Origin of the sequence: Geobacillus zalihae NBRC 101842 (genome assembly GCF_001544135.1) — a bacterium.
GTDB classification, from domain to species: Bacteria; Bacillota; Bacilli; order Bacillales; family Anoxybacillaceae; genus Geobacillus; species Geobacillus zalihae.
The window spans coordinates 1-57,671 of the sequence record NZ_BCPV01000017.1; the positions used below are offsets into that span (position 1 = coordinate 1).

At 49.7% G+C, this 57,671-nt stretch carries 52 protein-coding genes, 1 tRNA gene and 3 pseudogenes (1 of these 56 running past the window's edge); 41 read left to right on the forward strand and 15 right to left on the reverse strand.

Annotated elements, in window-relative coordinates; genetic code table 11:
* Positions 1-37 precede the first annotated feature (37 nt).
* From GZ1_RS06960 to GZ1_RS06970, 4 genes are all read left to right on the forward strand, one after another.
* A complete protein-coding gene (locus GZ1_RS06960) occupies positions 38-1,636 on the forward strand; it encodes an SIR2 family protein (RefSeq protein WP_008881008.1) in 1,599 nt (532 codons plus the stop codon).
* A gap of 212 nt (positions 1,637-1,848) precedes the next feature.
* Positions 1,849-2,175 (forward strand): transposase, encoded by a 327-nt coding sequence (locus GZ1_RS06965; RefSeq protein WP_011229672.1) that lies wholly within the window; start codon positions 1,849-1,851, stop codon positions 2,173-2,175.
* Positions 2,172-2,435 carry a helix-turn-helix domain-containing protein gene (locus GZ1_RS18845; protein ID WP_157074360.1) on the forward strand — a complete coding sequence of 88 codons (264 nt, stop codon included), beginning with the start codon at positions 2,172-2,174 and terminating at the stop codon, positions 2,433-2,435. The genes GZ1_RS06965 and GZ1_RS18845 overlap by 4 nt, the downstream gene beginning before the upstream one ends.
* Positions 2,389-3,045, forward strand: coding sequence for an IS3 family transposase (locus tag GZ1_RS06970; protein WP_167346361.1), 657 nt, complete (start codon positions 2,389-2,391; stop codon positions 3,043-3,045). Before GZ1_RS18845 ends, GZ1_RS06970 begins: the two co-directional genes overlap by 47 nt.
* A 257-nt stretch (positions 3,046-3,302) precedes the next feature.
* Here GZ1_RS06970 and GZ1_RS06975 read toward each other — a convergent pair whose 3' ends face one another.
* Positions 3,303-3,965, reverse strand: a complete 663-nt coding sequence (locus tag GZ1_RS06975; RefSeq protein WP_060788195.1) for a hypothetical protein — start codon at positions 3,963-3,965, stop codon at positions 3,303-3,305.
* Positions 3,966-4,975: 1,010 nt separating this feature from the next.
* Here GZ1_RS06975 and GZ1_RS06980 point away from each other — a divergent pair.
* Positions 4,976-7,789 carry a tetratricopeptide repeat protein gene (locus GZ1_RS06980; protein ID WP_060788196.1) on the forward strand — a complete coding sequence of 938 codons (2,814 nt, stop codon included), beginning with the start codon at positions 4,976-4,978 and terminating at the stop codon, positions 7,787-7,789.
* Positions 7,790-7,892: 103 nt separating this feature from the next.
* On the opposite strand, the gene GZ1_RS06985 is transcribed toward GZ1_RS06980, so the two are convergent.
* Positions 7,893-9,134: an aminopeptidase gene (locus tag GZ1_RS06985; RefSeq protein ID WP_013144957.1), complete on the reverse strand. Its 1,242-nt coding sequence runs from the start codon at positions 9,132-9,134 to the stop codon at positions 7,893-7,895.
* 349 nt (positions 9,135-9,483) lie between these two features.
* On the opposite strand from GZ1_RS06985, the gene GZ1_RS06990 reads away from it, so the two are divergent.
* Positions 9,484-10,920: a sodium/proline symporter gene (locus GZ1_RS06990; RefSeq protein WP_033005089.1), complete on the forward strand. Its 1,437-nt coding sequence runs from the start codon at positions 9,484-9,486 to the stop codon at positions 10,918-10,920.
* Between the two features lie 56 nt (positions 10,921-10,976).
* On the opposite strand, the gene hpaB is transcribed toward GZ1_RS06990, so the two are convergent.
* Together hpaB and GZ1_RS07000 are read right to left on the reverse strand one after the other, a co-directional pair.
* Positions 10,977-12,422: a 4-hydroxyphenylacetate 3-monooxygenase, oxygenase component gene (gene hpaB, locus GZ1_RS06995; protein ID WP_033005087.1), complete on the reverse strand. Its 1,446-nt coding sequence runs from the start codon at positions 12,420-12,422 to the stop codon at positions 10,977-10,979.
* Between the two features lie 72 nt (positions 12,423-12,494).
* Entirely contained in the window at positions 12,495-12,995 is a 501-nt protein-coding gene (locus GZ1_RS07000) for a diguanylate cyclase (protein WP_015375232.1), read from the reverse strand.
* A 181-nt stretch (positions 12,996-13,176) separates the two neighbouring features.
* On the opposite strand from GZ1_RS07000, the gene GZ1_RS07005 reads away from it, so the two are divergent.
* From GZ1_RS07005 to GZ1_RS07040, 8 genes are all read left to right on the forward strand, one after another.
* A complete protein-coding gene (locus tag GZ1_RS07005) occupies positions 13,177-13,692 on the forward strand; it encodes a DoxX family protein (RefSeq protein WP_060788197.1) in 516 nt (171 codons plus the stop codon).
* Positions 13,693-13,945: 253 nt separating this feature from the next.
* Positions 13,946-15,601, forward strand: coding sequence for a class I adenylate-forming enzyme family protein (locus tag GZ1_RS07010; RefSeq protein ID WP_015375230.1), 1,656 nt, complete (start codon positions 13,946-13,948; stop codon positions 15,599-15,601).
* A gap of 61 nt (positions 15,602-15,662) precedes the next feature.
* Positions 15,663-17,210, forward strand: a complete 1,548-nt coding sequence (locus tag GZ1_RS07015) for an acyl-CoA carboxylase subunit beta (protein WP_060788198.1) — start codon at positions 15,663-15,665, stop codon at positions 17,208-17,210.
* Between the two features lie 333 nt (positions 17,211-17,543).
* On the forward strand, positions 17,544-17,828 hold the full coding sequence (locus GZ1_RS07020) for an autorepressor SdpR family transcription factor (protein ID WP_015375228.1): 285 nt from the start codon (positions 17,544-17,546) through the stop codon (positions 17,826-17,828).
* Positions 17,815-18,462: an SdpI family protein gene (locus tag GZ1_RS07025; protein WP_015375227.1), complete on the forward strand. Its 648-nt coding sequence runs from the start codon at positions 17,815-17,817 to the stop codon at positions 18,460-18,462. The genes GZ1_RS07020 and GZ1_RS07025 overlap by 14 nt, the downstream gene beginning before the upstream one ends.
* A gap of 24 nt (positions 18,463-18,486) precedes the next feature.
* Positions 18,487-19,269: a YhfC family intramembrane metalloprotease gene (locus tag GZ1_RS07030; RefSeq protein WP_060788199.1), complete on the forward strand. Its 783-nt coding sequence runs from the start codon at positions 18,487-18,489 to the stop codon at positions 19,267-19,269.
* Entirely contained in the window at positions 19,266-19,634 is a 369-nt protein-coding gene (locus GZ1_RS07035) for a VOC family protein (RefSeq protein ID WP_015375225.1), read from the forward strand. Before GZ1_RS07030 ends, GZ1_RS07035 begins: the two co-directional genes overlap by 4 nt.
* 92 nt (positions 19,635-19,726) lie before the next feature.
* Positions 19,727-19,930, forward strand: coding sequence for a hypothetical protein (locus tag GZ1_RS07040; RefSeq protein ID WP_060788200.1), 204 nt, complete (start codon positions 19,727-19,729; stop codon positions 19,928-19,930).
* Here GZ1_RS07040 and GZ1_RS07045 read toward each other — a convergent pair.
* Positions 19,913-20,095, reverse strand: coding sequence for a small acid-soluble spore protein H (locus GZ1_RS07045; protein WP_044743730.1), 183 nt, complete (start codon positions 20,093-20,095; stop codon positions 19,913-19,915). The two genes, GZ1_RS07040 and GZ1_RS07045, sit on opposite strands and share 18 nt — an antisense overlap.
* A 207-nt stretch (positions 20,096-20,302) precedes the next feature.
* On the opposite strand from GZ1_RS07045, the gene bioF reads away from it, so the two are divergent.
* Positions 20,303-21,475 (forward strand): 8-amino-7-oxononanoate synthase, encoded by a 1,173-nt coding sequence (gene bioF / locus GZ1_RS07050; RefSeq protein ID WP_060788201.1) that lies wholly within the window; start codon positions 20,303-20,305, stop codon positions 21,473-21,475.
* An 80-nt stretch (positions 21,476-21,555) separates the two neighbouring features.
* Here bioF and GZ1_RS07055 read toward each other — a convergent pair.
* Positions 21,556-21,629 (reverse strand) — tRNA-Pro (locus GZ1_RS07055).
* A 367-nt stretch (positions 21,630-21,996) separates the two neighbouring features.
* Entirely contained in the window at positions 21,997-22,458 is a 462-nt protein-coding gene (locus tag GZ1_RS07060; RefSeq protein WP_060788202.1) for a Uma2 family endonuclease, read from the reverse strand.
* A gap of 135 nt (positions 22,459-22,593) precedes the next feature.
* Here GZ1_RS07060 and GZ1_RS07065 point away from each other — a divergent pair, with 135 nt between their 5' ends.
* From GZ1_RS07065 to GZ1_RS07105, 8 genes are all read left to right on the forward strand, one after another.
* Positions 22,594-23,169, forward strand: coding sequence for a Uma2 family endonuclease (locus tag GZ1_RS07065; protein ID WP_060788203.1), 576 nt, complete (start codon positions 22,594-22,596; stop codon positions 23,167-23,169).
* 174 nt (positions 23,170-23,343) lie between these two features.
* Positions 23,344-24,270, forward strand: coding sequence for a glutaminase A (gene glsA, locus GZ1_RS07070; RefSeq protein ID WP_041470525.1), 927 nt, complete (start codon positions 23,344-23,346; stop codon positions 24,268-24,270).
* Positions 24,271-24,283: 13 nt separating this feature from the next.
* Entirely contained in the window at positions 24,284-24,688 is a 405-nt protein-coding gene (locus GZ1_RS07075) for a hypothetical protein (protein WP_015375219.1), read from the forward strand.
* Positions 24,689-25,112: 424 nt separating this feature from the next.
* On the forward strand, positions 25,113-26,429 hold the full coding sequence (locus GZ1_RS07080; protein ID WP_060788204.1) for an ABC transporter substrate-binding protein: 1,317 nt from the start codon (positions 25,113-25,115) through the stop codon (positions 26,427-26,429).
* A gap of 181 nt (positions 26,430-26,610) precedes the next feature.
* Positions 26,611-27,918, forward strand: coding sequence for a carbohydrate ABC transporter permease (locus tag GZ1_RS07090; RefSeq protein WP_060788205.1), 1,308 nt, complete (start codon positions 26,611-26,613; stop codon positions 27,916-27,918).
* 13 nt (positions 27,919-27,931) lie between these two features.
* Positions 27,932-28,759: a carbohydrate ABC transporter permease gene (locus GZ1_RS07095; protein WP_020754412.1), complete on the forward strand. Its 828-nt coding sequence runs from the start codon at positions 27,932-27,934 to the stop codon at positions 28,757-28,759.
* A 263-nt stretch (positions 28,760-29,022) separates the two neighbouring features.
* On the forward strand, positions 29,023-29,469 hold the full coding sequence (locus tag GZ1_RS07100; protein WP_015375215.1) for a MaoC/PaaZ C-terminal domain-containing protein: 447 nt from the start codon (positions 29,023-29,025) through the stop codon (positions 29,467-29,469).
* 159 nt (positions 29,470-29,628) lie between these two features.
* Positions 29,629-30,924 (forward strand): MFS transporter, encoded by a 1,296-nt coding sequence (locus GZ1_RS07105; protein WP_015375214.1) that lies wholly within the window; start codon positions 29,629-29,631, stop codon positions 30,922-30,924.
* Between the two features lie 94 nt (positions 30,925-31,018).
* Here the strand turns inward: GZ1_RS07105 and iscB are convergent, their stop codons facing one another.
* From iscB to GZ1_RS07120, 3 genes are all read right to left on the reverse strand, one after another.
* Complete coding sequence (gene iscB / locus GZ1_RS07110) at positions 31,019-32,272, reverse strand: RNA-guided endonuclease IscB (RefSeq protein ID WP_255211279.1); 1,254 nt, start codon at positions 32,270-32,272, stop codon at positions 31,019-31,021.
* 222 nt (positions 32,273-32,494) lie between these two features.
* Positions 32,495-32,947, reverse strand: coding sequence for a GNAT family N-acetyltransferase (locus GZ1_RS07115; protein WP_047818559.1), 453 nt, complete (start codon positions 32,945-32,947; stop codon positions 32,495-32,497).
* A 30-nt stretch (positions 32,948-32,977) separates the two neighbouring features.
* Positions 32,978-33,874, reverse strand: a complete 897-nt coding sequence (locus GZ1_RS07120) for an Rpn family recombination-promoting nuclease/putative transposase (RefSeq protein ID WP_060788207.1) — start codon at positions 33,872-33,874, stop codon at positions 32,978-32,980.
* Between the two features lie 423 nt (positions 33,875-34,297).
* Here GZ1_RS07120 and GZ1_RS07125 point away from each other — a divergent pair, with 423 nt between their 5' ends.
* From GZ1_RS07125 to GZ1_RS07145, 5 genes are all read left to right on the forward strand, one after another.
* A complete protein-coding gene (locus tag GZ1_RS07125; RefSeq protein WP_060788208.1) occupies positions 34,298-35,302 on the forward strand; it encodes a LacI family DNA-binding transcriptional regulator in 1,005 nt (334 codons plus the stop codon).
* Between the two features lie 141 nt (positions 35,303-35,443).
* Positions 35,444-36,523, forward strand: coding sequence for a Gfo/Idh/MocA family protein (locus tag GZ1_RS07130; protein ID WP_060788209.1), 1,080 nt, complete (start codon positions 35,444-35,446; stop codon positions 36,521-36,523).
* Between the two features lie 93 nt (positions 36,524-36,616).
* Complete coding sequence (locus tag GZ1_RS07135; protein ID WP_060788210.1) at positions 36,617-37,366, forward strand: ThuA domain-containing protein; 750 nt, start codon at positions 36,617-36,619, stop codon at positions 37,364-37,366.
* Entirely contained in the window at positions 37,363-38,517 is a 1,155-nt protein-coding gene (locus GZ1_RS07140) for a Gfo/Idh/MocA family protein (RefSeq protein ID WP_060788211.1), read from the forward strand. The genes GZ1_RS07135 and GZ1_RS07140 overlap by 4 nt, the downstream gene beginning before the upstream one ends.
* Before the next feature lie 103 nt (positions 38,518-38,620).
* Positions 38,621-39,592, forward strand: a complete 972-nt coding sequence (locus tag GZ1_RS07145) for a sugar phosphate isomerase/epimerase family protein (protein ID WP_060788212.1) — start codon at positions 38,621-38,623, stop codon at positions 39,590-39,592.
* Between the two features lie 96 nt (positions 39,593-39,688).
* On the opposite strand, the gene GZ1_RS07150 is transcribed toward GZ1_RS07145, so the two are convergent.
* The 4 genes from GZ1_RS07150 to GZ1_RS07165 all read right to left on the reverse strand — a co-directional run bounded on the left by GZ1_RS07150 (position 39,689) and on the right by GZ1_RS07165 (position 41,908).
* Positions 39,689-40,021: a hypothetical protein gene (locus tag GZ1_RS07150; protein ID WP_060788213.1), complete on the reverse strand. Its 333-nt coding sequence runs from the start codon at positions 40,019-40,021 to the stop codon at positions 39,689-39,691.
* A 69-nt stretch (positions 40,022-40,090) separates the two neighbouring features.
* A complete protein-coding gene (locus tag GZ1_RS07155; RefSeq protein WP_174520675.1) occupies positions 40,091-40,549 on the reverse strand; it encodes a CBO0543 family protein in 459 nt (152 codons plus the stop codon).
* Between the two features lie 301 nt (positions 40,550-40,850).
* Complete coding sequence (locus GZ1_RS07160) at positions 40,851-41,381, reverse strand: IS630 family transposase (RefSeq protein ID WP_015375204.1); 531 nt, start codon at positions 41,379-41,381, stop codon at positions 40,851-40,853.
* A complete protein-coding gene (locus GZ1_RS07165) occupies positions 41,378-41,908 on the reverse strand; it encodes a helix-turn-helix domain-containing protein (protein ID WP_015375203.1) in 531 nt (176 codons plus the stop codon). Before GZ1_RS07165 ends, GZ1_RS07160 begins: the two co-directional genes overlap by 4 nt.
* A 599-nt stretch (positions 41,909-42,507) precedes the next feature.
* Here GZ1_RS07165 and GZ1_RS19850 point away from each other — a divergent pair.
* The 8 genes and pseudogenes from GZ1_RS19850 (at position 42,508) to GZ1_RS07200 (ending at position 51,915) form a co-directional block, all read left to right on the forward strand.
* Positions 42,508-42,606 (forward strand): hypothetical protein, encoded by a 99-nt coding sequence (locus GZ1_RS19850; protein WP_128082664.1) that lies wholly within the window; start codon positions 42,508-42,510, stop codon positions 42,604-42,606.
* The gene (locus GZ1_RS07170; protein ID WP_060788220.1) at positions 42,581-44,104 is read left to right on the forward strand and encodes an amidase; all 1,524 of its coding nucleotides are present in this window, start codon (positions 42,581-42,583) and stop codon (positions 44,102-44,104) included. Before GZ1_RS19850 ends, GZ1_RS07170 begins: the two co-directional genes overlap by 26 nt.
* Positions 44,105-44,451: 347 nt before the next feature.
* Positions 44,452-45,909 (forward strand): ethanolamine ammonia-lyase reactivating factor EutA, encoded by a 1,458-nt coding sequence (locus GZ1_RS07175; RefSeq protein WP_060788215.1) that lies wholly within the window; start codon positions 44,452-44,454, stop codon positions 45,907-45,909.
* A 13-nt stretch (positions 45,910-45,922) separates the two neighbouring features.
* Positions 45,923-47,284: an ethanolamine ammonia-lyase subunit EutB gene (locus tag GZ1_RS07180; RefSeq protein WP_044742387.1), complete on the forward strand. Its 1,362-nt coding sequence runs from the start codon at positions 45,923-45,925 to the stop codon at positions 47,282-47,284.
* 26 nt (positions 47,285-47,310) lie between these two features.
* Positions 47,311-48,153: an ethanolamine ammonia-lyase subunit EutC gene (eutC, locus tag GZ1_RS07185; RefSeq protein WP_020279289.1), complete on the forward strand. Its 843-nt coding sequence runs from the start codon at positions 47,311-47,313 to the stop codon at positions 48,151-48,153.
* 26 nt (positions 48,154-48,179) lie between these two features.
* Positions 48,180-49,574 carry an ethanolamine permease gene (gene eat, locus GZ1_RS07190; protein ID WP_060788216.1) on the forward strand — a complete coding sequence of 465 codons (1,395 nt, stop codon included), beginning with the start codon at positions 48,180-48,182 and terminating at the stop codon, positions 49,572-49,574.
* A 113-nt stretch (positions 49,575-49,687) separates the two neighbouring features.
* Positions 49,688-50,386 (forward strand): annotated as a pseudogene (locus tag GZ1_RS07195) (IS982 family transposase); the annotation flags it as partial.
* Positions 50,387-50,539: 153 nt separating this feature from the next.
* Positions 50,540-51,915: pseudogene (locus GZ1_RS07200) on the forward strand (IS1634 family transposase).
* A gap of 108 nt (positions 51,916-52,023) precedes the next feature.
* Here the strand turns inward: GZ1_RS07200 and GZ1_RS07205 are convergent.
* Complete coding sequence (locus GZ1_RS07205; protein ID WP_082063868.1) at positions 52,024-52,230, reverse strand: hypothetical protein; 207 nt, start codon at positions 52,228-52,230, stop codon at positions 52,024-52,026.
* A 199-nt stretch (positions 52,231-52,429) separates the two neighbouring features.
* On the opposite strand from GZ1_RS07205, the gene GZ1_RS07210 reads away from it, so the two are divergent.
* The 5 genes and pseudogenes from GZ1_RS07210 to tnpB all read left to right on the forward strand — a co-directional run.
* Positions 52,430-52,756: a nucleoside triphosphate pyrophosphohydrolase gene (locus GZ1_RS07210; RefSeq protein WP_033015496.1), complete on the forward strand. Its 327-nt coding sequence runs from the start codon at positions 52,430-52,432 to the stop codon at positions 52,754-52,756.
* The gene (locus GZ1_RS07215) at positions 52,749-55,196 is read left to right on the forward strand and encodes a DEAD/DEAH box helicase family protein (protein ID WP_060788217.1); all 2,448 of its coding nucleotides are present in this window, start codon (positions 52,749-52,751) and stop codon (positions 55,194-55,196) included. The genes GZ1_RS07210 and GZ1_RS07215 overlap by 8 nt, the downstream gene beginning before the upstream one ends.
* Before the next feature lie 61 nt (positions 55,197-55,257).
* Positions 55,258-55,581: pseudogene (locus GZ1_RS07220) on the forward strand (D-glutamate cyclase family protein); the annotation flags it as partial.
* Between the two features lie 242 nt (positions 55,582-55,823).
* Positions 55,824-56,987 carry a tryptophan synthase subunit beta gene (gene trpB / locus GZ1_RS07225; RefSeq protein ID WP_060788219.1) on the forward strand — a complete coding sequence of 388 codons (1,164 nt, stop codon included), beginning with the start codon at positions 55,824-55,826 and terminating at the stop codon, positions 56,985-56,987.
* A gap of 209 nt (positions 56,988-57,196) precedes the next feature.
* On the forward strand, positions 57,197-57,671 hold the start of the coding sequence (tnpB, locus tag GZ1_RS07230) for an IS200/IS605 family element RNA-guided endonuclease TnpB (protein WP_011231586.1). 638 nt of this gene lie beyond the right edge of the window; 475 of the gene's 1,113 nt are visible here — the first part of the coding sequence; its start codon is at positions 57,197-57,199; its stop codon lies beyond the right edge, outside the window.

Genomic DNA, 57,671 nt, shown 5'->3' on the forward strand with positions numbered 1-57,671 from the left:
GATGTATAGATCAGACAAGAAGTAGGGGGGGAAAGGAATGTCTGCGTTAGATGAATTGATTAAGAATAATGAATTTCCTATTGTATTCATCGGTTCGGGTTTGTCAATGAGATATTTGAAAAATTCCCCGAATTGGAGAGGATTACTTGAAGATCTATGGAGTTTAACAAAAGAAAAATCAGATTTTTATGCTTTTCTTAACAGAACAAGAAGTGATATTGAAAAAGAAAATAAAAATTTAAAGCAGCCCGAACTAGATTATTTAACCAATATTAGAGTTGGAACAATCTTGGAAGAAAAAATTAACGAATTGTTTTACCACGAAAAAATAAACATCGATGACTTTAGTCAAAGAGAAGCATTTGAGAAAAAAATTTCTCCCTTTAAAAAAGTTTTATCTAACAAATTCTTGAAATATGAATTCAAAGAGGAAATGTTGGATGAGTTTGAATATTTCAAGAAAATGTTGATCAAAACTCAGATTATCCTAACAACAAATTATGATACTCTAATTGAAGATGCATACAATTCAATTAGTAGTTATGGTATTAAAACCTATATCGGACAGAAGGGATTTTTTGAGCAGACAATTGGCTATGCAGAATTATACAAGTTGCATGGTTGTGCCACTGAGCCTAGATCATTAATTATTACTGAAGATGATTACAAACAATTCGATAAAAATTCCGTGCTGATAAGTGCAAAAATTATTTCGCAATTACTACATTCTCCTATCGTATTTTTAGGATACTCACTTACAGATCAGAATATCCGAAAAATTATTAAGGATTTTTCTTCGTCATTAAGTGATGAAGAATTGATAAGGTTAGAATCTAAAATCATTGTTGTTGAAAGGGAAGAAGGATTGGATAAAATTATAGAGGAGACAATGAATGATAGTGACTTGAATTGTCGCTTTACTCATATAAGAACTGATAATTTTAGAGAGATATATAACAAGTTAGCTCAAATAAATCAAGGTGTAGCACCATCCGAGGTTAGAAAATATCAACATATAATAAAAAAATTAATCATTGAAAGAGGAAAGGAAGGTACTCTAAAATCTCTTCTTGTTTCACCAAGACAACTTGATGAATTAGAACAAAAAATTAACAATGAAAAACTAATTGTCGCACTTGGAGATAACACTTATATATTTGCAATGCCAGATGTAATAACATATGTTTACGATTATATATTTGAAAAAAATGAGTTAAACACAGATATTGTGCTAAGGTTTTTAGCCAGCCAAACAACGAAATCAAGATTACCATTTTTAAGGTATGTTACCAATGAAACGATTTCAAATAGCAACCTCCATCCTCATGAAAAAGAAAAATTAAGACAAAGATTAGAGAATCACGGAGACATCTCGAAACAAAAAGAGATGATAAATAAGTGGTATCAAATTAAGTTTGATAATTTGGAAGATATACTAAAAGAAAAATACCCTCAAGAAAGGGAATATGGTGTAATTGCATATAATATTGATAATTTAGACTTTAGCGCTGTAGAAAATTATATAAAAAGAGCTGTGGAAAGGTTAAAGGAAAATGGTGAAGCTAAAATTAGTTCAGAACTAAGAAGGCTTATATTGTTATATGATTTAAAGAAAAATAAAAGAGACAACGCCTAACCACTAAAAGTGATTGCCATTGTCCCTTTTGGTGCAGTAACATTATATGCTCATTATATAAATAGTATGCACTATAGTCAATTAAATTTTTTTACTGCACTCGCTAATGATGCGTTTTAGCAAAAAGCCCTTCTCATTTGATATTATCCCTCTAGTGTAGACAGTTGGGAAAATGCCCATACTGTCATTAAAAACACTGGAGGGATTTGTTTATGTTCGAGACCAAGCAAACACCGAAAGGGAAGACCACTTATTCCGTGGAGTTTAAATGGAGGGCTGTCCAGATGTACATCGAAGAAGGATGGGGATATAAGCGGATATGCCAAGAGTTAGGGATTCCCTGCACGAAAACGATCAGACTTTGGGTAAAACGTTACCATGAACATGGTCTAAAAGGGCTCGAAGAACGGCGCGGGACATCCAAGTCTCCATTCAAGGGAAGGCCTCGAAAAAAAGAGTGCAGTTTAGAGGAAGAGAATCGAAGACTGAAAGCAGAGAATGATTATTTAAAAAAGTTACGAGAGCTGGCAAGGAGGTGAAACCGAAAGAGCGGTTCTCGATCATTCAGGAGTTATCCAACACCCATCCGATTGCCTGGCTATGCCAACTGGCCGGTGTGTCAAGAAGTGGATACTATCGATGGGTGAACCGGCAGGGAATCGTCACAGAGAAGCAAAAGGAAAATGAACAAATCAAACAAATGATCCTCGAATGCCATCAAAAGGTCAATTGGGATCTATGGATACTACCGCGTGAAGGCATGGATCAAACGAAATTATGGGAAGACCGTGAATCATAAGCGAGTGTACCGACTGATGAAAGAGTTGGGGGTTCAGGCCAAAATCCGTCGAAAAAAGCCGAAGTATAAAGCGGGAAAGGAGAATATCGTAGCGTCGAACGTGTTAAACCGTGATTTTGCGGCCACTGCAGCCAACCAAAAATGGGTGACGGATATTACCTATGTGCCATTTCAAGGAACCTATTTGTATCTGTCTGCTATTAAAGATTTGTACAACAATGAAATCATTGCGTATCGCATCAGTCGTTCGAATGACTTAAAATTGGTGATCGAAACGGTCAAGGATGCCATCAAAAAACGGGATGCGCGAGGAGTCCTTCTCCATAGCGATCAAGGCTCCCAGTACACATCCCGCCAGTACCATCAACTGCTGGAGGCTCATCATATCATTCCTAGTATGTCCAGAAGAGGAAACTGTTTAGACAATGCCTGCATGGAAAATTTTTTCGGGCATTTGAAATCGGAAATGGTGGACCTTCCCACCTTTGAAACGGAAGAGGAAATGATCGAGGCGATCGATCAGTACATGTATTTTTATAATTATGAACGGTGCCAGAAAAAACTAGACTACCTCAGCCCAGTGGAATACCGAATTGCCCAAGCAGCCTAGCAGACGAACGGCTGAGAATGTCTCCTTCTTCAGCTTGCCAACGATGAAGTGGAATGAAGGAGACGTTGTCAAGTGCTTTCCTTGACAACGTTTCCTCATTCCACTATCCTAACAAGCAGCTGAAGAAGGTGGGTATTTTTCACACTGTCTACTTGACAGGGATATGTTCAAATTCGAGAGGGGCTTTTTTAATTTAAATGTGACTCATTTTCCTTAACTGCACTGATATAACGAACCTCGACTCTTATTGTATTCTGTCATTTTCCCATTTCCTTCAATGCTTTATCCATCTGTCTTTCATTCGATTTTACGGCAGAACTATTCACAGTATCCACACCGCGATATGTATATTTTAAGTTTTGATGATAGTCAAAAGCAAAATCTTTTACAGCACCTTCACTGTTTCGTTCAACAATATAAGATTTAAAAATATTAGTTAACATGCGTTCATGATTATCCAATTCACTTAAATAATTTCCGGATTTGTAATCATTGATTATGTCATTCTTGAATTTTTCAATCTCATCCTTATTGAATTTTGTTTTATATTCCATCATTAATTTTTCAACTGCATAATATTTATCTGCCGGTTTATCATCATTTTCGGCAATTTCTTTAATTTTCGATTTCCAATCTACATCTTCTTTATTGGTTTGCTCTTCAGCTTCCTCTTGTGCTTTAGTATTTTCTTCGGCTGGTTTCGATGATTCTTTTTGGATTTCCTCTTTAGGTGTTTCTGCGGATTCTGTGTTTTTCTGTTCCTCAGTCGGCGGCATAGCTATTAATGCGATAATAAAAAGAACCAATGAAACAATTGTAATTACCCCACCGTAATATTTTTTCTTTTTAATTTTACCTACGATAAACAGTACAACACCAACAATTATCCCGACAAATCCCAGTGCGACAAGAAATTCCACTGTTTTATCATCCCCTTTGATAATTTTTTTAATAATATTATCATAGTTGGTGTTTATCTGCCATTACAGAGAAAATACAGTTAAAAGAGTGATATGTCATTTGGTACTTAAAATGAGGAAATGCGGATAAAATTCAATGGATTAAACTAAAATGGTCTGCACATGTTGGCGGTGCAGATGAGTTTGACGGAGAAACGAAAGAATACGAAGTTGAATTGAAATTGAAGTAATGAAGCCTACTCACTTTGAGTAGGCTCCTTTTTTATCCATATCTCCTCAAGCGGTCTCTTCAGTTCTGTACAGATCGCATAGGCCAGATGGAACGAAATGTTGGAAAGAGAAAAGGCGGATCGCTCCGCCTTTTTTGCACGGGATAGCAGCCGAAAATAATTTTGCACAAATTTTGCACGGGATGAACGAGCATGTCCATTCATCCTTGAAATATCAATGGTTTTATGATGCGGTTATTATCCCTCCTGGGACGCCACTTACATAAGAAAAGAACGCGCAAAAGGGCGCTGGAACGAAGTTCCTCGATCGCTAAGTCTATGTGCGAGAGGGGAATTTTTTATTTGGCTAGGGAGCAGACAGCAAGGGATATGGGAGTGTTCGGATATGGGAGTGTTCTTATTGATGATGTTCCAGTAGCTCAGGAGGATCGAGCAACGAGCAAAGGCTTCTATGAAAAGGCTGCGAGTTGCCCCGACGCATCAAGCTTCCTTGAGTAGGCTTGTAGAGGAAGGGACAGCGAGGATATTGGAGTTTCCTAATGGATTGTGTCCCAGTAGTTAAAACGGTTACGTGCTTTTTATTTTCCCTCGTCTTTTTAGCATTTGTAGACGTTAAAAGCAGTTCGCGGCCGCAACCACTATTGTAAGTTCCTTTAGTTGGCCTCATCGCCTATTGGGTCGAATTTTGTCTCGCAAATGAAAACAAATTGAAACGTTCCTTTCGGCGAAAGTTTGTTAAAATGTATAGGATAGAAATAAAATTCGAAAACGTGCCATACAATGAACATGCATGGCAAATATACGAGTCAGGTGATCGACATGGGGTTTGAACAGCAACTTGTTCATAAAACATTTTACGAGACGCTCGTCGAGGCGGGGGAACGCGACGTTGTCAGCGCGCTTGGCGATATGTTTTTCACGGCGCATCGGGATGGCGCGGATTTGTCGTCGATTCGCTTTGCCCAAGGGGAAGTGTATTTCCACCGCCGCGACTATGAAGCGGCCATTTTTAAATGGGAACAAGTCCATCACGACGATTTGCGCCCGTGGGCGCAAAAAAATATCGCCGACAGCTACTATGAGCTTGGACGGCTCGAGCTGGCCGAGGAGCTGTACCGTTCGATTGAGACGGAAAGCGAAACGTTGCATGCGGAAATCATTTTGCGCCTGTTTTCGCTCTACCGTGAGTTGGGAGAAAGCGCGAAAGCGGATGATATGATTAAGCGCGGTGTGACGTTGTATCCGGATTATCCGAACATGACCGAATGGGCGCGCGCCTTTTTCGAGGAGCAAGGTGATTGGGAAAGCGCCGTCGAGCTTGCTTTAGGAGAGGCAGTGCGGACCTCATCGCGCCGCTGGGCGGACATCTTGACCGGTTATGTGGAACAAGGACATGCGCGAACGATGGCGCCTGCGCGGTTTTCACGCTGCCTGGCGCTGTTGTACGAAACGGATCGGGTGAAGTTTGAACGGCTTGTGCAGGCGCTATGGAACGGTTATCGGGATGGTGACCTCTATTTTTCGTGGCTCGCAGAGTGGAACCGCCTCTATGATGAGTTGTCGATCGGCCGCGACTACGACTGGAAGCGAATTCCCGGCCTTTTAGGGGAAGCCTATGCAGGATTGATGAAAGGTCCGTACCGATTAAAAGAGTTGGTGGAAGTGGCGCCGCCGCTTGTGAAAAGCTGGATGAGTTTAGCCGACGGTCCGGAGGCAGCGGCAGCGGCGGCTGCCTTGTTGGCGTGGAGCGAGAAATTTCCTGAGGCGTTTGAAGAAGAGATGGTCAACGACGCCGCTAAGCGGCTCGTCCATGCGAAACGGCAAGCTGGGGAAGCGGGTGTGTCGCTGTTTGACGAAATAGCCGATTGGGCGGAAGAACAGCGGGCGGGTTCGCACTTCCGCTTCCGCTGGGTCGTACGGCAGTTGTCCGATTCGCGGACGCATTTCGTTTTGGTCGCTGGGGCGTCGCGCCATGAGCGGTTGGCGTTTTTGCGGACGTTGGTCGGCGAGGCAGCGTTGGCGGCGCCATCTGCGCCGGTGCTGGCATGGAGAAACGGCGGGGAGCTGGAAGTGGCGAAAATCAGCGATGATCAGTTTACCGTTTTCTCGAGCATTGACGAATTTCAACAAGCAACGGGCGGCCGCGGAAGCCGATTCTCCGATGACGCTGTCATTGAATGCACGGCGCCGTTTTCACTCGTGCCGCAAGGGATTGTCTTGTTGGATATCGGCCCGCTCGGCGGGCGCGCTTCATCCGACCATGAAGCGCTTGTGTCGTTTTCGCTTGCTGACAGCATTCTTTTTCTTCTCAACGGCGAGGATCCGTTTTCTAGCGCCGATGAACAGTTGATGCTGCAACTTCGCGAGCGGGCGCCGTCTGCGCCGATGTGCGTTTTGCTTCCTCCGGGCGACGGGATGGTGGATGAAGAGGAGACGGCGAGAATCGTTGAGGAAGTGGAAGCGCACGTTCGTACGATCGTTCCGGAAGCCAATGTCATGGTCTATTCGCCGCATGCGCCAAGCCGCAAGCAACAGCAAGCCCTCGTCGGCTGGCTTGAGGAGATGCGCCGATGCGTGTCCCCTGTCCGCCGCGAGGAAGCGATTTTAACGACGATCCGCCAGTTCATCGCTCATTTGTTCCGGCAGCGAGCCGAGGCGGAAAGTCGACTGGAGGAGCTGGTCGTATGGAAAAAAGAAATGGCGGCCAAACTGAGCGGCGCCATTCATCAGCTTGGCGACCTGCAAGAGGAGAAAACGGCCAAAACGGCAAAGTCGTTCCACACCGTCTTGGCGGAAATGCGGGGCGAGCTGTTGACGGCGATTCCCGATCTGTTGCGCAGCATGGCGGATCTTGTGAGCGAAGAAAGCGATTTTTCCCGCTTGCATCTTGAATTGAACGACAAAGCGAACGAACGGCTTCGCGCTTACCTTGATGAAGAGGCGCTGCCAAAGCTGCGCCGCGCCATGGAACAGTGGATTGCAGCGACGGAAGACGAATTCAACGAATGCCAGGTGTTTTTGCATGAAATGGGCGAAGGGTTTAACGCCATGTTCGGCCAGGAACGGCTCAAGCTCGAATGCGATTTTCGCATTCTCGCCGATTGGCGGCGCGATACGGATCGGTTGATCAACGGGGTGCAAGTGGGCAAGGTGAACGTTTTCTTGCGGAGAACGCCAAGCCAGCTGCTGTTGAAAGGGGCGGGCAAACTGCTCGGCGCCTTTGCGCAAAACAAGGCGATGCTGGCGCAAAAGTATAAGCAGTTGATCCAGACGCAAGATTACGCTGAGGCGGTGGAGGCGATCATCCAGCAGTTGCTGCTGCCGTTTGAATGGTTTGCCAAATCGCTTGAGCGTGATGTCACTCAATTTTTCCATGCGCCATTGACGGCGCTCGATGAAACGTTGAAACGGCTGGAGCTGGAGATCGCTGCCCAGGAAGGCGAGCTCAAACATATGCGCAAAAACCCTGAGGCGTACCGCGACCCGCTCGTGCTCTTTGGCATTCGTTTGCGGCAATGCGAGCAGCTGGCGCAGGCGGCATCTGCCGCTGTGCAATTGCTGCAGGACGAAAACAAACCAATCAGTTCGGTCTAATGGTTCCGTGCAAAACCGTGCTTGAACGGAATAAGGCTGCGCCAACGGTCGGGTCTGGCCGCTCGTTTGGCGCAGCCTTATTGTTTAGAGCTGGTGAAACCGATTACGCCAGTTCGAATGCCCAGTTGCCGCTGCGGAAAATCGGCTCGCGCTTCCCGTCTTTCGTCACGCCGTCAATGTTCAGATCAGCTGAGCCGATCATAAAGTCGACGTGGACGAGGCTGTCGTTGACGCCGCGGCGGTCGAGTTCGTCTTTGGACAATGAAGCGCCGCTCTTGATATTGGTCGGATACGCCTTGCCGAGCGCCAAATGGCAAGCGGCGTTTTCATCAAACAGCGTGTTGTAAAAAATGAGATTGGACAGCGACACCGGCGATTGGTGCGGCACGAGGGCGACTTCCCCGAGGCGGCGCGCGCCGTCATCGGTGTCAAGCAAGTGCTTAAGCGTCTCATATCCTTGTTCGGCGCTGAAGTCGACGACTTGACCGTCTTTGAACGTGAGCGTAAACCCATCGATCACGTTGCCGTTGTAATTGAGCGGCTTCGTGTTGCGCACCGTGCCGTTGACGCCGTCTTTATGCGGCATGGTAAACACTTCTTCGGTCGGGATGTTGGGATTGAAGCGCACGCCGCTTTGACTCGTCGCCGCGCCGCCGTGCCAGACGTGCCCGTCGACGAGCTCGACTGTGAGATTGGTGCCGGGCGCTTCGTAAACGAGTTGTTTGTATTGCTTGTTGTTTAAGTAATCGACGATGCGGGCGAGCCGGTCGTTATGTTCGCGCCAGGCAGCGATCGGATCGTCATGATCGATGCGGGTGATGCGGAAAATCGCTTCCCATAATTTGTCGATGGCTTCTTCATCGCGCAGATCGCCAAATACTTTTTGCGCCCACGCCGGTGTGGGGACGGAAATGAGCGACCAGCAGTTCCGGTCGGCCATAATGGCGCTCCGATAGTTGGCGAGCGCTTGCGCCGCTGTTTTATTGGCGGTCGCGATCCGCTTTGGATCGACGTCTTTTAACAAGTCCGGATTCGGGGCGTAAATGGATAAAAAGGCAGCGCCTTGTTCGGCGAGTTCTTCCATCGCTCTTGCCCGCCACATCGGATATTCGGAAAACGCTTCCTCTGGGGCGTGGTGAAATTTAATGTATGTAAGCGCCTCGTCGTTCCACTCGACATACACATGCTTTGCCCCGGTTTCGTACGCCGTTTTGGCGATTTTGCGGACGAGCGGCGCCGCCTCGAGCGGGGCGTTGACGAACAGCGTCTGCCCGGGCTGAATGTTCACCCCGACTTTCACCGCCAGTTCGGCGTATTTGTCCAATTCCTTCTCCCAACGGTTCATCTTCCTCACTCCTTTTTTGGACTGACTCATCTCCACTTTATTATAATTCCCACCGCCTCGCAACTTAGGGAGCTTTACATGTGGATGCTGTCCGGACGAGAGCGAAACGTTCCGATGTAGGACGCGCCTCATATTGGAATAATAGGATGGGTTGACACATATGTAAAGAGTAAAGAAGGTTCCATGGTGAAGACCACCAACTGTCGTTGTCACCGGCACTATCGTCGCAGCCTGATGATAGTGCCATTTTTATGAAAAGGGGGTGGGATGGCGGAGCAAAAAGAGAGGGACGGACTGACAGATCAGGTGTGCGCCTGTGCAAAACCATACCAAACAGGGAGGAACAGCGATGAATGGCATCATCTTGGCGGAACTCGTGCTGTATTGTCTTGTGATGGCGGCGCTTGGCTATTGGTATGGGAAAAAGGAGATGAGCCATTCCGACTTTTTGCTTGGTGGAAAAAAACTTCCCGGTTGGGCGCTCGCGTTTTCCGAGCGGGCGACAGGCGAATCGGCATGGCTGCTGCTTGGCTACACCGGATTCGTGTTTGCGAGCGGCCTTTCTGCCATTTGGGTGGCTGTCGGTATTGTCATCGGCATTGTGTGCGCCTGGCTCTTTTTAGCCGATCGTTTCCGCCAAGAGGCGGAGCGGTACGGAGCGCTGACCTTGCCGGGCTATTTGGCCAAGCGGTTCGGCGCTCACGGGCGGACGATTTTGTGGCTTTCGACGGTCCTTATTTTCAGTTTTATGATGTTTTACTTCAGCGCGCAAATTGCGGGAGCGGGCAAGACGCTGTTTGCGGTGTTTCATATCGACCCGAAGCTTGGGATGGTCATCAGTGTGGCGATTGTCATCATTTTGTCGTACACCGGTGGATTTGTCAGCGTCGTCTGGACGGATATGATTCAAAGTGTGCTCATGTTGGCCACGCTCGTCATTTTGCCCATTGTGGCGCTCGTGGAAATTTATAGCGGCGGGTTGTCGATCAGTGAAGCGCTCCATCACGCGAAACCGGGCCTCGACTCATGGACGGGGGGAGTGACCGGTGTTGCGCTTGGGCTATTGTTGTTTAACAATTTCGCCTGGTTTTTCGGCTACCTTGGCGGCCAGCCGCAACTAAGCGTCCGCTTCATGGCGTTAAAAGACGCCCGCGAAGCGAAAACGGCGAAGACGGTCGCCATCATCTGGACGCTGTTGGCGTATGGCGGCGCCTTTTTGATTGGTCTGGCGGCGGTCGCGCTTTATCAAAATCAATCTTTCGCCGATGTTGAAACGGTGTTGCCGCACATGGCGCTCGATTTATTGCCGCCGTGGCTCGCGGGAGTGCTTTTGTCGGGTATTTTGGCCGCCATCGTGACAACGGCCGATTCGCAGCTGCTCGTGATCACGAGCTCCATCAGCGAAGATATTGTCCGCCGCTCGCTGCGCCTTCGCCTGTCGGAAAAACAGCTTGTCGCGCTTTCCCGCGCGGTGGTGGTCATCGCCGGGCTGCTTGGCTTGGTGCTGGCGATGACATCTGAGTCGCTTGTGTATTTCATTGTCAGTTGGGCATGGGCAGGGATCGGCTGCACGTTGTCGCCGGCGATTTTGCTCTCTTTCTTCTGGAAGCGGTATTCCGGCGTCGGCGTCATCGCAACGATTGTGGCCGGTTTTGTCAGCACGGTCATTTGGATTTCTTCTCCGCTTGAGGCCATCGTTAGCTCGCGGTTTACGACATTTGCCATTGCGCTGGCGGCCGGGGTGCTGTTTAGCCTGTTGTTCCCTGACCGGCAACGGACGAAGTAGCCTGCCACGCGGCTGATACGGATGCCTCCCCCGCGCGTCAGGGGGAGGCATCGCCGTCATGGCTGTTCGCTGTCCAAAAACTGACGCACGATCTCGGCGCATGCCTCTCGGTCGTACCGGTGGTAGAACGTCGTTGCAAACCGAGCCGGATCGCCGAAGAAAAACCGCTCATACAGCGTTTGCCGCGTCCCGAAGGCGCTCATCGCCATATCCCAGGCGAAGCGGAACAGCCGCACCCGTTGTTCGGCGGGAAGCGTCGCCGCTTGCAAGTACCGATCCAAATCTGGACGGAGCGGGGAAGAAAAGTCCGCTTCCGTCGGCAGGCAGACAAGCCCGCTGGCGCCAAGCAGCTGAATGATGTCGGCAAAGCGTGGATACAGGCGCTGGTATAAAAAGGCAGCAGCGTAAAGCGGGGCGGCGTCCGGCACCATTGTGCCGCGCCGGTCTGGTTTGGCATGGAGTTCCGAGGCAAGGAGCATTCCCCTGAGCGCCTCCAAAGCAGCGGCGATTTCTCCGATTTTTTCCTGCACATGCTGGTACCCGCCGATTTGGATCGCCTCGCTAAGCAGTTCCACCGCCCCAAGGAAAAACTCGGTTTTGACAATGCGCCGCGCCAACACTTGATGCAGCAGCATAATGGACAGGTGGGTTTCCTCATCCAGTTCTTTGGCAAGCCAGGCGTTTTTGTAGAAAAATACCCGGTCCCAGGGCACAAGCACTTCATCGAATACGACCATGGCATCGATTTCATCAAAGCGCGAGCCAAGAGGGGCGTCAAACGACGAAGTTCCTGCAGCCAACGGCGGCCGGCAAACGAACTTCAGCCCCGGCGTATTGCTCGGGATGGAAAAGGCGTACATGTATTCATCGCCAAGAAGCGTCCCGCCGGCCGGCAAAACGAGCAGTTCATCGGTCATGCCGCCTTGGGTGGCGAGCAGGCGGGCGCCTTTGATGAGGAGTCCGTCCGCTGTTTCACGGACGACTTTGGCGGCGATCGGCCCGCCGTCTTCTTCCATATAGCCGAGGGAGCGGTTCACTTGCGGATTGACGAACGTATGGGTAAAGGACAAGTCATTGGCGACCGCCCGCTCATATAGACGCTCGATATGCTCGGCATAGGACGGGTGCTGCTGTCCAAAAAAGTCAGCCGCAGAGGCAAGTGCCATCACCGCGGTATTCATGTAATCAGGAGAGCGCCCCATCATCCCGGCGGTCAGGCGTGCCCATTCCTGAAACGCCAAGCGCCGGTGTTCGAGATCTTCTTTTGTCATCGGCCGCAAAAACGATGCGCCGGCCAGTTCCCCCGTTGATGTGTGGAATGTCAGCACCGGCTGCTTCGTTGGGTCGTGCTGGGCATCGTATAGACGCGCCTGGCTTCGGATCGCGCCGGCGAAGGCCGGGTGCTCCGACAACTTTCCCACGACCCGCTCGCCGTTGATCCATACATTGGACCGAAGATGGTCAATGCGCTCGATATATTGGGTTCCGTTAATAATGGCCATAGTTTCCATCCCCTTTTTCCGTAAAAGCCGTTTATGACCATTGTATGCGCGCCTAGGAAAAAGGGGAGGGATTCATTCACGGACGAAACAGGCTACTTCCGTCCGGTTGCGCCCGTTTTGCTTGGCCCGATAAAGCGCCTGATCGGCAAGGGAAAGAAGGGACTCCGCGCCTTCATTTGGCTGTGGGACGGCGACGGCGGCTCCGACGCTGACCGTAACAACACAAGCAGCAGGGGAGGAATCGTGCGGAATGGCGAGCCGTTCGACGTTTGCCCGCACCGCCTCAGCGGCAGCCGCTGCTTCGGACGGCGAAGTGTGCGGCAAAATGACGGCAAATTCCTCACCCCCATAGCGCGCTGCCGTCCCGCCGTATTGCTTGGCTGTTTGTTCAAGCGACAAGGCGACTTTGCGCAAACAGTCGTCCCCGCATTGATGGCCGTACGTGTCGTTGAACCGTTTGAACGCATCGATGTCGACCATCATGACGGCAAACGGCGCTTTCTGCCGCTTTGTGCGTTCCCACTCGCTGGCGAGGCGCTCATCGAATGAACGGCGGTTGGCGATGCCGGTCAATCCGTTTTCCTATGGATAAAGACCTAATGCTTAATATTGTGAATGGATCTCGTAGTCATAATTCCACCATAACTTTTTGAATATATTGTGAAATAGTGAGCAAATATGCTCCGCCAGACGAAAAAAACGATTAAGATAAAAGTGTAAAGAACATTTTCTAAAACGAAAGGGGAGAAATACGATGGTTGTCAAATGGTTGCGCGAGCACGTCACAGCGTCGTGGTTGATGATGGTGTTCCGGTTGTATTTAGGGTATGAGTGGGTAATGGCGGGATGGGGGAAAATCACGCAAGGGTTTGACGCCACCGGATTTTTAAAAGGAGCGTTGGCGAAAGCCGCTGGGGAACATCCGGCCGTGCAAAGCTGGTGGGCGGCGTTTATCGAACACGTGGCGTTGCCGAATGTCGGATTGTTCAACGTTCTTGTGCCATGGGGTGAATTTCTCGTCGGGATCGCGCTCATTCTCGGATTGTTTACGACGTTTGCCGCCCTCATGGGAGCTGTGATGAACTTCGCCTTCATGTTCTCAGGCACGACGAGCACGAACCCGCAAATGGTGCTTCTTACCGTCTTTCTCCTCGTCGCCGGGGCCAATGCGGGACGATACGGCTTGGATCATTGGGTGCTGCCATATCTCCGCCACTGGTGGAGGGATAAAACGCATCGTCCACACCGACCGGCCGCAGCGCATCAATGACCGTCACCAAGCCGCATGCGCTGCTTCAGGCTTCCTCCTTTTCCGAACGGCCGCTCCTTCTCCAATGTGGAAGGGGGCGGCCGTTTGCTGCGTCGAAGAAAATGGTTGGCTGTTCGAGAAAGGAAATTGACGAATGACGGCGAAATGATATGCATATGGATGAAGCAGGAGACATGAACAAGTATTTGAAAGCGTTTTCTGCAAGGTAACATACTAACCATTCAGTATTTTTTTATAAGGGATGGTGAAACGAATGAATGAAACACGCCCATACTGGCCGAGCGGGCTGCCGAAGGAACTCCGCTATGAGCTCGGCGAACAGCCGCTCTATGGCTATTTGCGCCATCGCGGCGAACGCGAGGAAAACGAGCCGGCGTACATTTTCTATAACAAGGTGATCACGTGGGGAACCTTGCTCGATCACGTTCACCGTTTTGCCCGCTATTTGCGGGAAAAAGGGGTGGGGAAAGGAAGCTATGTCGCTTTGTACATGCAAAACTGCCCGCAATACATCATCGCTCACTTTGCCGTTCAGCAGCTCGGCGGCATTGTCGTCCCGCTCAACCCGATGTACCGCGAATCCGAGCTCGCCTATTTTTTCGCTGAAGTGCCGCTTGCCGGCATCATCGCCGGAGAGGAAGGAGTGCCGCGCGTTCGACAAGCGGAACAACAAACAGCGCCGTTGTCGTTTACCGTATCGTGCCATTACGGCGAGTACCCTGATCCATCTGGAGAGATCCCACTTTGCGAGGAGGTGCTGCAACCGAAGCAGGCGTGTGAAGGCGTGGATGAGTTCGCCGCCATCATCGCCGCTTATTTGCCGTTTGATGAAGCCGCCCCTATTGACTTATGGAACGATGTCGGGCTGATCATTTTTACCTCAGGGACGACCGGACGGCCGAAAGGAGCGATGCTGACATACGGCAACGCGCTGTTTAAGACGGCTGCATCCGCGCAGGCGAACCGGCTGACGGAAAAAGCGGAAGTGCTGATGGCCCATTCGCCGCTTTGCCATATTGCCGGGATGGTGATGGGGTTGAATACCCCGGTGTATACCGGCCACCCGTGCGTGCTGTTCACCCGCTTTGACCCGTTGGCGACGATCAAGGCCATCGAAACGTACAAGGTGACCGCTTGGTACAGCATCGCGCCGATGAACGCTGCTATATTGCAAGTGCTGCCTACGACTTCGGCTGATGTGTCAAGTTTAAAGCGCAATTTGGCCACCAGCTTCGGTCTGCCGGTGACGAAAGACCTTGCCGAGCGGTGGGCGGAAGCGACCGGCGGCTGCCTGTTGTACGAAGCCGCCTACGGGTTGAGCGAGACGCATACGTGCGACACGTTTATGCCGGATGACCGTGTGAAATTTGGATCGTGCGGCATCCCGACATATGAGACGGACATTCGCATCATCGACCCGGAAACGAAACGGGAGCTTGGGCCTGGGCAGTCGGGGGAAATTGTCGTCAAAAATCCAGGTGTCTTTAAAGGCTACTTCCGGCGCGATGACGCGACGAACGAGACGCTGAAAGACGGGTGGGTGTACACGGGCGATATCGGGTATGTTGATGAAGACGGCTATTTGTATTTCCAAGGGCGGTTGAAAGAAATGATCAAAGTGTCCGGCTACAGCGTCTTTCCGGAAGACGTCGAGGCGCTGTTGAACGAACATCCGGCCGTCAAGCAATGTGCGGTCATCGGCGTGCCTGACCCGATGAAAGGGGAAGTGCCGAAAGCGTTTGTCGTGCTTCATGATTCGCGCAAAGGAAAGGTGGCGCCGTCTGAGTTGATCGAATGGGCGAAAGCGCATATGGCGGCGTTCAAGTATCCGCGTTATATCGAATTCATCGATGAATTGCCGGCGACGCCGTCAGGCAAAGTATTGCGAAAGCTGCTTCCGAGGGAATAACATCGCGGCGGGGTTTTGGCGCGGGCCGCCCCGCCTTTTCCGAAAAAAAGGGGGGATCACGGTGGACAATTTGCGGCAATTAACAGACGAACTGATGGCGAAAAAAGCGCGCGCCGTGTTGGGCGGCGGCGAAGAGAAAATCGCCAGGCAACATGAAAAAGGGCTGCTGACGGCCAGGGAGCGGATCAGCTTGCTTGTGGATGCAGGAACTTTTATCGAGTTCGGACAGCTGAACACATCCGATCAGCCCGGCTTGGAAGAAACGACGTACGGGGATGGACTTGTCGCCGGCATCGGCAAAGTGGACGGCCGCCCGGCGGTCATCATCGCCGGGGATAAGACGGTGCTCGCGGGAACGGAGGGGAGCGTTCATTTGCGCAAGTCGCGGCAAATGCATGCGCTGGCCGTAAGAAACGGCTTGCCGATGTTTTTTCTCCATGAAGGCGGCGGGTTGCGCATGCCGGATGGGATGGGCTCGGACGGGATCAGCGACAAATTGTTTCCTCGCGAGCTGCTCACCCACCACCGGCAAGTGCCGACGATGGCGGCAATTTTGGGGGACAGCTACGGCGGGCCGACATGGACGGCGGTCAGCTGCGACTTTGTCACGCAGCTGAAGGGGACGTGCATGGCGATCGCTGGACCGCGCATGCTTGAGTTGGCCAACGGGCAGCGCGTCGCGCCGGAAGAGCTCGGCGGCGTCGACATCCACCATCAATACACCGGACAGATTGACGCCGATGGCAAGACAGAGGCAGAATGCATTGGGCAACTAAAAAGGTTTTTTTCGTACATGCCGCAAAACGCGAACGAGCGGCCGCCGCTGCGGAAGACGGACGATGACCCATACCGGATGGTTGAGGAAGTGTTTTCAATTTTGCCGGACAAACGTAGCCGCGTCTATGATATGCGAAACATCATCGCCTGCCTTGTTGATGAAGGGGACTATTTTGAGTACCAGAAACAATTCGGCAAGGCGCTGATCGCCGCTTTGGCGCATCTAAACGGCCATGTCGTCGGCATCATCGCCAATCAGCCCAACCAATACGCAGGAGCGCCCGGGCCGCAGGAATGTCAAAAGGCGACGGAATTCATTTGCTTGTGCGACTCATACCATATTCCGCTCATCTTTTTGCATGACACACCGGGGTTTCGCATCAGTGTCGAGGCGGAAAAAGCGAAAATGGCGACGAAAATCATGGTGTGGAATCAGGCGCTGGCGCTATCCACTGTCCCGAAAATCTCCGTTGTCATCCGCAAAAGCATCGGCGCGGCGTACGGCAATATGTGCGGGCCGGGGATGGGAGCGGATGTTGTTGTCGCTTGGCCGAGCGCGGAAATCAATTTCACCGGTCCGGAAGTCGGCGTCAACGTCGTATACGGCCGCGAACTTGAACGCGCCGACCACCCGCACGAGCGGCGTCAGGAGCTGCTCAAGCAGTGGTCGTTTGACAGCTCGCCGTATGGAGCGGCGCGCAAACATTTGATCGATGACGTCATCCATCCAGCAAAGACGCGGAAATTCCTTTGCCAGACACTTGAATATTTGCTGACATCGAAGCGCGAAAAAAGCGAGCGGCTGCTCGCCGCTTGGCCGACGGGGTTTTAATGGAAGCTAATGGGAAATCCCCCCTCTGCCAGTGGTGGAGGGGGCTGTGCTTGGCTATTTCTCTTCCATGGAGGGGGAGCAGCCGCCCGTCGCATGTGAGATATGAAAAGTCGAAAAATACATTGACAATCCAATGGAAATGGAATATTCTTTAATTAGAAAGATGTCTAAATATCGAATGTTTTTGTCCGTATTTAGATAATTTCCTAAATGTCTAACTATAGACCGGCATGAAAAATCGTTTGCATGCGCCGCACGCGAAGCTGTGATAAACGAAAGATGCCCCTTTAGCGGTTTATCCAACGAAAACTCGTTTGCAAGGTGGAATCGCCATTGTCATTCAACGAAGCGTTTAAAGCGATCGCCGATCCGACGCGGCGGAAAATTTTATCCTTGTTGCGGAACGGGGAGTTGACAGCAGGGGAGATCGCTTCGCATTTTGATATGCAAAAACCGAGCGTCTCGCATCATTTGAAAATTCTCAAACAGGCTGATTTGGTGCAAGACCGGCGTGAGGGACAGCATATCTACTACTCTCTGAACACGACGGTGTTTCAAGATTTGCTGCGCTGGTTTTACGATTTTGTCGAAAGGGGAGAGAAACATGTGGAAGAGTAATCGGCTTGCGATCATGCTTACAGTTTTCGCCTATGTCATCAGTCTGGCTGCCATTCCTTATTTGCCGGATCAAGTGGCCATTCACTGGAACGCAGCGGGTGAAGCCGACGGCTTCAGCAACAAATGGTTGGGTGCCTTCCTTCCCCCCTTATTGATGACACTTCTCATCATGTTGATGGGAGTGTTGCCGAAGTTTGACCCGAAAAAAGAAAGTTACGGCCGTTTTCAAAAAAGCTATCGCATTGTCAACGCGGCGCTCGCCTTCTTTTTCTTGCTCCTGCATATCGCAACATTGGCGTACAATCTCGGAGTTCCGGTCGATGTTGGACGGCTTGTGCCGATTGGTGTCGGAGTGCTGTTCATCGTGTTGGGAAACTACATGCCGAAAATCAAACCGAATTATTTTATCGGCATCCGCACGCCGTGGACGTTGGAAAGCGAGGCCGTTTGGAACAAAACGCACCGCCTTGGCGGCAAGGTGTTTATCGCGATGGGGATTTTGTCGATGCTCACCGCGTTTTGGCGCGGAGAGATGAGGGCTGTTTTGTTTCTCGTCATCATCGTTGTCGGCAATTTGTATCTCATCGTTCAATCGTTTCTTTATGAGCAGCAAGAACAGCGCAACCGTTCATAAATAAGCGGCAGGGGGGAGAGGGACGTGGGAATGATCGGTGCGGCGGTGCAGCTTGCCATTTCACTGCTTGTTCCTGTTGGTCTCGCATGGTACGGGAGAAAAAAAGGATGGCTTTCATGGAAAGCGCTCGGCGTCGGGGCTGTTGTGTTTCTCGTTTTCTCACAAGTATTGGAAAAAGCGCTGCACATCGCTGTGCTCGAACCGGGCCGGCCAGCGTTAAAAGGAACAGACAGCGTTTGGCTCTTTGTCCTGTACGCCGCGCTCGCCGCTGGCGTGTTTGAAGAACTTGGCCGCTATGTCGGGTTCCGTTGGCTGCTAAAGCAACATCGCGGATATGGCGATGGTTTATCATTCGGGCTTGGGCACGGCGGGACGGAAGCGGTATTGCTCGGGGCGGTTGGCGCGGTCAATGTCATCGTGCTTGCGAGCTTGATTCAATCCGGATCATTCGACAAAACGATCGCCCCATCGCTTCCGGCAGGACAGGCGGAGCTGATCAAGGAGCAAGTGTTGCACACGCCGTTTGCGATGTACGTGTTAGGCGGCTTGGAACGGCTGTTTGCGTTTACAGTGCACGTGGCGCTGTCGCTCCTCGTTTTGTTTGGGGTGCGGGAGAAGCAATTCCGCTATGTCCTGTACGCCATTTTGATCCATGCGGCGATGGACGTGATGCCGGCGCTTTACCAAGCGAAAGTGGTCACGAACGTTTGGGCGGTCGAAGCGGTGCTGCTTGTTTGGGTGCTCGCCGCTGTTTCGTTCATCCGCCGCATACAACCGGCATTCGAACAGGGAGGGGAAAACCGATGATTCGTGTCAAACGGCTTGACCATGTGCAAATTTGCATTCCGTTTGGCGCCGAAGACGAAGCGCGCGCCTTTTACACCGGTGTGCTTGGTTTTCAAGAAATCGAAAAGCCGGCATCGCTGAAAGGAAACGGTGGGCTTTGGTACAAAGTCGGCGATATCGAGCTCCATATCGGGGCGGAACAACGCGACGGCTACAACAGCAAAAGCCACCCCGCTTTCGAAGTGGAAGATGTGGAAGCGGCGCGCCGTTATTTGGAAGAGCACGGCGTCGCGACGCAAGACGAAAAACCGATCCCAGGAGTGAAGCGCTTTTCATTTCGCGATCCGTTCCGCAATCGGATCGAGCTGTTGGAAAAAATCAGGTGAAACCGTGCTTGAGGCGAGAAGGGCCGCTTTCCCCTTCGCTATCGTAAACCCGTCTCATTTGGGGCATGCTAGGGATGAAGGAGGGGAGGGCGATGAAACGGAAACCGGACAACCAACGCGCCGGGCATCCGGCCCGCGCCGCCGACACACGGACGGCAGGCCGGACAGCGATGAAGGAACAAACGGTGCAAGAGGCCTACAAAGAGCGGGAAGAGCTGACAGCCGATTCAATCAAAAAGCGGGAGAAAGGGCGATTCCTTTCTCTCGCTTTTTTGCGGTTAAGCATGCTCCTCTAAGCTTGCGACCGGCACGCTTTGCTTTTGATTTGGGTTGTCAAGCGGGTGGATCGTTGCTACGCCTTTTTGTTGGTCAACATGCTCAATGTAAATGCGCTGGCCGTTGTACGTGACGTTTGCCATCACCGGCGACGACGCGATTTCTTGCGCCCGACGGACGTCCATTTCCACCACCTCCTTTTTGCCGATAACACGCATAGTATGACATGTCTGCGATTGAACTATGCATGCGGTCGAGGGTGGAAAAGAATAATTTCCAAAACAATGTGCTAAATAATCAATTAACAAAACCGATCATCTTTTCCTAGCCGAGTTGCGGGTTTTAATGTAAACTATTTTTTATAAACAGTTTACATATAAGGAGGGATAGGGATGAAAACCGAACTGACCGTCAAACTGCACGAATGGGAACAAAAAGTGCAAAAACGCCAGCTGCGCCGGGCAGAGGCTTCAGGCGCTACGGTCATCCTGAACGGAAAGCCGATGTTGAATTTAGCGTCCAATAATTATTTAGGGTTGGCGGATGATAGGCGGCTCATCGAAGCGGGCTGCGAAGCGATGCGGGCCTACGGAGCCGGAGCGGGCGCGTCGCGGCTCGTCGTCGGCAATCATCCGCTCTATGAGCGGGCGGAAGCCGCATTGAAACAATGGAAAAGAGCAGAAGCGGCGCTTATTTTCAACAGCGGCTATACAGCCAACATCGGCGTGTTGACAGCGTTAATTGGCCGAGATGATCTTGTCTTTAGCGATGAGTGGAACCATGCGAGCTTGATTGATGGCATCCGCTTGAGCAAAGCCGCCTGTTTCTGCTATCGGCATAACGACATCGATCAGCTGGAATCATTGTTGAAGCAATCTCCGCCCGATAAGCGGAAATGGATCGTCACCGATGCCGTCTTCAGCATGGACGGCGATCTAGCGCCACTACCGAAGCTTGTCGAGTTGAAACGGCGCTACCGCGCGATATTGATTGTCGATGAAGCGCACAGCGGCGGCGTGTTTGGACCGAACGGCGAAGGGCTGCTTCACCATTTCGGGCTTGAGAAGGAAGAGGATGTAATCGCCATCGGCACCTTCAGCAAAGCGCTTGGCAGCTTTGGCGCGTATGTAACAGGAGAGCCGTGGCTGGTCGACTATTTGATCAACAGCGCCCGCAGCTTCATTTTTACCACCGCCTTGCCGCCGGCGGTTCTCGCCGCCAATGAAGCGGCTATTCATATCGTTCAATCCGAGCCAAAGCGGCGCGAGCGGCTGCACGCCTTAAGCGAACAGTTCCGCACGAAACTGAAACAGCTTGGGTTTGACACCGGCGGCAGCGAGACGCCGATCGTTCCGGTGATCGTCGGCCCGAACGACCAGGCTGTGGCGATGAGCGAGTTGCTGCAGGAAGCGGGCCTTGCCGCAATCGCCATCCGGCCGCCGACCGTCCCTGAGGGAACGGCGCGCATTCGCTTTTCCATCACCGCCGCGATGACGGAAGAAGACATTGATATGGCGGTTGACCGTATCGCTTGGGCAGGAAGGCAGATTGGATTGATTTCATAGGGAAAAACGGCGTCACGAGGAGGAAACGCGTGAGAGAACAAAAAAACCAGCCGAACGTTTTTTCGGCTGGTTTCCTTCGATCGGGATGACAGGATTTGAACCTGCGACCCCACGCACCCCATGCGTGTGCTCTACCAAGCTGAGCTACATCCCGAAATGGATGGTGAGACATCTTCAATTATACAAGAAAAGCAGGACAAAATCAATGGCGAATTTTGCGTTGAGTTGGAAAAGGATGCCGTTGAAAGACTAGTGGCATCCTTGTTGCTGACAAGTCTGTTTTTTTCTGTTTTCATGCTCCTTTGAACGTATCTTCCTCTGTCTGTCCGCCCCTGCTTTTGCGACAGAGAATTCGCCATTGATTATACGACAAAGCATGCAAGATGTCCCGCTAAAGAACTCGTGATGGGAAACGAGTTGTTCAGCAGAGACTCTTTTTAAGTTGAGAAACTTTGCAAAATCGACTCGCCTTCCGCCACAAAAACCGCCGATAGGCCAAAAAGAATGGTTTTCCCCGTCTTCTACACGCCTTGGAAAACGAGCGTGGTGTCAATCGTTCCGATCACAGAATCGAACGTTTCGCCGCAGGCGATGATCGTCTCGGCGTATCGATCATGTTCGAGTGTGCACTGACGGATCGTTTTGTTGTATGGGTCAACGATCCAGTATTCTTCCACTCCGTAGGCGCAGTACAAATCTTTTTTCAGTGTCACATCGATTTTGTAGGTTGACGGGCTGACCACCTCGATGACGATGAGCGGCCGCCCCTTATAGCCGCCGATGATTTTTTCCGGCCGTTCGCAATAGACAGCGACATCCGGCTGGATAAACTCGTTCATCACGTTTCCGTTCTTCTCGAGTTTCACGGACAAGTTGGAAATCGGTTGACATGGGCTTTTTCCTTTGATCACGGAAACAAGATTGTCGCAAACGATTTGATGTTCCCATGACGGGGATGTGGACATGTTGATGGCTTCTTGCACGCTCCTCACCTCTTTTTCATTATACTTGAAACGGTTCTCCTTTGTCTGCAACGGGTTGTGGAGAAAAAGAAAACGCTAGGTTGCCAGGTGGTATTCAAGTATACTAAAAAGAAAAGAGGAAAGGAGGCCGTTTTCATGCGAGCGCCGGGAAAAGGGCAGCCGTTCACTTATGCGCAATATATGTTGCTCGACGAAGATGTACGCTATGAGGTCATTGACGGCCAAGTCTTCAACATGTCCCGCGCTCCGACGCCGAAACATCAGGCCGTGCAACGTGAATTGTTGGTGGAATTTGCGACATATTTGCGGGGGAAAACATGCACCGTATTTGGTGCTCCGATCGACGTTTGTTTGGCGGATCGGGATGATCCGGAACAAATTCGCGAATGGGTTGAGCCAGATCTTGTCGTTGTCTGCGACAAAAGCAAAATTCGCGAAAAACGAATTGTCGGCGTGCCGGATCTCGTTGTGGAGATTATTTCAAAATCGACGGTGCGCAAGGACAAAATTGTCAAATTTCACCGTTATGAGCGGGCAGGGGTGAAAGAATATTGGATTGCCGATCCGATGAATGAGACGATTGATGTCTATGTGCTCGAAGAAGGAAGATTCCGCCATCAAGGGATGTATGTCCGCGATGATACGATTCCTGTCCGTCTGTTTCCCGGATTTGCGATCGAATTAAAAAACGTATTTGCCGAAGAAGAATAAGAAAAACGGCTGCTGTTCAAACAGCAGGTTCAGGCCGCCGACTGGAGGAGAGCGGGGCGGTTTTTGCCGGCGGTCCGCTTGGCGAGGGCAAAGCGCCCCCCCTGTCTGAAATCGCCGCTGTTTGCATCGTTTGGGCATAGAAACGGAAAAAACAGGCGATACTAACGATCGGTGATGCCTGTGTACAGTCAAGAACAATTGGTCCGCTTTGTCGAAGAAGCGAAACAGTACGCCCGCTATGGAAAAGTAGCCGATTACATTCCCGCCTTGGGCAAGGCCGATCCAAATGAACTGTCAGTTGCCGTTTACACCCCGGACGGCAAGGTGGCAAGCGCCGGGGATGTGACGGTGAAAGTGACGCTGCAAAGCATTTCCAAAATTCTTGCCCTGGCCCTTGTGTTGATGGATCACGGAGAAGATGAAGTGTTCCATAAAGTCGGCATGGAGCCGACGGATTATCCGTTTCATTCCATTGCCAAATTAGAGGAAAAGCCTGCCAAGCCGCTGAATCCGATGATTAATGCCGGCGCGCTTGTCGTCACGTCGATGATTCAAGGCGGCTCGGTGTCCGAACGGCTGGAACGGCTGTTGGCGTTTGTTCGCCGATTGGCGGGCAACGAACAGATCGCGTATTCGGAGGAAGTGGCCCGCTCCGAATTTGAAACCGCGTTTTTGAACCGTTCGCTTTGCTATTTTCTCAAGCAGCATCGTATCATTGACGAAGATGTCGAAGAGCTGATGGATTTGTACACGAAGCAGTGCGCCATTGAAATGACGTGCATCGACCTGGCGCGCATCGGCTTGGTGTTCGCGCTTGACGGGCGCGACCCGCATTCGGGCGAGCCGATCATGCCGCTTGATGTCGCCCGCATTTGCAAAACATTTATGGTCACGTGCGGCATGTACAACGCATCCGGCGAATTTGCCATCAAAGTCGGCATCCCGGCGAAAAGCGGCGTTTCAGGCGGCATTCTCGCTGCCGTCCCGGGCCGGTGCGGCATCGGTATTTTCGGCCCGGCTCTCGATGATAAAGGGAACAGCGTGACCGGGGTGAAACTGCTCGAGCGGCTGTCAAAAACGTATTCATTAAGCATTTTCTAAGGAGGAAATCACGATGAAAACATTTACGGTCCAGTTTCACCGCGAAGACGACGTCGAAGCGATGAACGTCGGCAAGTTGAGCCAAGAGGATTTTGACAAGGCGACCGAAGGCGGGACGCGGCATTTGTTTGACCTTGACACCAATATCGGCTATTTCGTCTTTTTCGACGCTGAGGACAACGAAGGCAACGTATCGTATTTAATGCTTCAATATGAAGAAGACAACGAAGACCCGAGCGCGTGCTACAGCTTTGAGCTGAAAGACTTTTACGAATTTATGGCGCTGTATTTGAACGACCTTGAATTCGCCGACGAAGAAGAAATGACGGAAGACGGCGAAGAGGAATACGGACCGATCCACCACCTGGCGCATTTGCTTTATCATATCGTCGAGGAAGGGAAGACGGTGGAGGTGTGAAGGAACATCCCAAGCGAGTTTGCTTGGGGTTCTTTGTTTATAAAGCAAAAAAAGCATTTAGGGACTTGACGAACGATTTTTCGGCAATGTAAGATGATTTTGTAATCGATTACATAACCAAGGTGCAAAAAGAAGCTGGCAAAGCGGGCAGGGTGACCGACGGCCTAGACAGGTTGCTTTGGTTGAACAGGGAAGCATGGGAACACTGCATTCAGCTTCGAGAGGAAAGAAAAAAGCGGACATGAGGGTGTTCATCGTTTTGTATGTAATCGATTACAAAGAATGTGTATAGACAAGCAGTGGGGGATGCCAAGTCAAACGTCAATGGATGTCATGTCCAGGAGGTGATTGGGGCAGTCGAAGCAACCACTATACGCGATGCCATGCGGTGTTTGACAAATCCAAAATTTAAAGGGGGAGAATCATGGTGAAAAAGACACTCAAAACATCGGCTGTTTTGTTAGCGCTTACGATGGGGCTCGCGGCATGCTCCGGCGGCCAAAGCGAGAGCCAGACGGGCCAAGACAGCAAAAACGAAGAAGGGAAAACGAGCCAGTCTGAAAAAGTGAAAATTGTCTATGCCCGCGGCCAAGATTCCACGAAAGCCACCGAAAAAATCATTGAAGCGTTCGAGAAAACGCACCCGAACATCGATGTGGAATTTCGCGAAATGCCGGCTGACACCGGGAAGCAGCATGATGCTTACGTTACGATGTTAAATGCGCAGTCATCGGAAATCGATGTCATGGATCTTGACGTCATTTGGCCGGCGGAGTTTGCACAAGCGGGTTATACGCTGCCGCTCGACCGTTTTATTGAGAAAGACGGCATTGACCTCAGCAAATACAACCAAGGGGCGCTTGCGGCCGGCAACTTTAATGGCAAGCAATGGGCAATGCCGAAATTTATTGACACCGGTATGCTGTTTTATCGCACCGACCTCGTGCCTGAGGAGAAAGTGCCGAAAACATGGGATGAATTGTTAAAGACGGCAAAAGAGCTGAAAGGAAAAGGCGGCACGAAGTTCGGTTATTTGATGCAGGCCAAGCAGTATGAGGGGCTCGTCTGCAACGCGGTAGAATTTATCGCTTCGTATGGAGGGAAAATTGTCGACGAAAACGGCAACGTCGTCGTCAACAGTCCCGAAGCTATTAAAGGTTTGAAAAAAATGGTCGAAATCGTTCAATCGGATGTCGTGCCGAGCAACGTGACAACGTTTATGGAACCGGAATCCCATACCGCGTTCATTGAAGGACAATCGCCGTTTATCCGCAACTGGCCATACCAGTACGCTTTAGCCAACGATCAAGAGCAATCGAAAATCGTTGGCAAAGTCGGCGTGGCTCCGCTTCCGGCCGGAGACAAAGGTTCGGCTGCCGCGCTGGGCGGCTGGATGACCGCGATCAACAAATATTCGAAACATCCGAAAGAAGCATGGGAATTTGTCAAATTTATGACGGGGCCGGAGGGGCAAAAAATTTCTGCGATTTACGGCGGTTTAGCGCCAACGCTTCCGGAATTGTTTAAAGATCCAGATGTCTTAAAAGCCAATCCGTTCTTTGCGGAAGAAGGATTTGTCAATGCGTTGAACGCCGCTGTGCCGCGCCCGGTCGTCCCGAACTATCCAGAAATTTCGGAAATCATCCAAATCAACGTATCGAAAGCGCTGGCCGGGGAGCTGACGGTCGAACAAGCTGTGGCCAATATGGAAAAAGAAATGAAAGCAGCCTTGAATAAGTAAGTCGAATGACTGGGTCGGCGCTTGTGGCCGATCTGAATCCGGCCAACGCCGGCCAATGCCCCATCAGCCAAACAAAGAACGCCATGTTGTTTGACCACTTTCGGTTCATTAGCCTTCAGGCCGTCATCTGCCCGGTGCTGAAGGCTAATATCCTTTTCCAAGCAGAAGGGAGAGAACAGCGATGAGGAATGAAAAGCGAATGGAGCGCCTATTAGGCTATTCGCTCGTCGCGCCGGCCATGCTGCTCATTTTGGCGATCGCCATTTGGCCTGTCATCCAGTCCTTTTATTACAGCTTGTTCGACTATCGGCTCAACGACCCGACCAAATCGTCGATTCACTGGAGTTACAGCCTCGATCTGGAAGGATATCTACAAAACTATCCGTTCCTCAAAAGCGCTCTTAAGCAGGAAATGGCGGCTGCGGATGGACAAACGAAACAAACGTTGGCGCAAATCGAACAAAAGCTCGCGAAACTGGACGCGGCGATCCGTTCGAATGATCAAGTGGCAAGGCAATATGACAAAGTGAACGAAGTGCTCGACAATTTCGAGACGCCAAGCGATGAGCTGAAGATCGCCGAGCTGGACAAACAGACGGCCGAGCGGCTGACCGACACGGTTCATGATGTCGTCCGAGCGCTGAAGGAGATGAAAAAAGCGGGCGAACTGCAGCAGGCGGATAAAGTCGTCGGCTTGGCCGAAGGGCTCGAAGGGGTTGTGATCGAGCCGAACTTTGTCGGCCTCAAGCATTATAAGGACAGCTTCAGCGACATGCGCTTATGGAAGGCGTTATGGAATACGACGTTCTTTACGGTCGTGTCGGTCGCCATTGAGCTAGTGTTAGGGCTCGGAATTGCGTTGCTCATCAATAAGGCCTTTTTTGGACGAGGGGTGGTGCGGGCGACGATTTTGATTCCGTGGGCGATTCCGACTGCCGTATCGGCGCTGATGTGGAAATTTTTATATGATGGACAAAACGGCATTGTCGCCCATTATTTTGAAACAATCGGTTTGGTCGACCGGATGGGAGATTTGTTGACGACGGAAGCGGGGGCGATGTTTGCGGTCATTTTTGCCGATGTATGGAAGACAACCCCTTATATGGCGCTTTTGCTGCTGGCCGGGCTGCAAACGATTCCGAGTTCGTTGTATGAGGCCGCCTCGATCGACGGGGCCACCAAATGGCAGCAATTCACCCAAATCACGCTGCCTATGTTAAAATCAAGCATTTTAGTCGCATTGTTGTTCCGCACGCTCGATGCGTTCCGCGTGTTCGACCTGATTTACGTCTTAACCGGCGGAGGGCCGGCGAACTCGACGGAGACGATTTCGATTTTAGCGTATAAAGTCATGTTCTCGCAGACGAATTTCGGCGCGGGGTCGGCGCTGGCGGTCGTTGTATTTCTCTGCGTAGCCATCATTTCGATGATTTATATTAAGTGGCTTGGAAAGGATTTGCTGTCTGACAGCGCGAGTGTGAAACGATAAGCGAGGTGGGATCATGACGAAAAAAGCAGGTCCGCTCTTTTACGTGTTTTTAGCCCTGTTTGTGTTCTTTGTGATGTTTCCGTTTTTATGGGTTTTGCTCAGTTCCATTAAGCCGCTTAGCGAATTGTTTGGCGACAAAGCGTTCGATTGGTTGACGAGCCATCCGACCTTAAAATCCTATGTATCGGTCTTTGTCAATTACCCGTTTTTGCGCTATTTATGGAACAGCACGGTCGTGGCGACCATTACGACGGTGTATACGGTCTTTGTCGCCGCGTTTGCGGCTTATGCGATCGCGCGCCTTGAATTTAAAGGCAAGACGGTCATTCTCGGCTTGGTGTTGGCTGTATCCATGTTTCCGCAAATTGCCACCATTTCTCCGATTTACATGTTTGTGAAAAAGTTCGGGTTGACGAACAGCTACTTAGGATTGATCATTCCGTATACGACGTTTGCCTTGCCGTTGTCGATTTGGCTGCTTGTCACCTTTTTCCGTAAGATTCCGTTTGACTTGGAAGAAGCGGCGAAAATGGACGGGGCGACGCCGATGCAGACGTATTTTAAAATCATTTTGCCGCTCGCTGTGCCAGGGGTGTTTACGACGTCCATTCTCGTCTTCATTGCCGCATGGAACGAATTTTTATTTGCCTTGACGATCAACACAGCGGAAACATACAAAACCGTTCCGGTCGGCATTGCCATGTTCCAAGGCCAGTATACGATCCCGTGGGGCGAAATTTCTGCAGCCACCGTGGTGGTGACGATCCCGCTTGTGATCATGGTGCTGTTGTTTCAGCGCCGCATCGTCTCTGGGCTCACGTCCGGCTCGGTAAAAGAATAAAGAACGAACATGAAAAAGGATGCCAGGTGAGCATCCTTTTGTTTTTTGGGTAATGCCCATTTTGAAACACGAAACAGAGGAGGAGCAGTTCTATCCGCTTCACTCCGTTCATATGTTAATGACAGACGGCTGGCGGGGAGGGATGCGCAAAGGAAAATCTACACAGACAATATTCTGAATATTAGAAAAATATAGCTGTCAGACCGGAAGGGGGTGGAATTTCATTTTACTCTTTTTTGCACCAATCAAGAGGAGGGGAAGGCGTGCGATTTGACCGTCCGTTTGAACAGTATGCACTTGGCGAGCGCCACCGTTCGCGCGGGCGGACGATTACCGAAGCTGATATTGTGCAGTTTGCCGGCGTTTCCGGTGATTTTTATCCGCTCCATCTCGACCGCGAGTACGCACGGCAGACGCGGTTTGGCGAACGGATCGCCCACGGGATGCTGACAATGTCGGTGGCGACGGGACTATGGGTGATGGAGCCGGGATGTGTGCTCGCTTTTTACGGCATCGACGCGCTCCGCTTCGTCCGTCCGGTGAAAATCGGCGATACGATTTACGTGGAATCGGAAGTGAAGCGGTTGACGGAACGGGGCGAGGAAGCCGGGCTCGTCACGGTGCATCAGCGGATTGTCAACCAGCGGGAAGAAACGGTCGTCGATGCCGTTGTGCATGTGCTTGTAGCGCGGGAAGGGAAAGCTCCATGACGGGCTTGTGAAACGTCATGACGGTCTGACAAAGAAACGAGTCCATGACGGTTTGTTTTTGGAAGCGCTAACATTATGTTCGTTTTTTTGCTATCATCCATTTGTTTTTCCGTTTCCATGAGATGCGCGCACTTTGATTGCGTGAAAGGGGTGTTGTGAATGGCTGTAACGATGATGGATACGGTGGAATTGAAGCGTCAAAAAAAGCGGGCGGCGATTTCCAGTGTGGTCGGCACGACGATTGAATGGTACGATTTCTTCCTTTACGGGACGATGGCCGCTCTCGTGTTTCCACAATTATTCTTTCCAGAGGGAGATTCGTACGTCGCCCTGATGCAATCCTTTACCACCTTTGCGTTAGGATTTATCGCCAGGCCGGTCGGCGCCGCGATTTTCGGCCATTTCGGCGACCGCATCGGCCGGAAGGCGACGTTGGTCGCCACGCTGCTGTTGATGGGATTGGCGACGGCGTTGATCGGCCTGATGCCGACCTATGAGCAAATCGGCCTGTGGGCGCCGGTGCTGGTGACCGCGCTGCGTCTCATTCAAGGCATTGGCGTCGGCGGGGAATGGGGCGGCGCAATTTTGATTGCGATGGAGTGGGAAGAAGGCAAACGGCGTGGGTTTATGGCCTCGCTGCCGCAAATGGGCGTGCCGTTCGGGCTGTTGTCCTCTTCCCTTGTGACGACGCTGATGCTTGCGGCGGGCGGCGACAGCTTTTATGCGTGGGGATGGCGCGTTCCGTTTCTCATAAGCTTCCTTCTCATCGCCATCGGGCTGTACATCCGGCTGAAAGTGCTCGAATCGCCGCTGTTCCAAGAAGCGATGAAAAAACAAGAAACGAGCAAGATGCCGGTCGGCGAGGTGCTGGTCAAGCATCCGCGCGAAATTCTATGGTCAGCGCTTGCGCGGGTGATTGAAAACGGGTCATTCTACATTTTTGTCACATTTATCGTCAGCTATGGGACGACATTTTTGGGGATGGAAAAAAGCGTTTTCGTCAATGTGACGATTATCGCTGCGGTGATCAACGCGCTTTCGATCGTCTATTCCGGCCATTTATCCGATCGGTGGGGCCGCCGCCGCGTCTACATGACGGGCACGATTTTGTTGATGCTTTGGGCGTTTCCGTATTACTGGCTGGTCAATACGAAAAGCGTCGGGCTCATCTTCTTGGCGACGGTCGTGGCCATGGTGTTCCACGGCATGCTGTATGGCCCGCAGGCGGCCATGATCGCGGAAAACTTCCCGACGCGGCTTCGCTACAGCGGCGCTTCGCTCGGCTACCAGCTGGCCTCGATCATCGCCGGCGGCCCAGCCCCGCTCATCAGCACGTGGCTGTTGCACAAATACGGCAGCGCCACCGCCATCTCCTTCTATATCGTCGTCATGGGCTTAATTTCGCTGGCTGGGGTGAAAATGCTGCAAGACCGTGCGCGCCAGGCGATTGATTAGATGAATCGGACTGAACACCACTATGGGCGCCTTTGCGTTCGGGCAAAGGCGCCTCTTTAAACGTTCATCTTCTTTGGCGAGGAGACCCCGACTTCTAAGCGAGAGCGAAAGTCGGGGAGGAATCGCCCTTCCTCCTTTCAATTAACAATGTACTAGCATGCTCAACTCTTTTTAACTTTTTCCAGCTTGCTGAAGCATGCACTTTTGTGCCATCTAACAGCCGAAGGTCAAAATAACCACTGCTTCTTCTGCCAAATATAAAACATTCTTTCCTTTCGTATACCACCTTGTCAAACAGTTGAAACCCTTTGACAAATCGTGGAGCTTTGTTTGATTTTCGTTTTCCGCCTTTTAAGATGGTTGCTTTATGCAATTGACGGTTGTTTTTTCGAACGAATTTTAGAAGATAAACCGTGCCACTTGGCTTGGCTAGTGGATTTCCACTAATACAACGAGCATCCACCATATGAGATTTAGACAGTCCATTAGCAATGCGAATACATTTGGTGATATACCCGTATGTGATATTTGCATGCGAGTATTTTTCTCTTATCCTACTAAACATTGCCCATCGCATGGCGGTCATCTGACTAGCATCCCTCATAGGCGGTCGTTTGCGTTGAAATATATGCTCAAGCCCTTTTTCGTGAATTTCATGGTGGCATGTTTTGCATAGAGTGACCAGATTATCTGGTGAATCACCTCCTGTCTTTCGACTTTCAATATGATGCACTTGGAGAACAGGGTCTTTCTTTTTTCCTTTGCAATATTGACAAGTATGATTGTCTCTGTATAGAACATACTCTCTAACATTCCAAAACCCCATTTGTTCTCCTTGTTGATATTCCACCCCTCGGATATTTAGGTTTTTTAATTTCTGTGTATCGAATGCTGCTACCTCAATAGTGACAGATGTGACAGGGAGAATATTGTGAACTAAGTCAATCAACTTTATATGCGAGTTGATTTTGTGTTGAATAGATGGTGGTAACCATCCCTCTGGTTTTCTTCTGTTAAGAAATCTGGCTTCTCGGTAGCGAGTCTTTCTGTTTCTTCGACTTCTACGGAACTGTCTCCGTATAGCAAGTAATTCCACAATATCTGTTCGAAGTTGCGCTTCCGCTTCAAACAGCACATCTTTCTTTGTTGTTGCAGAAATTCCTACATGTCGTGTCCCCATGTCAACACCCAATGACACGGGTTGTTTGTAACCACTGCTACCATATAAAAGCTGGATGGTAAAAGGTGTCCTTCTTACTACTTTTGCTTTCTTCTGTTTTAGCAAAAGTCTTGCTTTCCTTGGTGAGCATGGCATGAGTGGTTTTCCATGCTTATTGATAATGTACACGAACAAGACGTGTACCTCCTTTCAGGAGTGAGTTCCTCCTCCCCAATGTTGGAAGAGCTTGTTCGGCAGACAGCACCGCTCCTACCCATCAGAGCTTTTAACCATCTGCGACAGGGTTACGGACTGGAGGAGCATCCGTAAGTGTCATGACCCTTCCAACGTAGCCATTGAATGGCTGAGGGTAGTCAACTAGGGCTTGCCAAGCCCCCACTTCAAAAGCCGTTAGGCTTTAAGTGGTGGGTAGTTGACGCTCATGATAATGGTTTTCTGCTTGAATCCGAATGTTTCATACAGTTTCATCGCTTGATTTCCTGCATATACACGTAAACGAATCTCTGAATATCCATCCTGTTTAAGATGTTCGATGCCAGCTTCTATTAATTTCCTTGCCATTCCCTTTCCCCTAAATTCTTCTAACACAAACAATTCGTAGATAAATCCATATATTTTCTCAGTGAGCGGGTCTTGGCTTGCTCCGATTAAAATCCAACCCATGAGATGATTGCCTTCCGTTGCGATCAAATAATAGCTCCCTTTCTGCAATAATGGCTCAATCAGTTGTTTGACTTTTTCCTCTGACGGTTTTGCTTCGCCTAATGTGCCTTCGAATAATGCTTGTGGTGTGAGTGATAAAATCGTTTTGTATTCCGAATCGTTTGGTTTTCTAATTTCCATGGAGTTCTCCTCACATCACTATTTATTTTCCTATTCTTCAAGCAATGCCCGAACATCTTCCACTGGAAGATCCACCAACTGAGCAATGTCTTTCTCCGTCATTCCTTTGCGCGCCATGTTGCGGATCAGTTGCTTCATTCCTTGTTTCATTCCTTGCTTGATCCCTTGTTCAATCCCGCGTTTCATTCCTTCTTCCAATCCCTCTTTCCTTCCCTTTTGCTCATAGGAAATGATCAGCTCCAACACTTTTTCTCTTTCTTTCGTTTCCATCGCCTTCACCTCTCTTTGCAGTTGTTGCTCTTCCTCCTCCGACAGCTTCACATACGTTTCAAAAAAGCCCAACAAGAGCCGCTGCCTCGCTTTATCCAGCTCCAATCTCGCCAACATGCGCAAACACTCTTTTTTCAACTCGACTTTCTCACTTTCAGTATACCCCATTTTGCCAAGGAGGGCAGCTGCGATCGGATTGTCATGCCGGATGTAGTCTCTCCAATGTTTCTTGCGCAGCTCTACGGGGAAAAAGCGAAACTGCAGCACGTCGCCAAAGGGAAACTCGATTGAGAACACGGATGGTTCCTCGCGAAGGGCCTCATAGCTGAAGACGGCGATCGGAACGATGCGGGTGCGGTATTTTTCAAACAGACGGCTGAAATAGATAAACATGCGCTCTGGAAACGATGGCTGCACGTAGCTTTGATTCTCCACATGAACGATGATCAGCCCATTTTCCCCTTTCAGCTTCGTCTCGACCAATAGATCGACGCGGTATTTTTCACCTGCCGTGACATCGGTAAACAGTTCTTCGGACAGAAAAGACAAATGGCTGAAATCAATGTGTTCGTGCATGTCGGGGAAAAAGAGGAGAAGAAACTCTTCGAAGAACGTTTGAATCAGCTCTTTGAACAATCGGTCATGGTCAATGGCCATTCGATCACCTCATTTTGAAACGTTACATGATAAACTGGTTCGTGAGCAGAAGAAAAAATCCTGCATAGAAAGTAAAAATTGGATCACTAGGAAAAATTTCTGTTTTGTATTGTATTGACTTCGCGTCATACAAGCATTGGCCTGCCAACACCACAAATGTCCCTGAACGGTTTGCTCTTGTCGAAAGAGCGGGGGTGCGCTAGTCTTGGACAATGCCTACCTGTGGTTGGAGGTCGGAAGCATCGATTCATCTCATGATTACGCTTTCGCAGAAGCTTTCGTGATGGGAGATGATCTTTTTCGCCGATGAGAAAGGAGCAACCCATGTCTAAGACGGATAGAAAAAACAACGCTTGACAACCGTCCTGTCTTTCCGATACGATGGTGATGTAATCGATTACATAATCGAGAGGACTACGACCAATGGCAAGCATAAAAGATGTGGCGAAGCGGGCGAACGTATCGACGGCGACCGTGTCGCGCGTGTTGCGCAACACGGGCAATGTCACCGAAGAGACAAGGCAGCGCGTGCTTGAAGCCATTGAAGCGCTGAACTACCAGCCGAACGTGCTCGGCCGGTATTTGCGGCGGATGGAGACCGAGACGGTGCTCGTCGTCGTGCCCGATATTACGAACCCATTTTTCTCGAAAGTGCTGCGCGGCATTGAAGCGGTCGCCCTCAAGCACGGCTATCAAGTGCTGCTTGGCGATACGCAAAACGATGCCCGGCTTGAGGAGCAATATTTGAACGTATTGCCGCAGCGGCAAGTCGACGGGATGATTTTTTTGACCGCCCGCATCCGCAAAGAGCTGATGGAAGAGATGGCGCGCCAGTTTCCGATCGTCTTGGCGTGCGAGTATCTCGAAGGGACGGATATCCCGACCGTGTCCATTGACAATATCAGCAGCGCCCGCAAAGCGACAGAACACTTGATCCGCCTCGGCCATCGCCGCATCGCCCACTTATCCGGGCCGATGGACGTCATTTTAAGCCGCGACCGGCTGCGCGGCTATTATCAAGCGTTGGCGCAGCACGAGATCGAAGTCGATGCGGCGCTCGTGCAGGAAGGTGATTTTACCTATGAGTCCGGATATCATTTGACGCTCAAGCTACTCGCCCTTGAGAAGCCGCCAACCGCGATTTTCGCCGCCAACGATGAGATGGCGATCGGGGCGGTTAAAGCCATTCGCCATCGCGGCGGGCGCGTTCCCGACGATGTCGCCGTTGTCGGATTTGACGACATTCACATGGCCTCGATTTTTGAACCGAGCCTTACAACCATCGCCCAGCCGATGTTTGAGATCGGCCAAAAAGCGATGGAGTTGCTGCTTCGGCTCATTGAAGGAATCGATGTCGAGCGGCGCCAGCTCGTTCTTCCCGACCGGCTTGTCATCCGCGATTCGTGTGGAGGCGGGCGCTCTGTCTGAAGAACTGGACAGAGCGTCCCGTTCCGGTCCTGGGGGACGGGCGGATTTTCTGGCGATGATGTAATCGATTACATCAAGCAAATGATGGGGAAGCGATGGAATATGGAAGCCGCAAACATAAAACGCAAGGGGGAAAAGGACATGGGGAACACGATTCCAATCCGCCTCGGCTTGATTGGAGCTGGAGGGATTTCCAATGAACACATCAAGGCGGCGCTAAACCTTTCCGAGCGCGTCGTCTTGCAGGCGATTTGCGACGTCAATGAACAAGCGGCCGCGGAGAAAGCGAAAACGTACGGCTTCCGTGAAGTGTATCGCGACTACAAGGAACTGCTCGCCTCACCAGATGTCGATGCCGTCATCATTACCGTGCCGAATTTTTTGCACGCCCAAGTGGCGGTCGACAGCTTGCGGGCCGGGAAACACGTGCTTTGCGAAAAGCCGATGGTGACGAAAGCGGAAGAGGCCGACGCCATCATCCGCGCCCGTGATGAGTCGGGAAAACAGTTTATGGTGTCGTTGAACAACCGCTTCCGCCAAGCGGCGCAATGGCTGCATGAGCGAATCCAATCCGGTGCGTTCGGCGAGATTTATTACGCGAAAACGGGCTGGGTGCGCCGCCGCGGCATTCCCGCATGGGGGGCATGGTTTTTTGACCGCGAGCGCTCCGGCGGCGGTCCGCTCATTGACTTGGGTGTCCATATGCTCGATGTGACCCTTTGGCTGCTCGGCAATCCGAACCCGGTTGCCGTGACGGGGAAAACGTACGCGAAGTTTGGCCCGCGTCGCCAAGGGGCATGGCCGGGAACGACGTTTTCGCCTGATGCCGCCTATACGGTCGAAGATTTCGCCGCGGCGTTCATCCAGCTCGAAAACGACGCGACGGTGCTGCTGGAGACGAGCTGGGCGTCGCACATTGAAGAAGAGCGGGCATATGTCGAATTTCTTGGCACGGAAGGCGGCGTGCGCTGGGAGTGGAACATCGCCGGCAACCGCCAAGAAGTGAAATGGTTCCGCAACGAACACGGCGTTCCGGCCGATGTCACGCTCCATTTTGAGGACCAGGGCGAACGGGTGGCGCTCCTTGACCACTTTGTCACGAGCATCACGGAGGAGACGGCACCGCTTTGCACGGCGGAACAAGGGCTTATGATCGCTAAAGTGTTGGAAGCGATTTACGAGTCGTCCGAACAAGGGCGGCAAGTCCGCATTGAATGGTGAGAAGCGGTGCTGGCTTCCCGCGAGCTGTGAACCAAAAACAAGCCGTCCTTGCCTTTATGAACGCAATCCGAAAAAAACAAGGGGGATCCATGAATGACTACACCCATCCGCGTCGTCGTCTGGAACGAATTTCGCCATGAAAAGAAAAATGAACAAGTAAGAGCGATTTATCCGGAAGGCATGCATACTGTCATCGCGCGCTACCTGGCTGAAGCGGGATTTGACGCCGCGACCGCTGTCTTGGACGAACCGGAGCACGGCTTGACCGACGAGGTGCTCGACCGGTGCGACGTCCTCGTCTGGTGGGGGCATATCGCCCATGACGAAGTGAAAGATGAGGTGGTCGAACGCGTCCACCGCCGCGTGCTCGAAGGAATGGGGCTCATCGTCCTTCATTCCGGCCATTTCTCGAAAATTTTCAAAACGCTGATGGGGACGACATGCAATTTGAAATGGCGCGAAGCGGATGAAAAAGAGCGTCTCTGGGTCGTCGCCCCGGGCCATCCGATTGTGGAAGGAATCGGACCGTACATCGAGCTTGAGCAGGAAGAAATGTACGGCGAGTTTTTCGACATCCCAGAGCCGGACGAAACGATTTTCATCAGCTGGTTTGAAGGCGGGGAAGTGTTCCGCAGCGGCTGCACGTTCACGCGCGGGAAAGGGAAAATTTTCTACTTCCGCCCCGGCCATGAAACGTATCCGACGTACCATCACCCGGATGTGCTGAAAGTGATCGCCAACGCCGTCCGCTGGGCCGCGCCGGTCAACCGCGGGGAAATCGTTTTCGGCAACGTCAAGCCGCTTGAGCCGATCAAAGCGAAACAAGGAGGGGTGACGCAGTGAAACCGATCAACGTCGGTATTATCGGCACCGGCTTTTCCGCTTCTTCCCATATTGAGGCGCTCCGCCGCCTGCCGTTTGTGAACATCGTCGCCATCGCCTCAAGCAGCCAAGAAAAAGCAGAGGAAGCCGCGCGCCGATTCGGGATTCCGAAAGCGTACGGCGACTACCGCGCTTTAATTGACGACCCGGACGTCGAAGCCGTGCACAACTGCACGCGCAACGTCCTCCATTTCCCGATCAACAAGGCCGCGCTCGAGGCAGGGAAACATTTGTTGTCGGAGAAGCCGCTCGCCATGGACAGCGAACAGTCGGCGGAATTAAAGCGGCTCGCTGCACAAAGCGAAAGCCTGAGCGCGGTCTGCTTCAACTACCGCCACTACCCGCTCGTTGTCGAGGCGAAAGAGCGGCTCGCCCGTGAGGCGAAGCGCGTTCATTTCGTGTACGGCGGCTATGTGCAAGACTGGCTCTTGTATGACACGGACTACAACTGGCGGCTCGACCCGGCGCAAAACGGCCCGTCGCGCGCCATCGCCGACATCGGTTCGCACTGGTGCGACACGGTGCAATACGTGCTCGGCAAGAAAATCGTCGAAGTGTTCGCCGACTTGCGCACTGTCCATCCGGTCCGCTACAAGCCGAAGCAGGAAGGGAGCACGTTTGCATCCGGGCATGCTCAAGACGCCGAGCCCGTCCAGATTGACACGGAAGACGGCGGTAGCGTGCTCGTCCATTTTGACGACGGCACCCACGGGGCGTTTACGATTTCGCAAGTGAGCGCCGGCCGGAAAAACCGACTCTATTTTGAAATCGCCGCCGATGAGATGACGCTCGCCTGGGACCAAGAGCACCCGAACCGCCTCTGGGTCGGGCGCCGCAACGGCCCGAACGAAGAAATCGTCCGCGACCCAGCGCTCTTGTCGCCGCAAGCCGCTGCTTACGCCCATTATCCAGGCGGCCATGAAGAAGGCTGGCCGGACGGGCTGAAAAATTTGTTTCGTGATTTTTACAGCGCCATCATCCGGAAACAACGCGGCGAGGCGCTCGGGGAACTGCCGTTTGCGACGATCGCCGACGGCCATCATACGATGAGGATCGTCGACGCCATTTTGGAAAGCCATCGCACCAAACGGTGGGTGCGGGTGGCGGAATAAGCGTGGGAGTTCGTTCGATCCGCTCATCCGACGAGAAGCAACAACAGCGCGGCGCGGCGGCCGTCCGGCCGTTGCGCGCCGTCAAAAGGGGGAGAATGACAAAATGAAAGTAGGCGTATTCACCGTCTTGTATCAACAGCTGCCGTTTGAGGAGATGCTGGACAAAGTCGCCGCCATGGGCATCGAAGCCGTTGAGCTTGGCACCGGAAATTACCCGGGCAACGCCCATTGCGATCCTGACGCGCTGTTGGACCAACCGGAAAACATCAAAGCGTTGAAAAAAGCCGTCGCCGACCGCGGCCTTGTGATCAGCGCGTTAAGCTGCCACGGCAACCCGCTTCATCCGGACAAAGCGTTCGCGAAACAGTCACATGACACGTGGAGGAAAACGGTCAGGCTCGCCGAGCAGCTCGAAGTCCCGGTCATCAACGCCTTCTCCGGCTGCCCGGGCGACCATCCCGGCGCCAAATACCCGAACTGGGTCACATGCTCCTGGCCGCCGGATTACTTGGAAATTTTAAAATGGCAATGGGAAGAAGTCGTCATCCCGTACTGGCGCGAAGAAGCCGCGTTCGCCAAAGCGCACGGCATCACGCAAATCGCTTTTGAAATGCATCCGGGCTTTGTCGTCTACAACCCGGAAACGCTCCTCAAACTGCGCGAACATGTCGGCGACGCGATCGGCGCCAACTTCGACCCGAGCCACCTGCTTTGGCAAGGGATCGACCCGGTTGAGGCGATCAAGCTGCTCGGCCGCGAAAAAGCGATTTTCCATGTGCATGCGAAAGACACGTACCTAGACGAAACGAACATCCGCAAAAACGGCGTGCTCGACACGAAACATTACAGCCAAATCCTCGACCGCTCGTGGGTGTTCCGTACCGTCGGCTACGGGCAAAGCGAAAAAATGTGGCGCGACATCGTCAGCGCCCTGCGCGCCGTCGGCTACGACTACGTGCTGTCGATCGAGCATGAAGACATGCTCGCTTCGATCGATGAAGGGCTGTCCAAAGCCGTCGCGCTTTTGAAAAAGGTGCTGTTCAAAGAAGAACTGCCCGAGATGTGGTGGGCGTAAAAAGAAGGCGGCAAGGGAAAATGATCCCTTGCCGCCCGCCGTTTCAGCGTAAGCGCGAAAAAGACCCTCCAACGCCTGCCAAGAGGCGCACCTGCTTTAGACCACTTGCGCCGTCTCGCGGCCAACGCGCCCTTTCATGAACAGCAGCCGGTGCCCGTCCACCGTCAAATCGATCATCGCGCCATCCAACACATCATCGCCTGACTTTTTTCCGTTTGCCTGCAAGTACGCGACCCGGTACCACTTGCGCCCGTACTCAAAATACATGTACCGCCCGCGCCGGAAATCGATCCAAAACTTCACCCGCTCACCGTTTACGCTCTTCCACACATACCCCCACGCCCGGTCTTGGCGGATCGGCGCCATTTTTGGACGCGCGGAATTGATGGCTTCATAATACAGGCGGTGTTTGATGTCAAACAGCACCATCCCGTTTGCCTCCTTTTGGACATGATACTATATGTATAGCGCCAAACGGGCAAAAATAGACATGCTGGCTCACTCATTTCGTCTCAGCATTCGCCCAGCGAGCAACCGAACGGCCAACGTCAACAGAAACATTGTAACGAGTGAGTATTCCCACTTCCAACCATGATATTCGATCAAATCCGTATGCCGTTCAAAGACAACCTCAAGGGCTGTCAGCACCGCCGCATACCCCGCGCATTGCGCCGCCACACCCGGCCAGCGCGCTCGGCGCGAGGTGGCATAGACGTACACACTGACAACCGGATAGAGAAGATATTCAAAAATGACGCTGTTATTTATATAAGAAGCAAAAAAACGGACCGGATACTCGAGCAGCCCGGCCCCCGCCACGATCGAACCGAAAAAACTCGCCGCATATGCATTCAGCAAAAACGACACCCATACATCCCTCGCTAGCAAAATGAGGAAACTCAACAACAAAAGCCCCACCCCGACCGCAACAAGCGCCCAAAGAATCCATTGTTCCATGATCGCCCCCTGGATGCGAATGATGTCGATTTTTCTTTAGTATGGGATGAGGGAGGGGGGAGTATGTGAAATTTTTGGTGTTTTCATTTTGCAACAGGCAATAGGCCTTAGAAGTGATGGTCTTATGTATGTTCTGTCCTATGAAAAAAAGTGGAATTTTGTAAAATAGTAGGCTCTTCACCACAAAATGTACTTGACAATCAGGTTGTTTTCTGATCAAGGGTACAAAAAATGCGAAATTTCCTGTATGGTAAAGGTGACCAAACCATTATAAATGCACCTTGAAAAGTTAACCTTTGCATCACGCTGCACACCCCAAGCGTCGAAGCACCTCTTCCGGTTGTTGATCTATATATTCCATAAACCGGGCAATGGCTTGGTCAATATCCATTTGATCTTTGTGAAACACATTGGCAATGACCGCATCCTTGAGCCATTTCCACAAGCGTTCGATGGGATTCAGCTGTGGGGAATAAGGAGGTAAAAAGATCAAGTGAAACGATTCCCCTTCTTGGCGCAAGAAATCTCTCACCATTTTGGCATGGTGGATGCGGGCATTGTCGAGCACGAGCACGATCAGCTGGTCTGGATAACGGCTCTTCAAGATCTTTAAAAAATCCAAAAACGTCGTCGCATTCGCAGCGACTGCTCGATGAAGAACGGTGTCCCCATTGAGCACATTCACCGCCCCAAATACCGAAACGTGGGCATGATGGCCGTACGTGGGCACTTGTTTTTGCCGGCCTGCCTCCGACCAAGTGGCCCGCAGGATTTGATAAGACCGGACATGAGTTTCATCGGCATATAAAAGAATCGTATCGGGAGTGATCAGTTTTTTTTAATGAGATCCATTTGTTTTTCAAACGCCTGCTGTTGTTCGGCATCGCCTTTGGCCAGGGTATAGGTGGGACGAGTCCAAGACAATCTCATTCGATGTAAAAGTTTGCGAATTCCTTCCCGGGACATGTCCACCTCGTAGTGTTCGCGGATATAAGACTGAAGAATCCGCGTATTCCAAGAAGAAGCGATGTCCCAACCGAGTTCGGCCGGGGTGTGGGTCAAGATCGTCTGTTTCAGTTCCTGTTGCTGTTCCAGTGTCAAAAACGGCTCCCGGCCCGGCGGATATTTCCGATCGAGTAGGAGATCGAGCCCTCCTTCGTTGAATAAGGAGACATAAAATGCGACGCTTTGGCGGCACAGGTTGAGCATGGAAGCGACGTCTTTCCCCAGATACCCTTCCATGACGAGGCGAACGGCCATGACGCGTTGACGCAGGGAAATGTTTTTGATTTTTTTCTCTTCCTTTCGAAGGGTTCGTGGCGTCCATCCATGGTCATTGGTGATTTTCAATCGTTTCATTCCGTTTCCGCTCTTTTTCTTCGTGAAGTACCTAGGAGCAGTATAACCGGGGTGGAAGCCACTTATACGGACGTTAATGTTTCAATGTGCATCTATATAGTTTGCAACACAAAGATGGTTGGTAATTTATAGGGAGGAGAAGGAGAGATCGGCGGTAGCTACCATCATGAAAAATCAAGAAGATTTTTATGTAATATTTTATTACATTAAATGTTATAAAAAATCTAAATTTTCTATTGACAAAAATAATATAATCAAATTAATATGTATTTAGGTTATAAAAAATCACATGAATGAATATACGAAATATTTTAATTCATTATTATGTAATAAAATATAACAATTGAAATGTAAAAGATACTTAAAATATTGTTGGATTTTTGAATTTTTTACATATACCTTTCTTTTTTCTAGTTGTCTAAATACTAGTCGTACGCTTGAAACTGAAAAAGTAGTTGCTAAAAGGGGGTGATGCCGGGGAAGAGTGTAAGAAATGAACTTAAAGTAGCCTTGGTTTTCTGTGTATGCATTAATAATAACTAACTTGTTGAGGGGATGTATGAACGGTCGGTTTAGGTGGAAAACGTGATTTTGGTCCAATCGTTAGGGATGATCATGAACCTATTTTTCATGAAGAATGGGAAGCAAGAGTACTTTATTGGAGGAGAAGGTATGGCTGTAAAAAAACCAACGATTGAACAATTAAAAAGAATTGCAGAGGAGTTTCATCTCACTCTCACGGATGATGAACTATCTTTATATCAAGAATTAATGGAAGGTACAATTGAATCCTACAACCGTTTAAATCAGCTTGTAGAACCTAGCCTCCCAGTAAAATATCCACGCACTCCAGGGTATCGCCCAAGCGCTGAAGAAAATCCATACAATGCATGGTATTGGAAAACTAGCATAAAAGGAAATAGTACTGGAAAATTAGCGGGGAAAAAAATTGTTCTAAAAGATAATATAAGTCTAGCAGGTGTTCCTATGATGAATGGTTCAGCTATTCTAGAAGGTTTTGTACCTGACGAAGACGCTACCATTGTAACTAGGATACTTGATGCTGGTGGAGAAATTGTAGGTAAAGCGGTTTGCGAAGATTTGTGCCTATCTGGAGGCAGTCATACTTCTGCAACAGGCCCCGTCTTAAATCCACACGACCCTACTAGATCATCAGGCGGTTCTTCTAGTGGAAGTGCAGCATTGGTTGCTGCAGGTGAAGTTGACATGGCAATAGGCGGCGACCAAGGGGGATCTATTCGGATTCCTAGCTCTTGGTGCGGCGTGTATGGTCTAAAGCCTACATACGGGCTTGTTCCTTATACTGGGATTTTTCCAATTGAACAGACGATAGATCACACTGGTCCTATTGCTAGAACTGTTGAGGATGTCGCTTTGCTGCTTGAAGTGATAGCTGGGGCAGATTGCTTAGACCCAAGACAGTCGGGTTTAGCAGTGAAACCATACACAGAATCACTTGTTGGTCATGCTAAGGATATTAAAATCGGAATCGTAACGGAAGGCTTTGGCTGGGACGGTCTGTCCGAGGAAGATGTAGATCATTTAGTGAGAGAAGCCGCGCATTCTTTGAAAAATAGTGGAGCAACAGTGGAAGAAGTATCGATTCCCATGCATCGGGATGGCATTCACATCTGGAACGGGATTGGCATAGAGGGGCTTACTTCCTTAATGGTCAAAGGCAATGGCATGGGAACGAATTGGAAGGGACATTATAGTACGAAACTTCTTGATGCCTATGGGAAAGCACGCAAAATACGAGCCAATGAATTTTCCGATACAGTGAAAATGACAATCTTGCTTGGACAGTATATGCAGGATCAATATAACGGGAAATATTACGCGATCGCACAAAATCTGGCTCGAACATTAAAACAAGCCTATGATCATGCACTAAAAACATATGATGTGCTGATTATGCCAACAACACCGATGAAGGCGACAAAAATTCCTTCTTCGGATGCTTCAAAGGAAGAAATTATAACGAGAGCTTTAGAAATGATTTATAATACTGCACCATTCAATGTTACAGGACACCCAGCCATGAACGTCCCGTGCGGAAAATCCGAAGGGCTACCTGTCGGGATGATGATCGTTGGAAGACATGGCGAAGATGACATGGTTTTGCGTGTTGCTCATGCCTTTCAGTCGACACATGAACGTGTTGCTACAATATAAAGCTAACTTGTATTGCTAGATAAAAGAATCACAGGAATAAGGCCCATGTATAAAAAATCTTTTTAAAAAATACTGAATATTCGGAAAGAAGAAGTTCCGTACAGAGTGTTATTTTTATCTTACAACAGACAATGCTAAAACTTAAAGACAGTACAACATTGCTATTTTATTTATTGTAGCTACACATCTATCTTGGGAAAGGAAAAATAATATTTTACAGAAGAAAAAATCTATTAGATGAAAGAAGAGTATGAAATACTGATTCTACAGTTGATTGAAAAATTCTTGAGTATAATACGAAACCAGCGCCAATAACTGAAACACAGGATTTTTAGGATGTGAGTAGAGTGGAAGGTCAATCGATTATTAGCGTGGGAATCGATATCGGAACAAGTACGACAAAATTTATTGTAAGTCATTTAAAATATGCAAAAGTATCTAGTCATTTTTCTTTGCCTCGCTACGAAATTGTTGAGAGAAAAATTGTGTATGAAAGCCCTATGTACTTAACGCCGTTAAAAGAGAAACGGGATGAAATTGATTTGAAAACTCTCACGGGATGGCTTGAAGAGCAATATAAAAAGGCAGGAGTGAATGTATCAGAAGTAAAATCTGGCGCTGTGATCATAACCGGCGAAACCGCAACGAAAAAAAATGCAGAGAGCATTCTACATTATTTAGCTGAAAAATCGGGGGATTTTGTAGTTGCCATTGCTGGTGCTAGTTTGGAAGCGTTGCTTGCCGGCAAAGGATCTGGTGCTTTTTTGCGATCTAAAGAAGTGAAAGGAACAGTTGCTAACATTGATATTGGGGGTGGAACAGCGAATGTTGTACTTTTTCGGAGAGGAAAAGTATTAGGTACCATTACCTATCATGTTGGTGGAAGATTAATCGAATTAGATCAGAATGGTGAAATTACGTTTATATCCCCATCTATTGAACCATGGTTACATTCGAAAAATTATCGACTGGAGGTAAAGAAAAAAATTTGTTTTAAAGAAATGCAGCAGATTGTCCAAGAAATGTGCAAAGATATGCTGAATTCGTTAACCGGTCAGAAACTGATCCGGTTGGATGATTCGCTAATTCACAGCACGAGTTTTCAAGTGATTCCTCCTATCGATGAGGTGATGATTTCTGGAGGAATTGGTCAGTTGCTTGAGAAAGAAGCTCCTAAAACGATCTATGACACCGCTGTCTATGGAGATATCGGTCCGCTTCTTGCACATGAAGTAGTAAAGGAGATTGAAAATTGTTCGTTAAAACTAATAAAAGCGACGCAAACATCTCGTGCAACGGTAATCGGAGCCGGGATGCAAAGTGCAGAAATTAGTGGGGCTACTATACATGTTGCCCCGTCACGTCTCCCGATCCGCAATTTACCAATCATGATGATTGAGCTAGACAATGAACAAATAAAAAACAGAGATTATGTGTATGAGCAAATCAAACATGCGATGATCGAGTGGAAGCAATACTTTCAAGGGGAACAAGAAATTCCTTTTGCCATTCATATTCGAGGGATTTCTTATTGTTCATATGCAGTATTAAAAGAAGTAGCCAAGATATTATTTTCGCTTTATGAAAAATACTTTCCGAGGAATCCTGTTTTAGTAGTCATCTGTGAAAACGATATTGCGAAAGCACTTGGACAATTGCTAGTGCTTCAATCTAACAATAAAGTAGATATCATTTCGATTGATCAAGTTGTAGTTGAACAAGGTGACTACATTGATATAGGAGAAACAATCAATCAAAGTATGGTTCCTGTAGTCATCAAAACGTTGGCTTTTATGAAAAATTAGGAGGTGATTCAATTTGAAAACAACGATCACATTAATGGGAAAAACTTATCAATTTAAAAGTTTGAAAGAAATTATGGCAAAAGCAAATGAAGAAAAATCAGGTGATCAGCTAGCGGGTATTCATGCGCAAGATGCACAAGAACGTATTGCAGCAAGACATGTTTTATCAGAGCTAACTCTTGCTGATATTCGAAATAACCCGCTTTTGCCGCCAGAAGAAGATGAGGTGTCACGTGTCATAGAGGAAGGGGTTAACGAAAAAATTTACGCATCAATTCGAAATTGGACGGTTGCGGAACTTCGTGAATACCTTCTATCACCAAATGTAACGAACAACGAAATCACTCATATTCGCCGAGGATTAACAAGCGAGATGATTGCCGCAGTAACGAAGATTATGACAAATTTGGATTTGATCCAAGCGGCATCAAAAATCACAGTAGAAACACGTTGTAACACAACGATTGGTCAAAAGGGACGATTAGCAGGGAGAGCACAGCCTAATCATCCTAATGATAATTTACAAGGAATCAAGGCAGCGATTTTTGAAGCATTGAGTTACGGCGTTGGGGATGCGGTTATTGGAATTAATCCGGTTATTGATACGGCAGACAGTGTGAAGGCGATTTTAAATATGACAAAGGAGTTAATTGAGAAGTGGAATATTCCGACGCAAAATTGTGTTTTAGCACATGTAACAACACAAATGAGGGCGATTAAACAGGGAGGGTCAGCAGATTTATTATTTCAAAGTTTGGCAGGTACTGAACAGGGAAACAAAGCATTTGGCATTAGCGTGGAATTGCTAGATGAAGCAAATGAACTGATTCTAAAAGAAGGAACAGCCGCTGGTCCGAATGTATGGTATTTCGAGACAGGACAGGGATCGGAACTGTCAGCAGATGCTCATCATGGTATTGACCAACTAACGTTAGAAGCTAGGTGCTATGGGCTGGCCAAGCGATATAAGCCGTTTATAGTGAATACAGTAGTGGGCTTTATTGGCCCCGAGTATTTATATAACAGTAAACAAGTGATTCGTGCGGGACTTGAGGACCATTTTATGGGAAAACTTCATGGCTTGCCGATGGGAGTGGATGTTTGTTACACCAATCATATGAAAGCGGACCAAAATGATATGGAAAACTTAGCAGTCCTCTTGGCTGCAGCGGGTGTCAATTTCTTAATCGGTGTGGCTATGGCAGATGATTGTATGCTAAATTATCAATCTCTTAGCTTCCATGACATTGCCACACTAAGAGAATTGCTTCACATGCGACCGGCTCCGGAGTTTGAGCGCTGGTTAGAAAAAATGGGGATTATGGAAAACGGAAAGTTAACATCAATAGCTGGTGATCCTACTTTATTTTTATAAGCTCTATAAAGGTGGTGGTATGTGAAATGAATCAAGCGGATATTCAACAAGAGAAGTTGATTATGGAATTACAGACCAAAATATCAGACAAAATAATCGATAAAGACGAAGATGAAAAAAGTTTTCATTACACTGTGGTTGATTGGTCAACATATGTCCCAAATCCAAAATTTCCTGAAGGAATTGATGAATTGCGAAAAGTAACTCCTGCACGTATAGGGGTATGGAGGACGGGGACACGTCCACTGACGAAAACAATTTTAAAATTACAGCTTGATCATGCTGCAGCTGTTGATGCTGTTAACGGAGAAGTCTCTGATAGTTTACTTAAAGAATTTAATTTATTTACAGTAGAGACTTGTTATGAAAATAAAGAAGTTTATTTAAAGAGACCAGATAAAGGGCGGGTTCTTACAGAAGAGGCAGTCAAAATGATCCAAGAAAAATGTGTGAAAAATCCTCAAGTACAAATCGTTGTTTCTGATGGATTAAGCGCAAGTGCGATTGAGGCAAATCTCAGAGACATTTACCCAGCATTGTTGGATGCATTAGAAGTAAATGGGTTAACGCAAGGAACTCCTTTTTTTGTAAAAGGTGGAAGAGTAGCATGCATGGATCATATCGGTGAGATCTTGCAACCAGAAGTTCTTGTCCTTTTAATTGGAGAGAGACCAGGTCTTGTTTCTGCCAATTCTATGAGTGCTTATATGTGCTATAGACCGAGAAAAGGAACTATAGAATCGGAGAGAACTGTGATTTCTAATATTCATTCAGGAGGTACTCTTCCTGTTGAAGCTGGTGCCTATATTGGTACGATTTTAAGAAAAATGATTGATCAAAAAGCTAGCGGACTTCATTTAGAGCTTTAACATAATTATTAAGGGGGAAGGATAGTGTGGTGAACAATTCTAATCATTTGCAAAAGGCGTTAAAACCAATTCATTTATGGGGAATTGCAGTAGGAATGGTGATTTCAGGCCAGTATTTCGGATGGAATTACGGATTTGAGCAAGGTGGAACGATAGGATTAGCGATTGCCGCGATTATTGTCACTATTTTTTATACGACTTTCATATTTAGCTATTCAGAACTTTCTACATCCATTCCACACGCTGGAGGACCATCCGCCTATGCAAGAAAAGCGATGGGTCCTTACATGGGGTTTATGACGGGATTAGCCTGTTTACTTGAATTTGTTTTTGCTCCGCCTGCCATTGCTGTTGCGACTGGAGCCTACATTAACTTTTTAATTCCAAGTATTAACGCTGTGTATGCTACAGTGGCTGTTTTTTCATTTTTTATTTTAATTAATCTAATAGGTGTAAAAGGAGCCGCAATCATTGAGCTTGTTGCTACTATTTTGGCATTGATTGGTTTAAGTATTTACTACGTCGCTGGACTGCCTCATGTAAATAGCTCGGCGATATTTAATGATATGTCATTTTTTAACGGTTGGACAGGAGTATTTGCCTCTATTCCTTTCGCTATTTGGTTTTTTCTTGCTATTGAGGGAGGAGCGATGGCAGCAGAAGAAGTTCGTAATCCTAAAAAGGATATACCAAAAGGATTTATTTCTGGCATTTTGACATTAGCGACTGCAACCGTTCTTACATTGCTTGTAACAGCTGGGCTCGGCGGAGGAGAAGGAAAACCTGCTGATTATCCGCTTCCGCAAGCGTTAGCTGGCGTTTATGGTGAAAATAATATTTTACCAAAAACGGTCGCCATTATTGGTTTGTTTGGGTTAATAGCAAGTCTGCATGGCATAATCATTGGTTACTCCCGACAAACGTTTGCATTAGCCAGAGCGGGATATCTGCCTAGATTCCTCTCTAACTTATCAAAAAGAGGAGTTCCGCATTGGGGATTAATTGTACCTGGTATTATAGGAGTAGTTAGTGCTGGTTCTGCTAGCTTTGCCAATGCTTTGATTATCTTATCTGTATTTGGTGCGATTACCATGTATTGTTTGAGTCTCATATCGCTGTTTGTATTGCGGAAAAAAGAACCTCATATGGAACGACCTTTCAAGGTAAGCTATCCAGTTGTTCCGGGAATAGCACTCTTTTTAGGTATTATTTCGTTCTTTTGCGTATTAAAATATAGTGTGTTAACTACAAACCTCCCTCTCTTCGGAATTGAAATTCCATTAATCGCTGTAATTTTGTTCGTATTTGGCGCGGGAAGCATTTACTACTTCTTAGTAGGTGCTAAGAACATTCGTCCAATATCTGAGGAATTTGTATCTATCGAAGATGTAGCATCTAGTCAGCAGAATGTATCGTTATAAGCTTTATAAAAAACCCGTGGTGCTAGATAAACTCAAACAAGCATAAAAATAGCCCTTGCATGAGGATCCCCTTAAAATGAAAGTGCAACCAACCATTAAAAAGGAGGATCCCTATGCAAGAGCACTTTCATTTTACTACAGATCGGGCCAAGATTCAAAAGCAATATGCCGCCATTTTCGTTTTTGTTTCTGCTCAACTTTCATGCATTCAGGTGCATCTTCATCGTCGAAATCGTCATTTGGTCAAGCAAGAGGACGCTGTCATCATCGCCATTCATCTTTTAGGAAAGCTGCTCGGTTTTACTTCTGAACGGGCGTGGCATCGTTTTGTCACGGGAAATTTGTTCACAAACGGCTCGTTTCTCGAACGTTCCCGGTATAACCGCCGCTGCCGGGCGCTTGGCTTCGCTATCAAATGGATCCGCCATGAGCTGGCAAAACGCGGTCAACATCATGCCTATGCCGTCGTGGACAGCTTGCCGCTCCCATTGTGCCATACGGCAAGAATGCATCGCGTCAAACGGTTTCAAGAGATCGCCGACATCGGGTATTGCGCTTCCAAAAAGCAATGGTACTACGGGTTGAAGCTGCACCTTCAAGTGACCGATCAAGGGCTGCCAATGGGGTATGTGGTGACGGAAGCATCTTGCCACGATCGAATCGCAGCCGAAAGCGTGATGACCCAAATTCCCCACCCGTATAACTTCGGGGACAAAGGATTCATTAGCCGTGAGTTGCAAAAAAGGCTGTACGAAGAATACCAAATGGCGCTTTGGACTCCGTCTCGAAAAAACCAGAAACATCGTGCGTCTGACTCACATTTCGCACCCTCTCGACGAAAATCGGGAGGATTTTTTCGTTCCGACTCACATTTCGCACCCTTCCGACGAAAATCGGGAGGATTTTTTTGCATCGATGTGGAATGAATCCTTGACACACAAGGAATGCAAAGGAGTTTGTCCACCATGGATGTTCAAATTTGTGAGATTTATGACAGTTCCTATTTGAATATAATAAGTGCCCTTTTCCAAGATCTTGACCTTCCCCAGCTCATCGATCGGCTGGTTCCGGTGGATCCCCAATGCCAAACCCGAACCAGCGATGCGGTCAAGCTGATCCTTCTGGATATCTTGAGCGGACGACAAGCACTCGTCCATTTGGAGCGATGGGCGCATGAGATCGATTTGTCGAAGCTGATCCGGCCGGGGCTGAAGCCTTCTTGGTTCAATGATGATGCGTTGGCTCGTCATCTCGACCGCCTGTATGAGGCGGATATTCACAAGGTGATCAGCACTTGCTTGATTCACATTTATCGGAAAGAAGGCCTTCCTCTCCAGGCCTTCCACGCCGATACGACGGACAAGACCGTTTACGGCGCGTATGAATCGGTCTCGTCAGAGGCCCTGCGGATCACGCATGGCTACAACCGGCATCATCGCTGGCAAAAACAGATCGGTTTCGGGCTGATCGGCAACGAGGATGGCATCCCGTTTTACGGCGATGTGCACGACGGCAACCTGCCGGACAAAACGTGGAATCCGGAGGTGCTGTCCCGTGTCCACGAACAGCTCAAACAAGCCAAGATTGAAGACGAATGGATTTACGTGGCCGATTCCGCCGCCATGACGAAAGACACTCTGGCGCAGACGAAAGCCGCCAACGCCTTTTTGATCACGAGAGGCCCATCGTCGCTCCGAATCGTCAAAGCTGCTCTGGCGGAAGCGGATGTCCAACCCGATCCAGCGTGGAGCGACTCCTTTTCGTTGGCCGAGAAAAACGGCGCGGCCGGCCGAAAAAAGGGGTGGAACCCGAGGTGGAGACGCTGTATCTTTTGCGCCTGGACGTCGAATTCCACCAACCGGCATGGGAACAGGCAAGACGGAAAGCGTCCCGGTTTGTCCTCGTCACGACCGTTCCGAAGGAATGGAAAGGCCGAACGATGGATGCTCGAGAAATCTTGAAGTTGTATAAAGGGCAAATATCGGTGGAAATGAACTTCTCCTTTCTCAAAGATCCGTTCTTCACCGACGAGATTTACGTCAAAAAGCCAGAACGGGTGGCGGTGTTGGGCTATTTATTTCTCTTGGCCTTGGCGATTTACCGCGTCTTTCAGCGCCGGGTGCGTCAGTTCATCACACCAGAACGCCCGTTAAAGGGCGCCGGAGGCCGCAAGCTGACCCGGCCGACGGGACAGGCGATTTTTCAGCTGTTTCAATATGTGAACGTCGTCCTGTTCAATCTGCCGGATGGGCGCATCCAACGCTCACTGGATCGCTCCCTTACCCCTGATCAGCGAAGGATTCTGCAGGGATTGGGCATGGATGAGAGCATCTACGTGTAACGTGATACGGAACGACCAGCGATGGTAAAAAAGGATTGCCGTCGCTCGTTGTGTTGGTCAAAAAGTTATTCTGAAAAACTAAATAAAAAATCCTTTGTTTTGACCTTGTTAGGGTGCGAAATGTGAGTAGGAAGCAAAAAAACGGACCGGATACTCGAGCAGCCCGGCCCCCGCCACGATCGAACCGAAAAAACTCGCCGCATATGCATTGAGCAAAAACGAAAGCCATACTTCCCTTGGTGAAAAAACGCGGAAGCTGAGCCCCAGCAAACCGATGCCCACCGCAGCAAGCAGCCAAAGGATCGAGTGTTCCATCATAGCCCCCAAGCGCGAATGATGTCGATTTTTCTTTAGCATGGGATGAAAGAGGGGGGAGTATGTGAAATTTTTGGTGTTTTCATTTTGCAACAGGCAATAGGCCTTAGAAACGACGGTCTTCTGTGTGTTCTTTCCTATGAAAAAAAGGCGAAATTTTGTAAAATGGTAGTATAGTTTTGTAAATGGAGGAATGGACATGCCGATATACAACAAACTCGTTCGCGACTGCATTCCAACCATTATTGAACAAGCGGGAAAAACGTTCACAACCCGCATACTTGACGATGAAGAGTATAGGAAAGAACTGCAGAAAAAAGCGTTTGAGGAGCTTGAGGAATACGTCCAAGCGGAAACGGATGAGGCGGCTCTTGAAGAGCTCGCAGACGTGTTGGAAATTATCCATGCTTTGGCTGAATGCCATGGCGCTTCGATCGAGCAAGTGGAACAAATCCGCGCCAAAAAGGCAGAGAAGCGCGGCGGCTTTCGGGAGAAAATTTTCTTGATTGAGGTTCACGATGAGTAAGGTGAAGTTGATTTCGAGACGTCTTCTCGACAAGTTGCAGGAACAGATGAGCCGCTCGTCGACGATATACATACTGACATCGTTTGCCATGAAGTCCGGGGTTCGCTTATTGAAGGACAGTTTGCGGGCAGCTGCAGGGCGGGGGGCGGATATCAAAATTTGCGTTGGTGATTACTTGTTTGTCACTCAGCCAGAGGCGTTGCGCGAGCTCATATCCATCCACCCGGACATCGAGGTCCGCTTGTATCGGAGTGAGGGAATTTCCTTTCATCCAAAAGCGTACCTATTTGAAGATACAGAAGGCGGCTACTTCATTGTCGGTTCTTCCAACTTGTCCCGTTCGGCGCTCACTGACGGTGTCGAATGGAACCTTGGGCTGGATAAGAGCGTTGATGAGGATGTATTTGCCGAAGCAATGGAGCAGTTTTTAAAGCTGTTTTACGCTCCGGAAACCGTGCCGGTCAATACTGAAACGGTCGATGACTATGAAAAACAGCATCAGGACTACCACCAGCGGCATCCCAATTTAGCCCGTATATGGGCGGAGACTGAGGAAATCGAGTTGATGCTTCCGACGGAAACGGAGAAGAAGCAAGAGGAGGAGACGGCGGACAAGGTCGATGTTGTCCATGAAACGGCGGCACCATATGGAACGATCCAGCCGCGCTTTGCCCAAGTTGAGGCGTTGGAGCGATTGGAAGCTGCCTATGAAGAAGGATACGACAAAGCGATGGTTGTCATGGCGACCGGGCTGGGAAAAACATACTTGGCCGCTTTTTTTGCCCGCCGTTTTTCGCGGGTGCTGTTTATCGCCCATCGCGAAGAAATTCTTCGCCAGGCGAAGCAGTCGTTTGAACGCGTGATTCCTGATCGAACAGCAGGACTGTACGATGGCAACCAAAAAGACGGAGATGCCGACATGGTATTTGCCTCGATCTTTACACTAAGCATGAAAAAACATTTGCATTCGTTTCGTCCCGACGCATTTGACTTGATCATTGTCGACGAGTTCCACCATGCGGCAGCCCGCTCGTACGAACGCGTCCTTCGTTATTTTCAGCCGAAATTTTTGCTTGGCATTACTGCTACTCCAGATCGGAGCGACAACAAAGACGTATACGCCCTTTGCGACGGAAATGTCGCGTATCGCATCGATTTTATCGAAGCGGTGCAGCGAGGGTGGCTGGCCCCCTTTCATTATTATGGGGTTTACGACGATACCGACTATTCGCAAATCAAATGGCTCGGCAACCGGTACGATGAAGAAGAATTGCTTCAAGCGCAGCTTCGCGAGGAGATGGCGGAGAAGATTTTGCGAGCGTGGGAGAAGTATAAGAAAACAAGGACGCTTGTCTTTTGTTCATCGATCAGGCAAGCTGATTTCCTGTCCGAATATTTCCAACGCCGCGGCTACCGGACGGTCAGCCTTCATTCAAAGCAGACGGCCATTTCGCGCCAGCAGGCCATTGCCATGTTGGAGCGCCGTGAATTGGATGCTATTTTCACCGTGGACTTATTCAATGAAGGAGTGGACATTCCTTCCGTTGATACGCTCTTATTTGTAAGGCCGACGGAATCATTAACTGTCTTCACCCAGCAAGTCGGGCGCGGGCTGCGGCTGTACAAAGGCAAGGATTACTGCGTCATTATCGACTTAATCGGAAACTACCGCAATGCGGATGTCAAACTGCGTCTGTTTGATACGCGGCGAGAGGAAACAAAGAAAACGGCGCGGGAACCCATTGTGCCAACCGTTCCAGAAACGTGCGAACTGCATCTTGATATACAAGCCATCCATCTTCTCGAAGAGATGCAGAAAAAACGCCAGCCGCGCAAAGAACGGCTGCTTGCTGATTATCGGGAGCTGAAACAGGAGCTTGGCAGACGGCCGACGTATTTGGAGTTGCATCTTCATGGCCGAAGTGAAGCGGCGGAGTACAAACAAGAGTTCGGATCTTATGTCGGCTTTTTATATTGGGCGGGGGAGTTGTCGGAGCTGGAAAAGGAAGTGTTCCGAAAATACGAACCATGGCTTGTTGAAGCGGAACGTACAGTGATGTCAAAAAGCTACAAAATGGTTGTTCTAAAAGCCATGCTTGAACGTGGACCGTCCGGGTGGCACCAACCAATTACACCGCAGGAGGCTGCCCCGTTTTTCCATCGGTATTTAACGGAAAAAGAATACCGAAAGCGCATCGATTTTTCCGACGGAGAAACGAAGCGCCTCTGGGAATATGACCAAGAAAAGGTGAGCCGGTTGATCGCCCGCATGCCGATGACGAAATGGAGCGGCAGTTCAAGGGGGCTGATTTCCTTTGAAAACAACGTGTTTGCGCTCCAATTTGCCATTGAGGACGAGCATCAAGAAATATTGCACAACTGGACAAAAGAGATTTGCGAGTATCGATTGCATGTGTATTTTGAAAGGAAGGGGGGATGAGAGAACTCTTCTCTTTTTTATGGTAGTTTACGGTGATTGCAAGAAAATACTGTCGGGCATCAGATTCGAGCAAGTGGTTGTAAGCATGCGCCCGATTCCCCATAAGGATGTTGTCAGGGCGGTTCAAGTCACGAGCCGCTTCCCGTCTGTTCATGGTGCCCCTATTCATATTGGCGACCCGAAACTTATAGGGATTCATGATATTTATAAGCCTGATTTTGGGGATCCGGTCACCATCCGTGAGGAGGAAACCCCGGTATTTTGGCCCTGTGGGGTCACCCCCCAAGCGGTTGCTATGGAAGTAAAGCCGGATATCATGATTACGCATGCCCCAGGACATATGTTTATTACCGATCTGCGCGATGAGCAGCTTGGGGTTTTATAAGCTGAACTGCCTGCTCTGGTTGGTGAATATCCGAAGTGGGAAGCTGTGAGGGTGCGGCTGTACGGCGGCTTTGCAGCAGCACATGCTCACCGCACTAGCAGTGAATGCTTGGCGTCTGGTTGTGCGGTGGGCCGCTCCTTTTTTTAATGTTTCAAAAAGTAAAAATTATTGATTGACTTGCCTGTCAAAACAGTCTATTCTGTTACTGTTACGACTTTTAGGAAGCAGAGGAGAGATGAGCAATGAGTGTAGCACAGGAAAAGAAAGGCTATTTCGGCGAGTTTGGCGGCAGCTTCGTTCCGCCTGAACTGCAGGAAGTGCTTGACTATTTGGAAGAGCAGTTTCTGAAATATAAAGATGACCCAGAATTCAATGAGGAGTTTCGAACCTACTTGCGGGAGTATGTCGGCCGTGAGAGTCCGCTGACGTTTGCGGCGCGGTTGACGGAGCGGCTCGGCGGGGCGAAGATTTATTTGAAACGTGAGGATTTAAACCATACCGGTTCGCATAAAATCAACAACGTGATTGGGCAAATTTTATTGGCGAAGCGGATGGGCGCGAAGCGGGTCATTGCGGAGACAGGCGCAGGCCAGCACGGGGTGGCGACCGCTACCGCATGCGCCATGTTTGGCATCGATTGTACCATTTATATGGGAGAAGAAGATACGAAGCGCCAGGCGCTTAATGTGTTCCGCATGGAGCTGTTAGGGGCGAAAGTCGTGTCGGTCTCGAAAGGTCAAGGACGATTGAAGGATGCCGTGGACGAGGCGCTGAACGATCTTGTGCAAAACTATAAGACTACATTTTACTTGCTTGGTTCGGCGGTTGGTCCGCATCCGTACCCGTCGATGGTGAAACATTTTCAGTCGGTTATTAGCGAAGAGAGCAAGCGGCAGATTGTAGAGAAGGAAGGACGTCTTCCGGATGCGGTAGTGGCCTGCGTCGGCGGGGGAAGCAACGCCATCGGGGCGTTCGCCCACTACTTGGATGAACCGAGCGTGCGGCTCATCGGTGTCGAGCCGGAGAAGGCAGCGACGCTAACGAAGGGCGTTCCGGCCGTGTTGCATGGATTCAAGTGTTTGGTGCTCCTTGATGAAAATGGAAACCCGCAGCCGACATACTCGATTGCCGCCGGGCTTGATTACCCGGGCATTGGTCCGGAACATAGCTACTTGAAAGTGTCCGGGCGGGCTGAGTATTATACGGTCACGAACGAAGAAGTGCTTGAGGCGTTTCAACTGCTGTCTAAAACAGAAGGAATCATCCCAGCTCTCGAGAGCGCCCATGCGGTGGCGTACGCTATCAAGCTTGCGCCGACGTTAAGCAAAGACCAAATCATCATTGTGAATTTGTCGGGGCGCGGGGATAAGGATGTTGAGCAAGTGTTTTCCATGTTGCAATCGTGAAGAAAGCAGGCGGTTGTTCACGACGGTGTTCGCGTGAAGCCGCCTGCTTATTTGTGATCATCTTCCGCCGAGAAAATCTCGCTTTTACCCGTAAATGTAAGTCGGGATGAATCCGGGCTTCCTTTGCGAATCTCCCTATTGCCCCCAATGGGCAAAAAGTATACAATGGATGTAAATAGAACAAACGTTCTTTTTGAGGAGGGAGGGCTATGCACAAAGCCTATCGCTTTCGGCTGTATCCCACCCGAACACAGGCAAAACTCCTCAACGAGACGATTGGGTGCTGCCGATTTGTGTACAATCACTTTTTGGCCGAGTGGAAGGAGACGTATGAAACCACGGGAAAAGGACTCGGCTACAACGAGTGTTCCAAACGATTGACAGCTTTGAAGAAAACCCTTCCATGGCTGAAAACCCCTGATTCAACCGCCTTGCAAAACGCACTGCAGCAGTTGGCCGAGGCGTTTGACCGGTTCTTCGAGGGAACGGCGAACGCTCCCCGCTTCAAAAGCAAAAAACACCCGAACCAATCGTACACCGCCCAGTGCAACTACCCAAAGAACGGACGCCCTACGATCGAAGTGGACGGCCATCGGTTGAAACTTCCCAAGCTCGGATGGGTGAAGTTCGCCAAAAGCCGCGAGGTGGAAGGCCGCATTCTCTCCGCCACGATTCGTCGAAATC

Excerpts from the sequence above, each read along its gene's own strand:
- GZ1_RS07075 (WP_015375219.1), top strand. The coding sequence starts at position 24,284 with ATGAAAACATTTACGGTCCAGTTTCACCGCGAAGACGACGTCGAAGCG.
- GZ1_RS07065 (WP_060788203.1), top strand. The coding sequence starts at position 22,594 with ATGCGAGCGCCGGGAAAAGGGCAGCCGTTCACTTATGCGCAATATATG.
- GZ1_RS07125 (WP_060788208.1), top strand. The coding sequence starts at position 34,298 with ATGGCAAGCATAAAAGATGTGGCGAAGCGGGCGAACGTATCGACGGCG.
- GZ1_RS07040 (WP_060788200.1), top strand. The coding sequence starts at position 19,727 with ATGAAACGGAAACCGGACAACCAACGCGCCGGGCATCCGGCCCGCGCC.
- GZ1_RS07135 (WP_060788210.1), top strand. The coding sequence starts at position 36,617 with ATGACTACACCCATCCGCGTCGTCGTCTGGAACGAATTTCGCCATGAA.
- GZ1_RS07105 (WP_015375214.1), top strand. The coding sequence starts at position 29,629 with ATGGCTGTAACGATGATGGATACGGTGGAATTGAAGCGTCAAAAAAAG.
- eutC (WP_020279289.1), top strand. The coding sequence starts at position 47,311 with ATGAATCAAGCGGATATTCAACAAGAGAAGTTGATTATGGAATTACAG.
- GZ1_RS07145 (WP_060788212.1), top strand. The coding sequence starts at position 38,621 with ATGAAAGTAGGCGTATTCACCGTCTTGTATCAACAGCTGCCGTTTGAG.
- GZ1_RS06980 (WP_060788196.1), top strand. The coding sequence starts at position 4,976 with ATGAACATGCATGGCAAATATACGAGTCAGGTGATCGACATGGGGTTT.
- GZ1_RS06960 (WP_008881008.1), top strand. The coding sequence starts at position 38 with ATGTCTGCGTTAGATGAATTGATTAAGAATAATGAATTTCCTATTGTA.
- GZ1_RS07170 (WP_060788220.1), top strand. The coding sequence starts at position 42,581 with ATGGCTGTAAAAAAACCAACGATTGAACAATTAAAAAGAATTGCAGAG.
- GZ1_RS07010 (WP_015375230.1), top strand. The coding sequence starts at position 13,946 with ATGAATGAAACACGCCCATACTGGCCGAGCGGGCTGCCGAAGGAACTC.
- GZ1_RS07115 (WP_047818559.1), bottom strand. The coding sequence starts at position 32,947 with ATGGAAATTAGAAAACCAAACGATTCGGAATACAAAACGATTTTATCA.
- GZ1_RS07035 (WP_015375225.1), top strand. The coding sequence starts at position 19,266 with ATGATTCGTGTCAAACGGCTTGACCATGTGCAAATTTGCATTCCGTTT.
- GZ1_RS07090 (WP_060788205.1), top strand. The coding sequence starts at position 26,611 with ATGAGGAATGAAAAGCGAATGGAGCGCCTATTAGGCTATTCGCTCGTC.
- hpaB (WP_033005087.1), bottom strand. The coding sequence starts at position 12,422 with ATGGCCATTATTAACGGAACCCAATATATCGAGCGCATTGACCATCTT.
- GZ1_RS07165 (WP_015375203.1), bottom strand. The coding sequence starts at position 41,908 with ATGAAACGATTGAAAATCACCAATGACCATGGATGGACGCCACGAACC.
- GZ1_RS07025 (WP_015375227.1), top strand. The coding sequence starts at position 17,815 with ATGTGGAAGAGTAATCGGCTTGCGATCATGCTTACAGTTTTCGCCTAT.
- bioF (WP_060788201.1), top strand. The coding sequence starts at position 20,303 with ATGAAAACCGAACTGACCGTCAAACTGCACGAATGGGAACAAAAAGTG.
- trpB (WP_060788219.1), top strand. The coding sequence starts at position 55,824 with ATGAGTGTAGCACAGGAAAAGAAAGGCTATTTCGGCGAGTTTGGCGGC.
- GZ1_RS06990 (WP_033005089.1), top strand. The coding sequence starts at position 9,484 with ATGAATGGCATCATCTTGGCGGAACTCGTGCTGTATTGTCTTGTGATG.
- GZ1_RS07210 (WP_033015496.1), top strand. The coding sequence starts at position 52,430 with ATGCCGATATACAACAAACTCGTTCGCGACTGCATTCCAACCATTATT.
- GZ1_RS07205 (WP_082063868.1), bottom strand. The coding sequence starts at position 52,230 with ATGGAACACTCGATCCTTTGGCTGCTTGCTGCGGTGGGCATCGGTTTG.
- GZ1_RS07155 (WP_174520675.1), bottom strand. The coding sequence starts at position 40,549 with ATGGAACAATGGATTCTTTGGGCGCTTGTTGCGGTCGGGGTGGGGCTT.
- GZ1_RS07005 (WP_060788197.1), top strand. The coding sequence starts at position 13,177 with ATGGTTGTCAAATGGTTGCGCGAGCACGTCACAGCGTCGTGGTTGATG.
- GZ1_RS07045 (WP_044743730.1), bottom strand. The coding sequence starts at position 20,095 with ATGGACGTCCGTCGGGCGCAAGAAATCGCGTCGTCGCCGGTGATGGCA.
- GZ1_RS07130 (WP_060788209.1), top strand. The coding sequence starts at position 35,444 with ATGGGGAACACGATTCCAATCCGCCTCGGCTTGATTGGAGCTGGAGGG.
- GZ1_RS07080 (WP_060788204.1), top strand. The coding sequence starts at position 25,113 with ATGGTGAAAAAGACACTCAAAACATCGGCTGTTTTGTTAGCGCTTACG.
- GZ1_RS06985 (WP_013144957.1), bottom strand. The coding sequence starts at position 9,134 with ATGAACCGTTGGGAGAAGGAATTGGACAAATACGCCGAACTGGCGGTG.
- GZ1_RS07120 (WP_060788207.1), bottom strand. The coding sequence starts at position 33,874 with ATGGCCATTGACCATGACCGATTGTTCAAAGAGCTGATTCAAACGTTC.
- GZ1_RS07095 (WP_020754412.1), top strand. The coding sequence starts at position 27,932 with ATGACGAAAAAAGCAGGTCCGCTCTTTTACGTGTTTTTAGCCCTGTTT.
- GZ1_RS07150 (WP_060788213.1), bottom strand. The coding sequence starts at position 40,021 with ATGGTGCTGTTTGACATCAAACACCGCCTGTATTATGAAGCCATCAAT.
- GZ1_RS06965 (WP_011229672.1), top strand. The coding sequence starts at position 1,849 with ATGTTCGAGACCAAGCAAACACCGAAAGGGAAGACCACTTATTCCGTG.
- GZ1_RS07215 (WP_060788217.1), top strand. The coding sequence starts at position 52,749 with ATGAGTAAGGTGAAGTTGATTTCGAGACGTCTTCTCGACAAGTTGCAG.
- glsA (WP_041470525.1), top strand. The coding sequence starts at position 23,344 with ATGCCTGTGTACAGTCAAGAACAATTGGTCCGCTTTGTCGAAGAAGCG.